The 57,671-nt window shown below is 40.3% G+C and carries 41 protein-coding genes and 1 pseudogene (2 of these 42 running past the window's edge); 20 read left to right on the top strand and 22 right to left on the bottom strand.

Annotated features, from left to right (window positions below; translation table 11 throughout):
• The 6 genes from PL9214_RS21925 to PL9214_RS21900 form a co-directional block, all read left to right on the top strand.
• Positions 1-6,039, top strand: the 3' portion of a protein-coding gene (locus PL9214_RS21925) for a HAMP domain-containing protein (RefSeq protein ID WP_072720903.1). The gene continues 225 nt to the left of window position 1, outside the view; only the last 6,039 of its 6,264 coding nucleotides appear in the window; its start codon lies beyond the left edge, outside the window; the stop codon is at positions 6,037-6,039.
• A gap of 196 nt (positions 6,040-6,235) precedes the next feature.
• Positions 6,236-6,619, top strand: coding sequence for a response regulator transcription factor (locus PL9214_RS21920; protein ID WP_072720901.1), 384 nt, complete (start codon positions 6,236-6,238; stop codon positions 6,617-6,619).
• The gene (locus PL9214_RS21915) at positions 6,552-8,051 is read left to right on the top strand and encodes a sensor histidine kinase (protein WP_245824330.1); all 1,500 of its coding nucleotides are present in this window, start codon (positions 6,552-6,554) and stop codon (positions 8,049-8,051) included. The genes PL9214_RS21920 and PL9214_RS21915 overlap by 68 nt, the downstream gene beginning before the upstream one ends.
• Before the next feature lie 149 nt (positions 8,052-8,200).
• Positions 8,201-10,303: a hybrid sensor histidine kinase/response regulator gene (locus tag PL9214_RS21910; RefSeq protein WP_072720898.1), complete on the top strand. Its 2,103-nt coding sequence runs from the start codon at positions 8,201-8,203 to the stop codon at positions 10,301-10,303.
• 44 nt (positions 10,304-10,347) lie between these two features.
• Positions 10,348-10,491, top strand: a complete 144-nt coding sequence (locus tag PL9214_RS21905) for a hypothetical protein (RefSeq protein WP_072720896.1) — start codon at positions 10,348-10,350, stop codon at positions 10,489-10,491.
• 49 nt (positions 10,492-10,540) lie between these two features.
• On the top strand, positions 10,541-11,179 hold the full coding sequence (locus tag PL9214_RS21900) for a Coq4 family protein (RefSeq protein ID WP_072720894.1): 639 nt from the start codon (positions 10,541-10,543) through the stop codon (positions 11,177-11,179).
• A 44-nt stretch (positions 11,180-11,223) separates the two neighbouring features.
• On the opposite strand, the gene PL9214_RS21895 is transcribed toward PL9214_RS21900, so the two are convergent.
• On the bottom strand, positions 11,224-13,554 hold the full coding sequence (locus PL9214_RS21895) for a heavy metal translocating P-type ATPase (protein ID WP_072721199.1): 2,331 nt from the start codon (positions 13,552-13,554) through the stop codon (positions 11,224-11,226).
• A 460-nt stretch (positions 13,555-14,014) separates the two neighbouring features.
• Between PL9214_RS21895 and PL9214_RS21890 the strand changes: the two genes are divergently transcribed.
• The 4 genes from PL9214_RS21890 (at position 14,015) to PL9214_RS21875 (ending at position 15,453) form a co-directional block, all read left to right on the top strand.
• Entirely contained in the window at positions 14,015-14,224 is a 210-nt protein-coding gene (locus PL9214_RS21890) for a DUF2997 domain-containing protein (RefSeq protein ID WP_072720892.1), read from the top strand.
• 46 nt (positions 14,225-14,270) lie between these two features.
• Positions 14,271-14,657 (top strand): DUF1257 domain-containing protein, encoded by a 387-nt coding sequence (locus PL9214_RS21885; RefSeq protein WP_072720891.1) that lies wholly within the window; start codon positions 14,271-14,273, stop codon positions 14,655-14,657.
• The gene (locus PL9214_RS21880) at positions 14,657-15,115 is read left to right on the top strand and encodes a ferredoxin (RefSeq protein WP_072720889.1); all 459 of its coding nucleotides are present in this window, start codon (positions 14,657-14,659) and stop codon (positions 15,113-15,115) included. The genes PL9214_RS21885 and PL9214_RS21880 overlap by 1 nt, the downstream gene beginning before the upstream one ends.
• A gap of 128 nt (positions 15,116-15,243) precedes the next feature.
• Positions 15,244-15,453, top strand: a complete 210-nt coding sequence (locus PL9214_RS21875) for a type II toxin-antitoxin system HicB family antitoxin (protein ID WP_072720887.1) — start codon at positions 15,244-15,246, stop codon at positions 15,451-15,453.
• A gap of 150 nt (positions 15,454-15,603) precedes the next feature.
• Here PL9214_RS21875 and PL9214_RS21870 read toward each other — a convergent pair whose 3' ends face one another.
• Together PL9214_RS21870 and PL9214_RS21865 are read right to left on the bottom strand one after the other, a co-directional pair.
• On the bottom strand, positions 15,604-16,227 hold the full coding sequence (locus PL9214_RS21870; RefSeq protein WP_072720883.1) for an AHH domain-containing protein: 624 nt from the start codon (positions 16,225-16,227) through the stop codon (positions 15,604-15,606).
• The gene (locus tag PL9214_RS21865; protein WP_072720882.1) at positions 16,227-16,850 is read right to left on the bottom strand and encodes a hypothetical protein; all 624 of its coding nucleotides are present in this window, start codon (positions 16,848-16,850) and stop codon (positions 16,227-16,229) included. Before PL9214_RS21865 ends, PL9214_RS21870 begins: the two co-directional genes overlap by 1 nt.
• Before the next feature lie 264 nt (positions 16,851-17,114).
• Between PL9214_RS21865 and PL9214_RS21860 the strand changes: the two genes are divergently transcribed.
• On the top strand, positions 17,115-18,512 hold the full coding sequence (locus PL9214_RS21860) for a helix-turn-helix domain-containing protein (protein WP_072720880.1): 1,398 nt from the start codon (positions 17,115-17,117) through the stop codon (positions 18,510-18,512).
• 98 nt (positions 18,513-18,610) lie between these two features.
• Here the strand turns inward: PL9214_RS21860 and PL9214_RS21855 are convergent, their stop codons facing one another.
• The 7 genes and pseudogenes from PL9214_RS21855 to PL9214_RS21825 all read right to left on the bottom strand — a co-directional run bounded on the left by PL9214_RS21855 (position 18,611) and on the right by PL9214_RS21825 (position 26,263).
• Entirely contained in the window at positions 18,611-18,895 is a 285-nt protein-coding gene (locus PL9214_RS21855; protein WP_072720879.1) for a YiaA/YiaB family inner membrane protein, read from the bottom strand.
• 112 nt (positions 18,896-19,007) lie between these two features.
• A complete protein-coding gene (locus tag PL9214_RS21850) occupies positions 19,008-19,916 on the bottom strand; it encodes a 2OG-Fe(II) oxygenase (protein ID WP_072720878.1) in 909 nt (302 codons plus the stop codon).
• A 100-nt stretch (positions 19,917-20,016) separates the two neighbouring features.
• Positions 20,017-20,490 carry a ribonucleotide-diphosphate reductase subunit beta gene (locus PL9214_RS21845; RefSeq protein WP_072720877.1) on the bottom strand — a complete coding sequence of 158 codons (474 nt, stop codon included), beginning with the start codon at positions 20,488-20,490 and terminating at the stop codon, positions 20,017-20,019.
• Positions 20,491-20,877: 387 nt separating this feature from the next.
• On the bottom strand, positions 20,878-21,204 hold the full coding sequence (locus tag PL9214_RS21840; protein ID WP_245824329.1) for a ribonucleotide-diphosphate reductase subunit beta: 327 nt from the start codon (positions 21,202-21,204) through the stop codon (positions 20,878-20,880).
• Positions 21,188-22,997 (bottom strand): annotated as a pseudogene (gene ltrA, locus PL9214_RS21835) (group II intron reverse transcriptase/maturase). Before ltrA ends, PL9214_RS21840 begins: the two are co-directional and overlap by 17 nt.
• Positions 22,998-23,552: 555 nt before the next feature.
• The gene (locus tag PL9214_RS21830; protein ID WP_245824328.1) at positions 23,553-23,864 is read right to left on the bottom strand and encodes a ribonucleotide-diphosphate reductase subunit beta; all 312 of its coding nucleotides are present in this window, start codon (positions 23,862-23,864) and stop codon (positions 23,553-23,555) included.
• Between the two features lie 140 nt (positions 23,865-24,004).
• A complete protein-coding gene (locus PL9214_RS21825) occupies positions 24,005-26,263 on the bottom strand; it encodes a ribonucleoside-diphosphate reductase subunit alpha (RefSeq protein WP_072720876.1) in 2,259 nt (752 codons plus the stop codon).
• A 430-nt stretch (positions 26,264-26,693) separates the two neighbouring features.
• Between PL9214_RS21825 and PL9214_RS21820 the strand changes: the two genes are divergently transcribed.
• Positions 26,694-27,095: a DUF4346 domain-containing protein gene (locus PL9214_RS21820; protein ID WP_072720875.1), complete on the top strand. Its 402-nt coding sequence runs from the start codon at positions 26,694-26,696 to the stop codon at positions 27,093-27,095.
• A 97-nt stretch (positions 27,096-27,192) separates the two neighbouring features.
• On the opposite strand, the gene psb30 is transcribed toward PL9214_RS21820, so the two are convergent.
• On the bottom strand, positions 27,193-27,324 hold the full coding sequence (gene psb30 / locus PL9214_RS21815; protein ID WP_072720874.1) for a photosystem II reaction center protein Ycf12/Psb30: 132 nt from the start codon (positions 27,322-27,324) through the stop codon (positions 27,193-27,195).
• Positions 27,325-27,502: 178 nt separating this feature from the next.
• On the opposite strand from psb30, the gene PL9214_RS21810 reads away from it, so the two are divergent.
• The 3 genes from PL9214_RS21810 (at position 27,503) to PL9214_RS21795 (ending at position 32,181) form a co-directional block, all read left to right on the top strand.
• Entirely contained in the window at positions 27,503-28,348 is an 846-nt protein-coding gene (locus PL9214_RS21810; protein ID WP_072720873.1) for a Uma2 family endonuclease, read from the top strand.
• 85 nt (positions 28,349-28,433) lie between these two features.
• Entirely contained in the window at positions 28,434-31,325 is a 2,892-nt protein-coding gene (gene ileS / locus PL9214_RS21805; RefSeq protein WP_072720872.1) for an isoleucine--tRNA ligase, read from the top strand.
• Between the two features lie 343 nt (positions 31,326-31,668).
• A complete protein-coding gene (locus PL9214_RS21795) occupies positions 31,669-32,181 on the top strand; it encodes a DUF29 family protein (protein WP_072720871.1) in 513 nt (170 codons plus the stop codon).
• A gap of 115 nt (positions 32,182-32,296) precedes the next feature.
• Here PL9214_RS21795 and PL9214_RS21790 read toward each other — a convergent pair whose 3' ends face one another.
• A complete protein-coding gene (locus PL9214_RS21790) occupies positions 32,297-33,703 on the bottom strand; it encodes an ammonium transporter (protein ID WP_245824327.1) in 1,407 nt (468 codons plus the stop codon).
• A 190-nt stretch (positions 33,704-33,893) separates the two neighbouring features.
• Positions 33,894-34,892 (bottom strand): PRC-barrel domain-containing protein, encoded by a 999-nt coding sequence (locus tag PL9214_RS21785; protein ID WP_072720859.1) that lies wholly within the window; start codon positions 34,890-34,892, stop codon positions 33,894-33,896.
• Between the two features lie 716 nt (positions 34,893-35,608).
• Between PL9214_RS21785 and PL9214_RS21780 the strand changes: the two genes are divergently transcribed.
• A complete protein-coding gene (locus PL9214_RS21780) occupies positions 35,609-36,136 on the top strand; it encodes a hypothetical protein (protein WP_072720857.1) in 528 nt (175 codons plus the stop codon).
• 266 nt (positions 36,137-36,402) lie between these two features.
• Here the strand turns inward: PL9214_RS21780 and PL9214_RS21775 are convergent, their stop codons facing one another.
• Complete coding sequence (locus tag PL9214_RS21775) at positions 36,403-41,793, bottom strand: trifunctional serine/threonine-protein kinase/ATP-binding protein/sensor histidine kinase (protein ID WP_072720855.1); 5,391 nt, start codon at positions 41,791-41,793, stop codon at positions 36,403-36,405.
• Positions 41,794-42,254: 461 nt separating this feature from the next.
• Positions 42,255-43,010 carry a COG4705 family protein gene (locus PL9214_RS21770; protein WP_072720854.1) on the bottom strand — a complete coding sequence of 252 codons (756 nt, stop codon included), beginning with the start codon at positions 43,008-43,010 and terminating at the stop codon, positions 42,255-42,257.
• 274 nt (positions 43,011-43,284) lie between these two features.
• Here PL9214_RS21770 and PL9214_RS21765 point away from each other — a divergent pair, with 274 nt between their 5' ends.
• Positions 43,285-43,470 carry a hypothetical protein gene (locus PL9214_RS21765; RefSeq protein ID WP_072720853.1) on the top strand — a complete coding sequence of 62 codons (186 nt, stop codon included), beginning with the start codon at positions 43,285-43,287 and terminating at the stop codon, positions 43,468-43,470.
• 210 nt (positions 43,471-43,680) lie between these two features.
• Positions 43,681-44,367 carry a manganese catalase family protein gene (locus PL9214_RS21760; protein ID WP_072720852.1) on the top strand — a complete coding sequence of 229 codons (687 nt, stop codon included), beginning with the start codon at positions 43,681-43,683 and terminating at the stop codon, positions 44,365-44,367.
• Between the two features lie 201 nt (positions 44,368-44,568).
• Here PL9214_RS21760 and secA read toward each other — a convergent pair whose 3' ends face one another.
• The 7 genes from secA to PL9214_RS21720 form a co-directional block, all read right to left on the bottom strand.
• A complete protein-coding gene (gene secA / locus PL9214_RS21755; RefSeq protein WP_072720851.1) occupies positions 44,569-47,352 on the bottom strand; it encodes a preprotein translocase subunit SecA in 2,784 nt (927 codons plus the stop codon).
• A 115-nt stretch (positions 47,353-47,467) separates the two neighbouring features.
• Entirely contained in the window at positions 47,468-49,237 is a 1,770-nt protein-coding gene (locus PL9214_RS21750) for an ABC transporter ATP-binding protein (protein ID WP_072720850.1), read from the bottom strand.
• A 260-nt stretch (positions 49,238-49,497) separates the two neighbouring features.
• Complete coding sequence (locus PL9214_RS21745) at positions 49,498-49,830, bottom strand: P-II family nitrogen regulator (RefSeq protein ID WP_072720849.1); 333 nt, start codon at positions 49,828-49,830, stop codon at positions 49,498-49,500.
• A 98-nt stretch (positions 49,831-49,928) separates the two neighbouring features.
• A complete protein-coding gene (locus PL9214_RS21740; protein WP_072720848.1) occupies positions 49,929-51,077 on the bottom strand; it encodes a sodium-dependent bicarbonate transport family permease in 1,149 nt (382 codons plus the stop codon).
• A gap of 697 nt (positions 51,078-51,774) precedes the next feature.
• Positions 51,775-52,245, bottom strand: coding sequence for a hypothetical protein (locus PL9214_RS21730; protein WP_072720847.1), 471 nt, complete (start codon positions 52,243-52,245; stop codon positions 51,775-51,777).
• Positions 52,220-53,443 carry an urease accessory protein UreH domain-containing protein gene (locus tag PL9214_RS21725; protein WP_306341366.1) on the bottom strand — a complete coding sequence of 408 codons (1,224 nt, stop codon included), beginning with the start codon at positions 53,441-53,443 and terminating at the stop codon, positions 52,220-52,222. The genes PL9214_RS21730 and PL9214_RS21725 overlap by 26 nt, the downstream gene beginning before the upstream one ends.
• 8 nt (positions 53,444-53,451) lie before the next feature.
• The gene (locus PL9214_RS21720) at positions 53,452-54,171 is read right to left on the bottom strand and encodes a class I SAM-dependent methyltransferase (RefSeq protein WP_072720846.1); all 720 of its coding nucleotides are present in this window, start codon (positions 54,169-54,171) and stop codon (positions 53,452-53,454) included.
• A 774-nt stretch (positions 54,172-54,945) separates the two neighbouring features.
• Between PL9214_RS21720 and PL9214_RS21710 the strand changes: the two genes are divergently transcribed.
• Positions 54,946-57,477: a mannose-1-phosphate guanyltransferase gene (locus tag PL9214_RS21710; RefSeq protein ID WP_072720844.1), complete on the top strand. Its 2,532-nt coding sequence runs from the start codon at positions 54,946-54,948 to the stop codon at positions 57,475-57,477.
• 112 nt (positions 57,478-57,589) lie between these two features.
• Positions 57,590-57,671 carry the beginning of a single-stranded DNA-binding protein gene (locus PL9214_RS21705; RefSeq protein WP_072720842.1) on the top strand. The gene runs 527 nt beyond the window's last position, so 82 of the gene's 609 nt are visible here — the first part of the coding sequence; the start codon lies at positions 57,590-57,592; its stop codon lies beyond the right edge, outside the window.

Here is a 57,671-nt window from a genome sequence, read left to right as displayed (position 1 = left end):
ATTAATCAACGGGCTACCCTCGGTTCTGCGGGAGGGTCTTGGGAAGCCAGCGTTAACTCCGTAAATACCCTGATCACCGATCTCGTCCAACCCACCTCAGAAACGGCCCGTGTTATTCGGGCGGTAGCCAATGGGGATCTGTCCCAAAAAATGGCTTTAGATATAGAGGATAGGCCCCTCAAAGGCGAATTTCTACAAACCGCCAAAATTGTTAATACTATGGTGGATCAACTCTCTTCCTTTGCTTCAGAAGTCACACGGGTAGCACGGGAAGTGGGAACCGAAGGAAAATTAGGCGTTCAAGCGGAAGTTCAAGGAGTAGCTGGAACCTGGAAAGATCTCACCGATAACGTTAATTTAATGGCGGGAAACTTGACCGGACAGGTGAGAAATATTGCCGAAGTTGCCACGGCTATTGCTAATGGAGATTTATCGAAAAAAATTACCGTTGATGTTAAAGGGGAAATTCTCGAACTCAAAAATACCGTTAATACAATGGTAGACCAATTAAACTCCTTTGCATCAGAAGTAACACGGGTAGCACGGGAAGTGGGAACCGAAGGAAAATTAGGCGTTCAAGCAGAAGTAAAAGGGGTGGCGGGAACGTGGAAAGATTTGACGGATAATGTTAATTTAATGGCAGGAAACTTAACAGCCCAAGTGCGAAATATTGCAGAAGTAACGACGGCGGTAGCGAATGGAGATTTATCGAAAAAAATTACCGTTGATGTTAAGGGTGAAATTTTAGAACTGAAGAATACGATTAATACAATGGTGGATCAGTTAAATTCCTTTGCTTCAGAGGTAACGCGGGTGGCGCGAGAGGTGGGAACGGAAGGGAAATTAGGTGTACAAGCGGAAGTTCGAGGGGTTGCAGGGACTTGGAAAGATCTCACCGATAGTGTTAACTCAATGGCGGGAAACTTAACGGGACAGGTAAGGAATATTGCGGAAGTTGCCACTGCTATTGCGAATGGAGATTTATCGAAAAAAATTACAGTTGATGTTAAAGGTGAAATTTTAGAACTGAAAAACACCGTTAATATTATGGTGGATCAACTTAACTCCTTCGCTTCCGAAGTAACACGGGTGGCGCGAGAAGTGGGTTCAGAAGGAAAACTCGGAGGACAGGCGGAAGTTCGGGGGGTGGCTGGTACTTGGAAAGATTTGACCGATAGTGTTAATTTTATGGCGAGTTCCTTAACGGGACAAGTGCGAAATATTGCAGAAGTAACGACGGCTGTAGCTAATGGAGATCTGTCTAAGAAAATTACCGTTGATGTTAAGGGTGAAATCTTAGAACTGAAGAATACTATTAATACAATGGTGGATCAATTATCATCCTTTGCGTCAGAAGTAACACGGGTGGCGCGAGAGGTGGGAACGGAAGGAAAATTAGGGGTTCAAGCGGAAGTTCGAGGAGTAGCAGGAACCTGGAAAGATCTCACCGATAATGTTAACTCAATGGCAAGTAACTTAACCGCACAGGTGAGAAATATTGCCGAAGTTGCGACGGCTATTGCTAATGGTGATTTATCGAAAAAGATTACAGTTCAAGTGAAGGGTGAAATTTTAGAACTGAAGAATACTATTAATATTATGGTGGATCAACTTTCCTCCTTTGCTTCTGAAGTAACACGGGTGGCGCGAGAAGTTGGTTCAGAAGGAAAATTAGGGGTACAAGCGGATGTTCGAGGGGTGGCGGGAACGTGGAAAGATTTGACGGATAGTGTTAATTTTATGGCGGGTTCCTTAACAGCCCAGGTGCGGAATATTGCGGCGGTAACGACGGCTGTAGCGAATGGAGATTTATCGAAGAAAATTACCGTTGATGTTAAAGGTGAAATTTTAGAACTGAAGAATACTGTTAATACAATGGTGGATCAATTAAACTCCTTTGCATCTGAAGTAACACGGGTGGCGCGAGAAGTCGGTTCAGAAGGAAAATTAGGGGTACAAGCGGAAGTTCGAGGGGTTGCAGGTACTTGGAAAGATCTGACTGATAGTGTTAACTTTATGGCGGGTTCTTTAACAGCCCAGGTGCGGAATATTGCGGAAGTAACGACGGCTGTGGCGAATGGAGATTTGTCTAAGAAAATTACAGTAGATGTTAAAGGGGAAATTCTCGAACTGAAAAATACTATTAATACAATGGTAGACCAGTTAAACTCCTTTGCGTCTGAGGTAACACGGGTGGCGCGAGAGGTGGGAACGGAAGGAAAATTAGGGGTTCAAGCGTATGTAAAAGGGGTGGCGGGCACTTGGAAAGATTTGACGGATAATGTTAATTTAATGGCGGGAAATTTAACAGCCCAAGTGCGGAATATTGCGGAAGTTGCTACTGCTATTGCAAATGGGGATCTGTCGAAGAAAATTACCGTTGATGTGAAGGGTGAAATTCTGGATCTGAAGAATACAATTAATACAATGGTCGATCAATTATCTTCCTTTGCGTCAGAAGTAACACGGGTAGCACGGGAAGTGGGAACTGAAGGAAAACTCGGAGGTCAAGCGGAAGTGCGAGGGGTAGCGGGAACCTGGAAAGACCTTACGGATAATGTTAACTCAATGGCTGGAAACTTAACAGCCCAGGTGCGGGGTATTGCGCGGGTGGTGACGGCGGTTGCGAATGGGGACTTGAAGCGCAAATTAATGTTAGAAGCCAAGGGGGAAATTGAAACCCTCGCCGATACCATTAACGAAATGATCGATACCCTAGCAACCTTTGCTGACCAGGTAACGACGGTGGCGCGGGAAGTGGGAATAGAAGGAAAACTCGGAGGTCAGGCGAAGGTACCGGGGGCGTCGGGAACTTGGAGAGACTTAACGGACAACGTGAACGAACTGGCGGCGAACTTAACCACTCAGGTGAGGGCGATCGCAGAAGTCGCAACGGCTGTTACAAAAGGAGATTTAACTCGATCTATTTCCGTTGAAGCTCAAGGAGAAGTGGCAATTCTTAAAGATAATATTAACCAAATGATTGCCAATTTACGAGAAACAACCCAAAAGAATACCGAACAAGATTGGTTAAAAACAAACCTGGCTAAATTCACTCGAATGTTACAAGGTCAACGAGATTTAGAAACGGTTTCTAAACTGATTTTATCAGAATTAGCTCCCTTAGTTTCGGCTCAACATGGGGTCTTTTATTTAATGGACTCGGGAGACAATCAATCCTATTTAAAACTTCTCAGTACCTACGCTTATCGGGAACGGAAACATTTAGCAAACCGTTTCCAATTGGGAGAAGGATTAGTGGGACAATGCGCCTTAGAAAAAGAACGAATTTTAATTACTGAAGTCCCTGAAAATTATATTAAAATTAGTTCGGGTTTAGGAGAATCAAATCCTTTAAATGCAGTGGTTTTACCCGTGTTATTTGAAGGACAAGTTACGGCGGTAATTGAGTTAGCTTCCTTCCGGCGGTTTAGTGAAATTCATTTAATGTTCTTTGATCAATTGACAGAAAGTATTGCCATTGTGTTGAATACCATTGCGGCGAGTATGCGAACGGAAGAATTATTAAAACAATCAACCGCTTTGGCTGAAGAATTGCAAAGTCAACAAAAAGAACTCCGTGAAACCAATGAACGATTAGAACAACAAGCTCGTTCCTTAAAAGCTTCGGAAGAACTGCTGAAAAGTCAACAGGAAGAACTGCAACAGAAAAACGAAGAACTCGAAGAAAAAGCACGATTATTGGCTGAACAAAATACAGAAGTTGAACGGAAAAATGGAGAAATTGAACAAGCTCGACGGTCTTTGGAAGAAAAAGCCGAACAACTGGCTTTAACCTCTAAATATAAATCGGAATTTCTAGCCAATATGTCCCATGAGTTGCGAACTCCTCTGAATAGTTTGTTAATCTTGGCGCGATTATTATCGGAAAATTCTGATAGTAACCTCAGCTTAAAACAAGTGGAATATGCCCAAACTATTCATGCGGCTGGAACGGATTTACTGGGATTAATTAACGATATTTTAGATTTAGCTAAAATTGAATCGGGTACAATCTCCGTTGAAATTGATCAAATTCTCTTCTCCGAACTGCAAAATTATATTGATCGAACCTTCCGCCAAATTGCCGTTGATAAAGGGTTGAATTTCCTGGTTGATTTTGATTCTAAACTCCCCAAAGGCATTTACACAGACCCCAAACGTCTGCAACAAATCCTCAAAAACCTGCTTTCCAATGCCTTTAAATTTACTGAAAAAGGACAAGTTACCCTGCGAGTTGAACTTGTGACCTTTGGTTGGAGTCACGAACAAAATACTTTAAATCAAGCGGATATGGTGGTTGCTTTTTCTGTGATTGATACCGGAATTGGAGTTCCTCCTGAAAAGCAACGCATTATTTTTGAAGCCTTCCAACAAGCTGATGGAACCACCAGCCGTAAATATGGGGGTACGGGTTTAGGATTATCAATTAGTCGGGAAATCGCTCAAATTCTAGGCGGAGAAATTATCCTCACCAGCACTTTAGGCGTTGGTAGCAATTTCACCCTTTATTTACCTTATCACTATCAAATCCAAGAGATCGAAGAAACCTCAGAAACCCGCCTCACCGGGCCGATCTCTTCTCCCCATTTTCGAGAACGGTTACGCTCCACACCCGCAGCCTTCGGTTCCTTGCGTTCCATCAGCCTGCCTTCAGAAAACCTGAAAATCGGAGAACCAGAAACCCAAAAGCTGCAAAATAACGGCAACCTAACCGACTCTTCTGCCGAAGAACAGTCTTCCTTAGCTTCTGCTGCGCCCACCCTGGCTCAGAAAGCGACTCAAGCCTATGCTCGACCCCAAACCGAGGCTCAACTGTCGGCGGGAGTGAAAATTCGAGATGATCGAGAACTTCTGCAACCGGGCCAGCGCGTTTTGCTGATTGTTGATCAAGATGTCGCTGAAGCACGCTTACTCTTAGAAGTCGCACGACAACAGGGTTTCAAAGGAATTGTCGCTTGTTCCAGTGATGCAGGTTTAACAATGGCGCGGGAATTCAAACCTTCAGCCATTCTTCTAAGTTTGCAGTTCCCCGGAGTTGAGGGCTGGACAGTCTTAGATCGGTTAAAACATGAAATTACCACCCGTCACATTCCGGTTTATGTGATTTCGGAAGAAGATGCCCAACATCGGAGTTTACAACTTGGAGCTCTAAGCTTTTTGAAAAAACCCATTAACCGGGAAATCTTAGTTGAACATATTGCCAAACTCAAGGCATTTATTGGAACATCTGTGAAAAAATTGTTAATGCTAGAAGGCAATCCTGAACAACGTCAGAGTATTATTGATATCATCGGAAATGGGGATATTTCGATTTCTTCCTTTGAAGCTGGGGAAGCCGCTTTAACAACTCTAAAAGCCGAACCGTTTGACACTGTGGTGGTCGGTTGGCAACTGACAGATATGAACGGAATAGAATGGCTAGAACAGTTAGAATCTGAAGAAAATTTAAGTACCATTCCGATTGTCTTTTATCATCCTCAACCCTTAACGAAAAAGCAAGAAACAAATCTGAAGAATTTGGCTAATAATATTACTCTTAAATTCGCCAAATCTCCCGAAAGTTTACTGGATTTAACAGCTTTACTTCTGCACCGAGTTCCGGCGGAATTACCGGAAGCAAAACGACAAATCCTGGAGGTGTTGCGTCAAACTGATGCGATTTTAGCCGGGAAGAAAGTGTTAGTCGTCGATGATGATGTGCGAAATATTTATGCGATCACCAGTATGTTAGAACGACATCTTATGGATGTGATGTATGCTGAAAATGGCAAAGAAGCGATCGCTAAATTACAAGCCACAACCGGAATTGATATTGTGTTGATGGATGTGATGATGCCCGAAATGGACGGTTACGAAACCATGCGAGCGATTCGGGCTGTCCCTAAATTTGAGAGCTTACCGATTATTGCCTTAACGGCTAAAGCGATGCAAGGCGATCGGGAAAAATGTCTTGACGCTGGAGCTTCCGACTATATTACCAAACCCGTCGATACAGAACAACTCCTCTCCCTCCTCCGCGTCTGGCTCTACCGTTAGATGGAGTCACAATACACCTGAAGTATTAGATATTAGAGGTGTTGTCAGTCATCGGTGTTCAGTCATCAGTGGAAGAGTTAACCGTTAGTCGTTAATCATCTTCAACAGTTAGCCAGGGAGGACACTAACACTAGAAAACTGATAACTGATAACTGATAACTGATAACTGATAACTGATAACTGATAACTGATTCCCATGACTCATGTTCTACTGGTCGATGATGAAGAAGCGTTGCGTGCGAGTTTGACTTATGCCTTAACCAAGGACGGCTACACCGTGACCACAGCCACCGATGGCATGACCGCCCTTAAACTATTCCATAAACAGGTTCCTGATGTCATTCTTTTAGATTTAATGCTACCGGGAATTGATGGCATGGAACTGTGCTGGCGAATTCGAGCTTTTTCTAATATCCCGATTTTGATGTTAACGGCGAAAGACCAAGACATCGATAAAATTTGGGGCTTAGAAGCGGGGGCGGATGACTATGTAACCAAACCCTTTAATACTCGTGAACTTCTGGCTCGAATTAAGGCCGTTTTACGCCGTCGTCACCCAGAAGAAAACACCAGTGATTAAATCCATGAGCGTCGGTTTTCCCCAAATCAAACTCAGATGGAATTCTATCCATCTCAAGTTGTTAACCACTTATCTGGTTTTAACAGCACTCGGAACGTCTTTGTTAGCGGGTTATATCCTCTTTTCCTTCTACGCTTATTTTATGCAAACCCGACAGGCGGAATTAGAGGACTGGACAGGGGCTCTGAGTGAAAGTGTGGCTGACGCTTTGGAAGAGAAAGATCTCCAACGGGTTGAAGTCATTGTTCAACGTTACGGTGCACCCCAAGCCTTCACGCTGCGGGTTTTTTCCCCCGAAGGTCGTTTACTGGCTAGTTCTAGCCTCGAAACGGACATTCAGGTGAAAGACTGGTTTGCTGTACCTGGAATGCGACAAGCGTTTAACCAGCAAACGGCCAAAGGACTCGCTAAAGGAGTTTTGTCCCAAGAAGATCGCTTATTTGTTGCCCGTCCCATTATTCGTAATCAACGAATGTTAGGGGTATTACGAATGTCGATTACTTTGGCTCAATTTCAGGCGAAGTTTCAAACGGTGATCTGGACAATTTTAGGGTCTCTGGTGGTAACATTCCTCTTGTGTGCGGTAATTAGTGAATGGTTTACCCGCAGTATTGCCCAGCCCATTCAGGCGATGTCTCTGTTTGCAATGCGTTTGGGTAGTGGTCATCTTGGCGAAAAATTAACCCTGAATCAAAGCGATGAAGTCGGGCAGTTAGCCTTGGAATTAAATCGCATGAGCGAACGATTAGCGGCTCTGGATCAGGAGAGACGGGCTTTTTTGGCAAATGTCTCCCATGAGTTACGGACTCCGGTGAGCAACGTTTATGTTACCCTAGAAGCCTTAGCCAGTGGAGCGGATCAAGAACCGGAACTGCGCCAACGGTTTATGCAGACGGCTCAAGAGGAAACTAAACGTTTATCCCAACTCATTCATGATTTGTTAGATTTGGGACGCTTAGAAGCCGGAATTACGGAGCTAGAAACCCAACCGTTACACCTGCGGAACTTGATTAATCGGGCTGTTAGAGCGATGGAATCCCGTCTGAGACGTGCCGATGTGGAAATTACCCTCAATATTCCTGATGTAGAACTCCAGGGCGACCCAGAACGCTTGTTACAAGCCTTTCTCAATATTCTGGATAATGCGATTAAGCACTCCCATCCTCAATCTACCGTTTCTCTGAAGGGAACGGAGGAGGGGTCTCAGGTGGCTGTGGAAATCCAAGATCAAGGCAAGGGAATTAGTCCGACGGATCTTCCCCATATTTTTGAACAGTTTTACACCGCCGAGCGATCGCGTCAAGGTCGAGGAACGGGTTTGGGTTTAGCCATCGCCCGTCGTATTGTAGAAGCTCATGGGGGAAATATTACGGTCAAGAGTTACTTGGGTAAAGGTGCTATTTTTACGCTCTATCTTCCCATTCATCAGTAATCAATTATCAGTAAACAGTCATCCTTGTAAAAGTTAGGGAAAAGGGAAATAGACCATTGTGCGAAGCACAGTAATCAATATTTTTACCCATTACCAATTGATAACTGATAACTGATAACTGATAACTGATAACTGATAACTGAACTAATATGCCTAATTCTAAAGTTAATATCCTTATCGTTGATGACCATTGGGAGAATCTACTCGCCTTGGAGGCTATTTTAATCTCTCTGGGTCAGAATATTGTTAAAGCATCTTCTGGGGAAGAAGCCTTAAAATGTCTGCTGCAAAATGATTTTGCCGTAATTTTATTAGATGTGCAGATGCCGGGAATGGATGGGTTTGAAACAGCAAGTTTAATTCGACAACGCGATCGCACCCGCTCGACACCGATTATATTTCTCACGGCTTTTAGTAAAAATGAAAATTTCATGTTTAAGGGATATTCTTTAGGGGCGGTAGATTATTTAATTAAACCCCTAGAACCGGAAATTTTATTATCCAAAGTAACGGTTTTTGTAGAATTATTTCAAGCGACAATTGCCTTAAAAAAAAGTGAAGAACAATTTCGCTCCTTAAGTGCTTGTTCACCAGTGGGAATTTTTGTAATTGATATAGAAGCTCGATGTACCTATACCAATCCTCGCTTTCAAAGCATTTTTGATCAGGTCAATGAAGCAAGTTTTCCTGAAGGCTGGTTAGAATTTGTTCATCCCCAGGATCGAGATCAAACTGGGGAACAGTGGTTAACTTGGATTCAAAAAAAACAGGAATATTCCCAGGAGTTTCGCCTGAATACTCCGTCTAATTTAGTGCGCTGGGTGAAGATGAAAGCTGCCCCCATGATTTCTTCCGATGGTGATTTACTCGGTCATGTGGGAACCATAGAAGATATTACAGACCGCAAACAAGCCGAAGAAGCTCGTGCTCAGTTTATTCGGGAACAAGCGGCTCGACAACAAGCCGAAGAAGCTAATCGTTTAAAAGATGAATTTCTAGCTACCCTTTCCCATGAACTCCGCACTCCATTAAATTCAATTTTAGGTTGGTCTAAACTTTTAAGAAATCAGAAATTTAGTGAAGATAAAACTCGAAAAGCCTTAGAAACCATTGAACGTAATGCTAAATTACAAGCGAAACTCATTGAGGATATTTTAGATATTTCGCGGATTATTATTGGAAAAATGCAGCTTAATAGGGTTCCGGTTAATATTATTTCTGTAGTGGAAGCTGCTATTGATGATTTATATTTGAGCTTTGCAGAAAAAGAAATTGATTTAAACTTTAAACATTCTCAATCTCTTGCTTCTAAACTCCATCATTCTTATTGGGTAGCAGGAGATGCTCGTCGCTTACAACAAATTATCTGGAATCTTTTATCAAATGCCATTAAATTTACACCCCAAGGCGGTGCTGTTGAGGTAGAATTATTGATAGAAACTAGCCCGGAAAAAGCTCAAAATAATTTTAATTTCAAGGATTTGTCTACAAACTCCTGGGTGGTGATTCAGGTAACAGATACAGGAATTGGGATTCCTGGAGAATTTCTGCCTTATGTGTTTGACCGTTTTCGTCAAGCAGATGGCAAAACCACTAAATATTATGGGGGGTTAGGTTTAGGATTAGCCATTGTTCGTAACTTGGTGGAAATGCAAGGGGGAACGGTTGCGGTCGAAAGCGCCGGAGAAAACCAAGGCGCTACCTTCAGCGTTCAGTTTCCCTTACTGGACGTGAATCTCGATTCCTATACCCCACCCGAAAACTTGGAAACGGCGGAGGGGGTAATACCGCAAGCAGAATCGGTTTTGGCGGGGTTACGGGTCTTAGTGGTAGATGATGATTCTGATACCAGAGAACTGTTAATTCAAGTTCTGAGAGAGTATGATATCGAGGTACAGGCGGTGGCATCGGTTCAGACTGCGATCGCAACGATTGAGCACTCTTTACCGGATTTGATCATTAGTGATATTTGTATGCCAGATGAAGATGGTTATTCCTTGATCCAAAAATTGAGATCTCTTGAACTCACCCACGAAGGACGGCTTCCGGTAATTGCAGTTAGTGCTTTTACTCACTCAGAAGCGGTGAATCAGGCAATGACGGAAGGTTTTGATGGGTATCTATCCAAGCCTGTTCTTCCGGGTGAATTAGTCAGTACCATTACTCGGTTGATGCAAGAAACTCAATATCGTTATGTTTCTAAATCTAAAGAGTTTCAAGAATCTCGGTTCACCAATCAGTTCACCGCTTAAAATGAAGAGTAACCTCCTATGCTGATTAAGGGAAAACGGGATTTATGGAACGTTCAAAACTGATTGCTTATATTACAGGTGCGATTTCAATTCTGCTGGCACTGGCTTATTTATTAATTGTTTCTGTATTGGATTTTCGAGGAGAAATGTTACCTGCACCAATCAGCCAAATTCCCTTAATTTTATAGTAGGGAACGGTTGAATTAAAAACAAAGTCCCGAATATTACTTAAATACAATGACTCAAGATAAACACGCAGCAATTTTTGATGGTTTTTTGGCTCTTGTTAAAGCTCCTTATGGAGATTTTTCAGGAATTGGAAAACTTTCTAAAGAACTTAATGATGATTCTACTTTAGAACAGATTGTCAATTTTCTTCGTCAAAATCCTCAAGGTGAACGTGCATTCAAAGAGCGTCCCCTTTTAGGAAATATTGATTTACAGCAACTTCATGAGCTACCTCAAAATACTTTGGGTTACATTTATTCTGATAAAATGCTCAAAAATAATTTAAAACCTGTTCCCGTTGAAAAAATAGAAGATAATGACTTCTCTTATTTGGCAATTCATATTGGTGAAACCCATGATATCTGGCACATTGTAACAGGTAGTGATACTGATAAGCCAGGTGAAGTTCAATTACAAGCTTTTTGTGTAGCGCAGTTACATCATGATCGTTTATTTATATCGCTCTTATCTAAAAATTTACTCAAGACTGCCCTTGAAGAAATAGAGTTTGCTGAATCTATTATGGATGCTTTAACGAAGGGATGGACTATGGGAAAAAAAGCTAAACCCCTGTTTGGAATCCAATGGAATAGTCTCTGGGAAAAGCCATTAGAAGATATTCGCCTTTCTTTAGATATTGCTGTTTAGTCTTTATCTATTACATCTATAAAGAATGTGCTTAAGCACAACAACTAAGGTTTCATCTGACGACGCAATAATAATGAATTGGTGACAACACTCACCGAACTTAAAGCCATCAAAGCACCTGCCATTGAAGGACTTAATAAGATTCCAAATTGCGGAAATAATAATCCAGCAGCCAGAGGAATGGCTACAATATTATAACCAAATGCCCAGAATAGATTTTGACGAATTTTATTAAAGGTGGCGCGACTTAATTGAATAGAATCGACAATATCCATTAAAGAATTTCGCATTAATACAATATCTGCGGTTTCATTAGCAACATCCGTACCCGTTTCTAACCCTATCCCAATATCCGCTTGCGCTAAGGCGGGTGCATCGTTAATTCCATCTCCCACCATTGCTACAACTTGACCTTGTTGTTGTAAAGTTTGAATCACATTCACTTTACCTTCGGGTCGAACTTCGGCAAAAATATCCTCTGATTTTAAGTTTAGCTCAGAAGCGATCGCAGTAGCAACAGATTGGCGATCGCCCGTTAATAAAATCACCCGCAACCCCATATTTTTTAACTGTTCAAGGGTTAATTTAGCATCGGTTTTTAAGGGGTCACTCATTGCCATTACCCCAACAACTTTACCCTCAATGGCAATATAAACCATCGTTTTTCCTAAAAATTCCGGTAAAGGTTGAGGCGGAATAATATTAGATTCAATTAATCCCGCTAAATTCCCCACAAATACCCTTTTATTATCAATTATTGCGGATACTCCTAAACCCGGTTGAGTTTGAAAATCAGATGCGGTTAATAAGGGTAAATTTTGATGGTTCGCTTCTGTTAAAATCGCTTCAGAAATGGGATGATTTGAACCTTGTTCTACCGTTGCCGCGAATTGTAATATTTCTTGAGACGATAACCCAGAAATTGAAAGGCAATCTGTTATTGTGGGAGAACCTTGTGTTAAGGTTCCCGTTTTATCAAATACAATGGTATTCAGTTGGTGGACTCGTTCTAAAATATCCCCGCCTTTAATTAATAATCCTCGTTCTGCACCCATTCCTGAACCGACTAAAATAGCTGTGGGTGTTGCTAATCCCAAGGCACAGGGACAAGCGATGACTAATACCGCAATGGCTAATTTTAAACTTAATAATAAAGGCGCATTTGTGGCAATTTCTACCCCCGCTAAGGTCATCACATCCGGCCAAATTCGAGTTCCTAACCCATACCAAAATAAAAAGGTTAAACTCGCTAAACTCATCACCAAATAAGTAAAATATCCTGCGACTGTATCCGCTAATTTCTGTATCGGAGCTTTACGAGTTTGAGCGGTTTCTACTAACTGCACAATTTGTGCTAAAATTGTATCGGAACCCGTGCGCGTTGCTTCGATTAAAATCACCCCAGATTGATTAATTGTTCCGGCTGAAATATTATCATCAATTTGTTTTAAAATTGGCATGGATTCCCCCGTTAACATCGATTCATCAACGGTGGTTGTCCCAAATCGAATTTCTCCATCAACGGGTATTTTTTCACCGGGTAAAACTTGTAACCATTCCCCGACTTTGACTTGTTCGGCGGGAATTTCCACACTATTTAAAATTCCGGTATCCTGAGATTGAGGGGGTATTAAACGCGCTGTTGTGGGCTGTAATGCAATTAACGATTGAAAGGCGGTGGCGGCACGTTGTCGAGCGTACTGTTCTAAGGTTTTTCCTAGTAAAATAAATCCCAATAACATTACAGGTTCATCAAAGAAACATTCCCAACCCAATTGGGGAAATAATAAAGCAACAAAACTGGTTAAATAGGCGGTTAAAGTTCCCAGTCCGACCAATGTATTCATATTGGGAGCATTGTTCAATAAACTCCGCCCGCCATCAATAATAATAGAACGTGCCGGAAATAATAAGGCAATGGTAGCTAGTCCCCAATGAAACCAAATATTACTCAGTAAAGGAATATGGGGAAAACCAAAATGATGTAAATGTCCAATACTTGATAACAATAACAACAGACCACAAGTAACAATGCGTTGAATTTGTTTTCCCATGTCTTGGCGATGTCGCTCTTGTAACGCCTTTAATTTGTCCGTAGCGCTAGACGTTAAACTGCGAGGTTGGGTGGGAAACCCAGTATTAGTTAAAATTTCAGCTAAGTTTTCCGGCTTAATTTGGTTGACTGCACATTCAACCGTTGCTACTTCTGTTGCTAAATTCACCGCAGCCGAAATGACTCCCGGTTGTTGGATGAGTTGACGCTCCACCGCTTTAACACATCCAGCACACTGCATCCCTCCCACATCTAAAATAATTGTTTCCGTTTGAGGTGGGGATAAGGTTTCATCCGTAACAGGTTTGGGAGCAAGTTGCATAACGGTTTGGGGTCGTAACAACGCAGTGCAGATCACAGAGATTATAGAACAATTGGCGGTTGAGGGTTGACGGTGAACTGTTACAGAGCTACGCATTACAGTTGTAGAAACGCTACGGCATAAATAGGCGCGTGTAGAGACGCGCCATGGCGCGTCTCTACTAAATTCAGCAAACCCTCTCAGTGCTTACTATTGCCTATTGCCTATTGCCTATTGCCTATTGCCTCCCCTATACAACCTTGATCTCAAAGGCGGATAAACTTAACATATAATTTACCTACTGCTTCAGGTATTAATAACTTTTGTTAAGTTGTGACTCGTTTTTGATCCATTCGTCACAATTGATGTACGGACATTTCGAGTCAAACCCACTTCGACAAAGCGCTTGTAGCCTATCCGACGGTTCAACCGCCGACGTCGAGCTATTGTGCCCTGTATTTTCTCGCCATTCCCCTAGCCTATGGAAACTTTAGAATTCATCATCTATCCAGACGGCCGTGTGCAGGAGAAAGTCACTGGCATTGTTGGGGCTTCTTGTGCAGAAGTCACGGCTGCACTAGAAGCCGAATTAGGCATTGTATTAACTCAGGAAACCACTTCTGAGTATTACGCCCAGAACCAACAACAGTCAGATAGTGCGACAACCCATGTGGGTTCGAGCCATTGGTAAATTCTGTTTTTGAGTTCACTAAACATCTCGTTGAAAATCGCCAACTATGTCACACTTTAGCCAAATCAAAACCCAAATTCGTAATCTTACCTCATTACAAACTGCTTTAAGCGATCTGGGCATTGACTGGAAAGCTGGCCCCAAAGAGGTGCGCGGTTATCAAGGTCAAACCCGTCCGGCTCAAGTCGTCATTGAGCAAGACAATGGCTATGACCTAGGCTTTACTTGGAATGGCCAAGAATACGAGTTTGTTGCTGATTTACAATTTTGGCAACAAGCTGTTCCCGTTGATCATTTTTTAAGCAAAATCACTCAACGGTATGCTTACCAAACCGTTGTTAATGAAACCGCCAAACAAGGGTTTCAAGTTTCAGAACAACAAAATCATCAAGATGGTTCCATCCGCTTAGTTTTACAACGCTGGAGTGCCTAATGTCTGATGGGTCTGTATCGCTAACTGATCCCGTTTCCGAACGGTCTGGGTTAGAACCGGAACTGGGCGGATTTTTGCGAAATGCGCCGGAACGGTCTGGGTTTGAGCCAGAACTCGGCGGTGCATTACGGCAAAAAGGGGTTTATGTGGATGAACTCACCTGTATCGGGTGTAAACACTGTTCTCACGTTGCTCACAATACCTTTTTTATCGAAGAAAGTTATGGTCGAGCTCGTGTTTTTCGACAGGATGGCGATTCAGAAGCGTTAATACAGGAAGCAATTGATACTTGTCCGGTCAATTGTATTCATTGGGTTGATTACACTGAACTGAAACGTTTAGAAGCAGAACGTCAAGAACAGGTAATTCCCGTTGTCGGTTTCCCCGTCGAAGCCGCGATGGCACGTCGGAAACGCCACCAGGAACAACGGAAACGAGAGAATTCTCCAACCGAATAACTTTTTTCTGGTGGGCTAAAAACTGCCATTTTTTATATTCATTTTATGGAATTAGGCGAAAGGAGAATTTTCTTCTTTTGCCTATTTTAATCTTTCGTCTTAAATATAATAAATTAGGAGAATAAAAAATGCTACGGTATGAAATAGTGATTTATTGGAGTCATGAAGATCAAGCGTTTATTGCAGAAGTACCAGAGTTACCTGGATGTGCTGCGGATGGAGCAACCTATCAAGAAGCATTAGAAAATGTAGAAATTATTATGCAAGAATGGATGGAAACAGCGCAAGATTTAGGACGTTCTATTCTTGAACCTAAAGGACGATTATTGTTAGCTTAATACGGCTATAACGAATTTATAAAAATTTGTAGGGGCGGGTTCTTCCAGAGCTTTGTAACTTCACCAAAATATTACTAAACTCGCCCCAAGCCTGACTGACAAGCAGATATTAGAATAACTGATATTGCAGATGATTCAACCGTTATTTCGTTAAATATCGTTGATTGTACAAACTCCACTCGCTTTCATTTCCTCTATCTTGTCAGTTAAGTATTGGATCACTTCTTCTATAACCTCCATAATCGCATTAATATTATTTTCTTGTCCACGATTTATTAATTCAAACCATTCGTCATCAATAAGATCCTCTACCAGTTTTGAGTATTTTGGATGAGATCCATTATGAAAATAAAGGGGCAGTGACAAAAGATTCATAGGACTATTTTCATAAAAAACAGGTCGAGCTCTTAAGATCAATATACTTTTTCTACAAACTTCCAAAGGTATAATGTGATGTACTACATCTGAATCACTCGATTTCTTGATTGAAGGAGGTTTTCTAATAATCTCCGCTATAGCTTCTAAATTTTCAGGGGTAAACTTATCTCCCTGAACTCTTGCAGCATTCATTAATATTAATAATAACTGTTCAAATGTTACAGTCATCTCATAGATTTTACGATTCTTAGTATTTCTTTGTTTTGTTAGTCGTAGTTTTTGGTTGTTGAAATCAAATTCTCCAAAATAATCTCCCGGCTCAATATTAAGCCGTTTTGATAGCTCACTATTTTTATCAATTGTAATATTTTCAAAATATCTCTTTTCCTGTCCCATTATCCTACTCTCCGTCCTAGTGACATTACCAATTTTATAAATAATTTATAAAACTCATACAACTCATTATCATTAAGAATTTCCTGGAAACGTTGATTATATTTTGAACGATCTAATTTTCGGAGCTTACGAATAATTTTTTGTTGTTCAGGATTTATTCTTCCTTGTTTTTCTTCTTGTTTGAGCGCGTCATCAAAATTTTTTAAAAATTCATCAATAGTCATATTATCTACTTCTTTTTTCACATCTTCCGGGGTAATTGAAGAAGGGGATCTTCCCGAACTAGAACTTTTGATACCTAAGAAACCCAATAAAAAAGTTAGGGTAAGTGACCAGACAAAGAAAACTGGGTAAACATACCAAAACCATTCGGGATGAGTTACTTGTGAAAAGCTACCTTGATGACAAAAAAGGCCGTCAATTAATAAACAGAAACCACCGAAAATGACCATACCTGGGATAATAGCAATAGCATTGCCTAAAAGATCTCCAATTCCATTAAAGCTTCCCGACGGTGAAATCATTTCATCAATAAACAGACCCATCGCTGGGACTAATCCTAAAATTGCCCAGCCAATTAAAAATTTTGTTTGAAAACGAACTGAATTAGATCCAAATGCCATGAGCACTCTCCTAATGAAAAACTAGATAATCTGAAATTTACAAAGTTTTGGTGTTGAATTATAAAATTTAATAATTACATTGTTCTCAATAAAATATCATTCTATTGGTGGTTGACACAAGCGAAAATAGTGGTATAGTGTGGGAACTTTTGAAATATTTCGGGTTCTCAAATCGTGGGAAAAAGTGGGAAAAAGTTACCATAATTGCAAAAAGTGGGATAAAGTGGTAAAAATTCAGACTCAACAACAACCTCACCTACATTTATGGATATTCAAGAAGTCTTGCAGTGGACTGATGAACAGGTGTTTGCTAAAACAGGAAAACATCTCGACTCTCTGCAAAAAGCGATACTAGAAGGAACTTGGCAACATCAAAAATACGGAGAAATCGCAGAGAATTATAACTGTAGTCATGATCATGTTAAAAAACAAGCTTGGAAATTATGGAAACTTCTATCTGATATCCTAGAGGAAGATATAAAACAGTCAAACTTTCGTTCTCTTTTTGAAACATTAGGTTCTTATAGTAATATCACTAATAATTGTGTAAATATTGTCAATAATAGCGTTAATTTGAATGGTAAAAATTCACAATTTTCAGAAATAACACAACATCAAAACCCTGATTTACAAAAAGATAGATCGCACCCACCTAATAACAATAACCCTAATCTAAATCAACCTAGAAAATCTGATTTGACAGAAGCACCCGAAGTTTTAAGCTTTTATGATCGCACTTCTGAACTCTCTACCCTAAAACAATGGATATTAGAAGAACAGATGCGACTTATTACAATATACGGACTGAGTGAAATTGGGAAAAGTGCGATCGCAGTTCAACTCATTAAAGAAATTCAACAGGAATTTGATATTATTATTTGGCGAAGTTTAAGCCAAAAACCCCTATTATTAGAATTGAAAACAAATTTAATTCAATGTTTATCTCAAACAGAAGATTCTCCTTTGCCTACTGTTTTAGATTATTTTCGTTCTTATCGATGTTTACTAATTTTAGATGATCTGCAATCTATTTTTATTTCAGGACAATTAGCGGGTCAATATTTACCGAATTATGAAGATTATGGCTTATTTTTTAAACAAATTGCGACTTCATGCCATCCCAGTTGTTTAATACTTCTGAGTTGGGAAAAACCGAGAGAAATTTATATCTTAGAGGGAAAAAATTCTTGTATTAGGACTTTACATTTACAAGGGTTAGGAGAGGGAGGAAAAGCAATTTTAGAGGAGAAAGAATTACTGGATGAGGAACAATGGCTAGAGTTGATTAACCTGTATCAAGGTCATCCTATGGCCTTAAAACTAATTGCTAATACAATAGACAATCTTTTTAATGGTTATGTTTCTAATTTTTTAAACAGTAAAACTGTATTTTTAGGAGATTTAGAATTTCTTTTTCAAAGCCATTGGCAACGTTTATCTGTAGTAGAAAAACAAATTATAATTGAAATGGCAAATCAATCAGAGGAAGTAGAGATTGAACCCATGATATTAGTGTTAAAATTGTCCTTGGACGAAATCATCAATGGAATACAATCTCTACAACGTCGAGGGTTACTAGAAAGAGGAAAAGAAGCAAATCACTCTAAATTTTTTCTTGACCCTTTGTTTAAAATCTATATGTCAAAAAAAGGAATCAATTAATAATATATCTAATTGTTTTTGGTTTCTCATTTGATATAATCAATTCAATAGGTATGACTAGGTGCGTGCGAGAAGCTCTTACGCACCCTACTGATTAATTACTTTATTGGGTTATATTCAGCTAATAATTTCTCTAATTTAGCTTGATCAACTTTAGATAATAGTTTTTCGGCTTCGTGATTATCTCGAATTGTTTTCGCTAAGGTAAAAGAGGAACCCACCGAGAAAGTTAATCCCATTCCCATAAATCCTTTGACCCAAATATCAACGGGGAGGTAAGCAATCCCAACCGCAGTTGTAGACACAGCAAGAATAAACGAAACCCAAACTTGAAGAATCCAAGCGGGTGTGTCTTTTTGTGCAACCATTTGTTTATTGCTCATTACTGTTGCTCCCATTTTGTATTAGTTTGGGTCTATCTTAATGGGGGTTGACAGAACTTGTTAATAATAGTAGACAGTTTTTGAAACTGTACACCCGACCACGATAACTAGGTTATTCAGCGCGTAACCAACCATTGAGGGTAAAGCGTCCATCTTCAAAGCGTCGGGACGGACAACTAACGGGCATAACTTCATGTTTACAACGACTATCAAAAAAAACGATACTATTATTATGAGGTTCAATGTCAATAAATTCCCGTTCATTTAAAGCATAACCATTTTGCCATTCCGTTGCATACAATCTTAAATTTCCCCCCGAAAAATTTTTAGGTTCTTTATAAAAATAATAAACGTAAGTTAGGATGCGAGTATTGGTTTCAGGACTTCCAGAATCATTATGAATTTTATAAAAACACCCATCATTATGAGCGGTTAATTGCATTTCTACTTGAGCAACGCTAAAGGGTGTAATATTTAATTGGGTTAAAATTGAAGGAAGTGTAGCAATTATTTTTTTACGGAGAAATTCATAAAAATCAGGGAATAGCGTTGCATATAAAATAGAAGATTTACGATAATTAATGGCTTGAGTCGTCGTTTTAGAATTGACAAATTTACTCGGTTGTTTTAAAGCAATTTTTAAGGCTTCTTCGTGTTCTTTCGGGGATAAGAAACTTTCAATTTGGACATAATTGGCGGGTAAAATTGTTAGCTGATTCTCAGGAATAATAGGTGCTGAAGTTGGGAGAACTTCAACGGTCGTTGCAGCAAGTTGGGGAACAGGAACCTTGTTAGAAAGTGAAGATGAACTCAGCAGAGAAGGAGATTGTAAAAGTTCAAGGGGAGTAACAGAAGAACATCCTGCCAGTTCTAATATTTTTAAGGCAATATTCGCTCGTTCTGAAGGGGAAACTTTCTGATCTTGAAGCAAGGTTTCTAGGGTTGTAATCGATTGATTAATTAAACTCTTGAGTCTTTCTGTGGGAATAAGACTCTCGGTTGTAGGAGGGATAGTATTCATACAGAGTTCGAGCAAATAGTGCTAGAAAGCTATTCTATCTATGGTGACACAAATTTTATCCCAACGGTAGAGACGCGCCATGGCGCGTCTCTACGAGAGGTTAAATTTCGTCCCAACCACTGACACCGGAAGACATCACATAACTGGTGACGCTGGCTTCAAAGAAATTAGCTTTAGTATGCGCTTCTTTTTTGGTATCCGAGAAGCGTTCTAAATGGGTATAGGGACTTTTACTGTACTTTTTATCGGTGTAAAGGGGTTCTAAACCGATAGAACGTAGCCGAATATTGGCTAGATATTTGGTGTATTGTTCGGTACTAGATTCGGTGATTCCTAAGATATTATTTCCCACAATATGATTCGTCCATTTACACTCATGTTCAACGGCAGTATTGAACATTTCATAAATTTGGTCAACGGAGTGGGTAAATACTTGCATGGCTTCAGGAATTAACTTTTGGAATAACCGAACATGAGAAAGTTCATCACGGTTAATCATTTTGAATATATCAGCCGATCCCGGCATTAACATCCGTGACGCTAAATTGTAGAAGTAGATAACGCTACTACCCATCCTTTCAGTAGGGGCTAGAACATACCATTATCTTTAACCTGTCGTTTTTAAGATTTTTAATCTGATAGACAACACCTGTTAAACTTGCCATACAGATCACTATTAAATCAGATGATAAATCCATTATCAAAGTCAATCCGTTTATGGTCAAGTCGGTTAAAGATACTCACCCTCTGTTCGTTGAACCTTCTCCTTTTATGCGGAGCTTGGCTGCTGATTGCCCATTGTAAAGATTAGATCCCTTGCGGCTTCCAATCAATCCTTTAACTTTTTTCTGCTCTCGCACAGCCGCGCTTATCATTTCTAATTTCGCTTTGGTATAAAGGCTTTAGGGAGTTCCAGCAATTTGATGAGTTTTCACTAACATCTCGCGGTGCTAGGGGGCCATTAATTTAACCCATTGTAGAAGTAAAGCCCTTCTAACATATAATCGGCTAACAGAGCAATGAAATAGTTTTCAGCCGTGGAATCATCAATATATTTTTGATAAATTCCGGCAATAAATTCACAGCGATCGCGTAAAACTTCATCTGTTCTCCAAAAATCATAGACAAAATTTCTCCGATCCGATGGAATAATCGTCTCTATCATGTATTGATAGGACTGATTGTGCATTGCTTCTTGAGAAGTTTGTTCTGCCATACACAGGCTAATTTCTGGGGCAGTTACACAACTTTTCAGATGAGGAATAGTTAAACTAAGCAATAACCTCACGGTTACTGCTCGTCTTCAGAACCGGACTTGAGACTTTCACCTCATCCGGCTCCTCAATGATTTGGCTCTTGTCATGAGTACCTTGAGAACTGTCATCTCTGACGGTTTTCTTGTCGTGGCAATGTCGATGTAGAAGTTGAAGGTTTTTGTACTCATCTTTTCCGCCTTTTGATAAAGGAAGGATAAGTCCCGATTTCTAGTACATCTTCTTCTTTAATGTACAATCCGCATTCTGAGCATTTCCCATTTTGTTTCTTCAAGAGCATTGCTACTCTTTTAGGAACTTCCGGGCGTTTGCCCATTCTTTGACTCCAGTATTTCCAGTTACCATCATAGGGCGATAGATTTTCTTTGACTTTGACATGGGATTTTATAGGAGTATCTGCATGGAGTAGTAGTCGAGTTAATTTATCCTCCTTACGACAAGCAAATACCCAGTTTCTATTTCCCTCAGAATGCCAATATCTATTCGCCACCCATTTATCAGTTTTATTCTGATGACGATGTTTACCCCAGCTTAACAATTTGTAGAATATAAGATGATCTATTTTAGCATAGATATCTTTACTCACCACACCCGAAAAATAATTGCACCATCCCCGGATTATCGGGTTTAAGTTATCAATCAAAGCCTTTTGGGGTGCTGATTGATGTTTGTCAATCACTTCGCTGATGTTTTGATAATATTCCTTAATCGATTGCCGACTGGGTTTGATGAGGGTTTTGTATCCTAGTAATCGTCCACCTTTTGTGGTTCTTCCAGAGTGATGTTTTCCGACTTTGTATTGTCGAACATTAAACCCTAGAAAATCAAATCCAGGTTCTTGATTCTCATACGGGTTAAGAGTATGAGTTATTCTGGTTTTACTAGGTTTCAATTCCAATCCCATGCCTTTTAACCATTCAGAAATTATTTCTTGACATCGTTGGACAATGGTTATGTCTTCGTGAAGAATCACAAAGTCATCGGCATATCGGATTAAGCTTATTGCCTTAGCTTTATCTCTGGGTGATAATTTTCCGGGTAAAGTTTTAACAAATTCCTTAATCTGATATTCCATCCCATGAAGGGCAATGTTAGCCAGAAGTGGAGAAATGACCCCTCCCTGTGGCGTACCCTTTGATGTCGGGAACAATTGCTTACCGTCCATAACTCCGCTTTTCAGCCAAGCCCGAATTTGTCTTCGTAATTTGGGATAGGTATTGATTTTATTGAGCAATTGTTCATGGTCGATGCCATCAAAGCATTGAGCGATATCTGCATCAAGCACAAACTTGGGTTTTTGCTTAATAGCATTAAAGATTGCTTGGATTGCATCATGGCATGAGCGTCCTGGTCTGAACCCGTATGAATTGGGTTCAAATCGTGCTTCCCATTCAGGCTCTAATCCTAGTTTGACTAGGGCTTGTAATGCACGGTCATATATTGTTGGTATTCCCAAGGGTCTTTTTTCTCCATTCGGTTTAGGTATCCATACCCGCCGCGTTGGTTTAACTTTTGACCCAAGTTTCAGGTTTTTTACCAGATTTAGACGTTGTTTAGGGGTTAATGATTTAATCCCATCAACACCTGCTGTCTTTTTACCTTGGTTATCCTGAGTCACCTTTCTGACCGCCAGCATTTTTGCTGACCAGGACTTCATCAATGTTTTCTGGAGTCTGCGAACGACTTTAACATCACCACGACTTGAGGCTCGATAGATTCTCTTTTGCAGCTTATAAATTCGGCGTTCCAACTTGCGCCAGTTCACCTGATTCCATTCCACCGTAGTCTTTAAACTCGTATTAGACATATTTACTACTCATTGAAACTCTACCTTCCAAATCATCGTGAGTCTGTCTGCATATCTCAGGTATTACCCTGAGCTTTCGCTTCTGACTCAATCCTTCCGACTCGCTGCATCCGGTTAGCACCTACTCGGAATATTCGACCTTTCCGAGAGCATACGAGGGGTTACTTCGTTCCAAATGACCATTCTATGTACCTTTAGAGTGATGCTCTACGCCGGGTTTATGGGAAGTGCAGGGTGGTCTATTGCAAATTAGCCACCTCCATTAGCCTTTGCCTTTTGGCTCCAGGGTATCAGCCCTATTTCCCTGGTTCACAAGTTACGACGCTTCAGACACATCTTCGTTATCTACTCATGGGTACTTTGCTCAACAGTTATCGGTTACGCTGATTCAGCTAGACTCCCGATAGTCTGCCTTTTCGCCCCGCTTTACGGATTGATGGCTAGTCGCTACCGTAGGGGTGATGCTGTCACTCTTGCACCTAGAGGGTAGGATTTTCACCTACATGGTCATTTAGTTGTCAAGGTTTTTCCAACCTTGCCGACTCCACATCAATCTTAGAGACTGACTTTTGAGCCGAACGAATCGCACTTGCAGGTTTGAATGGAATCTAAAAACGTTAAATAGGATAGAATTCCATCAAAAGCCCAGCGTTCATCGGGAGTTAAATTAACATAATCCACGACATCTTGAGTAATATCTAATTTTTCAGGTACCCAGAAATTCTCGCGCATTTGTTTGTATAATCCCACAGCCCAGGAATAACGCACGTCGTTTAACTGCATTAAATTTGTGGTTTCTCCAAACCAAATTGAACGATGAGCAATATCATCGTTTCCATTGGGGTTAAAAATGGGATTTATGGGCATCTTTAAAGGTTTTTTATGCCCATTTTTATCCATTGCTGATGATGAAAAGAAGTCTAGGGTCATACTTGTAAAATAGAGTAGTGCAAGATTACTTTATCTTACAAGTATGACATAGTGCTATAAGCTTAACAATTTAACTATTAGTTTGCACAAGCCACACAGCTATCATCGGCTTCTTTGAAACTATCACGCTGTACAGTCCTGACATAATAAACGGCTTTACACCCTTGTTGCCAAGCTAAAATTAATGTATCAAAAATGTCTTTAGCTTTGATGGTGCGATCAGGTTCATCGGGGAAATAAATTCCTTCGTTGAGATTAAACATTAATTCCATTGAAATTCCGGTATCAATCCATTGTTGAACAGTAGCAACTGCTTTCACAACAATTTGTTGATTGAGGCTTTTATTTTCCGGGTAAAACCAGAAATGATCTCGCAGAAAAGGTGGCGCAATGGGTACGGTTCCTTTTGCCCATTTGTCATAGAAAAAACGACTATAACAAGGTAAAATACTCGCAGTACATCCTTGCACTAAGGAAGAAGATGTGTTAGGAGCGATCGCAGTAATATGAGAATTCCGAATTCCATATTGTTGAATCTCTAAACTTAATTTTTGCCAGCGTTCTTTATTTCCAGCGTGTTGTAAAAACCACTCTACAGGTTTCGCCCCAATTAATTTTCCTTGACTCCAAGTGCTGCCTTTAAAGGCTGGATAAGCACCTCGTTCTTGTGCCAATTCCATTGAGGTTTGAGTACAATAAAAACCGATATCTTCAAATAGATGACTAATTTCGGTTAAATGATTATAGGTTAATCGATTTTTGGCTAACCAATCCGCTAATCCCATTGCTCCAACCCCAATAGTACGATATTTTTGATTATGGTGTTTACTCGCTTCAAAGGGCGCATTGGTAATTTCGATGGTATTGTCTAACATTCGCACCGCAATTTCACAGATTTCTGGGAGTTCTTCTAGTTCAATATTAGCCAAATTCAAGGAATCTAAGTTGCAAGTGTGTGCTTCCTCTCCGGGTTTAACATTACTCCATGATTCTTGGCACAAATTCCCCCCCGGAATATACCCTTCATGTTGATTCGGATTGGCTCGATTTGAGGTATCTTTAAACCATAAATAGGGCATTCCTGTTTCCACTTGAGAACGCATCATTAACTTGAACAGTTCCCTAGCATTTACCTTTTTATAAAGGGTAATTTCTGTATCTAAATTTTCTTCTATTTGTTGATAGGCTTTTTCAAAGGATTCACCCCAAGTTTCTGCTAATTCAATCCCTAATTTTTCCCTAATTTCATAGGGATCAATCAGTGTCCAATCTTCTCGATTAATTACCCGACGCATGAATTCATCCGGGATGACTAATTGCGGAAAAATATCATAAGCTTTGCGACGTTGATCCCCATTTTCGGTCTGCATTTCCAAAAATTCGGGAACGTCTAAATGCCAGATATCTAAACTAACCGTAATTGCCCCCGCCCGACGACCGCCTTGGTTAACCGCGATCGCAGTATCATTTAATAATTTAATCCAGGGAATAACGCCACCAGAGGTGTTTTGTTTCCCCATGACCCAACTTCCCGTCGCCCGAACTCGACTAACATTGGTTCCCACACCCCCGCCATTTTTAGAAATCCTAGCGGCATCTTTGATGGTGTCAAAAATGCTTTCTAAGTTATCATCCATTGCTGTAATAAAACAGCTACTTAATGAACCATGAGGAATCCTTAAATTAGCTAAAATGGGTGTAGCTAATGAAATTTTGCGTTGAGCGATCGCTTGATAAAATTTTCGCGCCCAAAATAACCGATTTTCGGATGTTTCAACAATTGCTAATAGTAATGCACAGGTTAATAAAGCCTCTTGGGGTAATTCCTCAGACAACAAATAGCGTTTACTTAACAAAACCGCCCCAGCATAATCATAATCTTTATCCCATTCTGGATTAATCCAACTCCCAGCTTCTTGAAGTTCTTCTACGGTATAGGTTAAAATCCTAACGTCATATTGTCCCTGTTCAACTTTGTTGTGAACCGTTCTACAATAGTCGCCGTATTCATAACCACGACGGACTAAGGTATCTTTCCATAAACTCCAAATATGCAGTCTTCCGGCTACATAACGCCAGTCTGGGTCAGAGGGACTGCATAATTCTAGGGCGCAATTAATTAAATTATCCTGAATTTCTCTGGTGGTCACACCATTGCGGAGACGGGTGGTGAGTCCCGCTTCTAAGGTAATGGGGTTCGCCTCCATCCCCTCACAAGCCCAGTTGACAACTTCTCGAATTTTAGACACATCTAAGGGGGCAAAACTGCCATCCCGTTTAATAACTTTAATATCTTTGTTGGGGGTGATGGTAATCGACGGTGATGTTGATTGCATGGTCAATATTTGTACCAACTTCTATAATAAATTCACGCCTTACCACTTTACTCTAATTCCATATTTAGTGACAGGGATTGACAAAAATCTTATTTTACACTATATTTAGTGTAACATTTGATAACTCTACTTAAAATCCAACTTATTAGCATTATTAAGTTGCCCAAAAAAACAACCCCAAAAACAGATGTTGGGGTTGTTTGATTCTCAAAAATAGCAAGCACTCAACCCTTGGAAAATTGAAGATAATGTAGGCGATGTTTTAGAGACCGCTTTAAACTGCATAAAATCTTGTCCGGGCTGGTTCTGTAACAATCTTTGAGAGTTAAAAATAATCTAAATAAACCCGTCTCTAGGGAGTTGATGAAAATTTATTGTTGCAATGAGATAAACTGTAAACAGGTAACTTTATCAATCCATTATTAATATTGTGTTTGCTCAATCAACCACTACTCCCAACGCTCAAGAACTCGCTGCTTTAGATGATCAGCTTTCTAATCGTTTTATTCATCTTGACCCGTCAGGATATTTTATTATTTATATTGATCGAGAAGCTCGGTTAATCTGTGCCGAACATTATACGAACGCTATTAATGAAAAAGGATTAGCCGTTGATCCTGAAACGGGAGAACCTTTCCCTTGTACTGGGAGTTTGAAGCGAACACCCACGACGGTTTTTCAAGGAAGAACGGCTAAAGAATTAGGAATTAAAATTACTGAAGAAACTCAACCCTATCCGATTAGTTGCTTAGATCATGCGTTGTATTTAGGACGGGAATTTGTGAAGGCTGAAATTGCTTTAACCACAGGACAACCCTATATTCAAGACTAAAAAATATAGAGTTAGAAACCGGGTTTCTGACCCAGATTTTGATGATGAAATCCAGATTTTTGTTTAGAAACCCCGTTTCTGGTAAGTCCTGATGTCTCTACAGATCGCCGCCGCGAAAAGCCAGTAACACGATGACTACGGGGCCAGCAACCACAATCAAACCCAACATTGTAAGCTGTGCAATAAGCTCAAAGTTGATATTGCCCAAAAAACTTGTAATTGCGTCCATTGTTCCTCCCAATTTGACCCAGTAAGATATTGAGTGTTTATAAAAATCAACCGTTGATCTTACCAGGCGATCGCACCATCATTTTAAGAATTTTCACAAAACGCAATACAACTCAACCCAGTCAAACCAAATCACAAGCTACCATAGGGAAACAGAACTCAACCCCCCTGTGTTTGCTATGGTTACAACGGCAAATCTTTCTTCTCCTCCAACTCAGGATGAACTACCCTACTCCGATGGAGTTCCGATGGAAAGTCAACGTCACGTCCAGCAGATGACCCTGTTAATTCTGACCCTGCAACCTTGGTTAAACGGGCGAACCGATGGCTATGCAGGGGGAAATATGTTTGTGTATTTTAGTTTAGAACAATTGAAAAATCGGGATTTTCGCGGGCCTGATTTCTTTGCGGTGGTGGGTGTTCCCAAGGGAGAACGCAAAAGTTGGGTGGTTTGGGAAGAAGGAAAAGCCCCCGATGTGGTCATAGAATTGTTATCAGAAAGTACGGCAAATACCGATAAAACCGATAAAAAATTAATTTATCAAAATCAATTACGAGTTTCTGAATATTTTTGGTATGATCCCTTTAACCCTGATGATTGGGCGGGTTTCTTCCTGCAACAAGGAATTTATCAACCGTTAATTTTGAACGAACATCAGCAATTTATTAGTCAATCTTTAGGATTATCATTAGTGCGTTGGTCAGGAATTTATCAAGGGACTGAAGCAGTTTGGTTACGTTGGGCGACTTTAGACGGGGAATTACTTCCTTTAGGAGAAGAAATCGCAGAACAGGAACGTCAAAATGCTAAACAAGAACGTCAAAATGCAGAACAGCAACGTCAACGGGCTGAACAAGCTGAATCTCAACTGTGTCAAGTTGCCTTGAATTTATTGCAAAATGGAATGACGATGGATCAAGTTGTAGAAATTACGGGATTATCTTCAGAACAAATTCAATCCATACAATTAAACCGTAGGGGTGAGGTCTTCTCACCCTTAAGATTAGGAACGCGAAAGAGTTGAGTCCTGAAGGACTTACTACAATTTGTGCGAATTAACGTTAAGATAAAATACGAATAAATTATTGAGAATCGCTCAGGATACTGCTGTGACAGAAGCCAAGTCTTATAAAGATACCGTCAATTTGCCCCAAACAAAATTTGATATGCGGGCAAATGCTGTGAAACGGGAACCGGAAATCCAAGAATTTTGGGCTGAACAGGAAATTTATCAACGCCTGTCAGAAAATAATCCGGGTGAATTATTTATTTTACATGATGGCCCTCCTTATGCGAATGGGGCGCTACATATTGGTCATGCTCTCAATAAAATTCTTAAAGATATTATTAATCGCTATCAAATTTTACAAGGTCGTAAAGTTCGTTATGTTCCGGGGTGGGACTGTCATGGTTTACCCATTGAATTGAAAGTATTACAAAACATGAAAGCGGGGGAAAGAGAACAATTAACCCCGTTAACATTGCGTCATAAAGCCAGAGATTTCGCCTTACAAACCGTTGAACAACAAAAAGCGGGTTTCAAACGGTATGGGGTTTGGGGCGACTGGGAAAACCCCTATTTAACCTTAAAACCTGAATATGAAGCCGCCCAAATTGCGGTATTTGGAAAGATGGTTTTAGAGGGATATATTTATCGCGGACGCAAACCCGTTCACTGGAGTCCCAGTTCTAAAACCGCCTTAGCAGAAGCGGAATTAGAATATCCTGAAGGTCACGTTTCTCGCAGTTTATTTGCTGCCTTTAAACTGTTAACGGTGGCTGAACCCTTGCGGGAATTATTCACACCCTTTTTATCAGAATTAGGGGTTGCGATTTGGACAACAACTCCCTGGACAATTCCGGGTAATTTAGCTGTTGCAGTTAACCCCGCGTTAAATTATGCTGTTGTCGAAGTCGGGGAAACTGAAAAACCTGTTCAGTTTAAATATTTAATTGTGGCAGAAGATTTAGCGGAACAATTATCAACAACGTTGGGTTATCCGCTAACGATTAAAGCCACGTTTAAAGGCAAGGATTTAGAACATTGTACCTACAAACATCCCTTGTTTGAACGGGAAAGTCCGATTGTTTTAGGGGGGGATTATATTACCACAGAATCCGGTACAGGATTAGTTCATACTGCCCCCGGTCATGGTCAAGAAGACTATATTGTGGGTCAAAAATATGGTTTACCAATCTTATCCCCCGTTGATGATCATGGAAACTTTACTTCCGAAGCAGGAAAATTTGAGGGATTGAATGTTTTAGGAGAGGGAAATGGAGCAATTGTTGAGGCTTTAATAGAAGTTAATTCTTTGTTAAAAGAAGAGCCTTATCAACATAAATATCCCTACGATTGGCGTACAAAAAAACCCACGATTTTTAGAGCCACAGAACAATGGTTTGCTTCCGTTGAAGGGTTCCGAGATGCCGCTTTAAAAGCCATTTCCGAGGTGCAATGGATTCCCGCCCAAGGGGAAAATCGGATTACTTCTATGGTAGCAGATCGCAGTGATTGGTGTATTTCTCGACAACGCAGTTGGGGGGTTCCGATTCCGGTTTTCTATGAGGAAGAAACCAACGAACCGCTATTAAATGAAAGCACAATTAATCACGTTCAAACTATTATTGCTGAAAAAGGTTCGGATGCGTGGTGGGAGTTATCCGTTGCAGAATTATTACCAGAAGAATACCGCAATAATGGCAAGACTTACCGCAAGGGAACCGACACAATGGATGTGTGGTTTGATTCGGGTTCTTCTTGGGCTGCGGTGGCGAATCAACGCCCGGAATTACACTATCCGGCGGATATGTATTTAGAAGGGTCTGATCAACATCGGGGCTGGTTTCAATCCAGTTTATTAACCAGTGTAGCAAATTATGGTCACGCTCCCTATAAAACGGTATTAACTCATGGATTTGTTCTCGATGAAAAGGGGATGAAAATGAGTAAATCCTTGGGAAATGTAGTTGATCCGGCGATTGTAATTGAAGGGGGTAAAAACCAACAACAGGAACCACCTTATGGGGCTGATATTCTGCGGTTGTGGGTGTCATCGGTGGATTATTCCTCTGATGTTCCTCTGGGGAAAAATATCCTCAAACAGATGGCGGATGTTTACCGAAAAATTAGAAATACTGCCCGATTTTTATTAGGGAATTTGCATGATTTTGATCCGAGTAAAGATAGCGTTAAATACGAAGAATTACCGGATTTAGATCAATATATGCTCCACCGAATTACGGAAGTATTTACAGAGGTAACGGAAGCCTTTGAAAGTTATCAATTCTTCCGATTTTTCCAGGTGATTCAGAATTTCTGTGTCGTAGATTTGTCGAATTTCTATTTAGATATTGCCAAAGATCGCTTATATATTAGTGCGCCTGCTGCGTTTCGTCGGCGTAGTTGTCAAACGGTGTTAGCGGTGGCGTTAGAAAATTTGGCGGAGGCGATCGCTCCTGTATTATGTCACATGGCGGAAGATATTTGGCAAAATCTCCCCTATTCTACGCCCCATAAATCGGTATTTGAAGCGGGTTGGGTAACGTTAGAAAAACACTGGGAGAAGCCCGAATTAGGGGCGTTATGGCAACAGTTACGACAAATTCGTAGTGAGGTTAATGTTGTCTTAGAAAAGGCGCGTCAAGATAAGATGATTGGTGCGTCTTTAGAAGCGAAAGTGTTGTTATATGTAGCGGATGAGAATTTGCGTCAACATTTGCAACAAATGAACCCCAAAACAACAGAATTAAAAGCAAAGAATGGAGTTGATGAGTTACGATATTTGTTCATCTGTTCTCAAGTTGAATTATTAGAAAACCCCGAACCTTTAAACGGGTTACAGTATTGTCAACAGTTAGAAGGTTTGGGAATTGGTGTTGTGAAAGCGGATGGGGAAAAATGCGATCGCTGTTGGAATTATTCTGTTCATGTTGGGGAATCAAAAGAAGATCCCACCATTTGTGAACGGTGTGTTGAGGCGTTAGCGGGAACGTTTTAAACCCGACTAGAAACCTGGTTTCTTTAAGAAACTGGGTTTCTAATAAATAAATAAATAAATAAAAATTAATTGATTTAAACCTTTGAGATTATGAAATCTATTAAAATTATTGTTGAAAAACATTCTGATGGTTATATTGCTTATCCTTTAGGAATTAAAGGTGTTGTTGTTGGGTAAGGAGAAACCTATCAAGATGCTTTAGTCGATGTTAATTCTGCAATTCGTTGTCATATTGAAATGTTTGGCGAAGAGGTTTTAGAAGAACAATCAGCTATCCTAGATGCTTTTATTGCTGAAGTGAGTGTTTAAATGTCCAAGCTTCTTAATATTGAGAGATTAATTTATGAGTCAAGAATTAATAGATTTAAAACAAAGTATTATAGAGGGTCGATATGACGATGCTTTAGCGATCATAGATGAATGGGAATGGATGAGTAAAGAACAAATTTTACAAAAAATTGAAAGTTTTTTAGTACGGTTATTAGTGCATTTAATTAAAAACCAAGTCGAACAACGTCTAACAAATTCTTGGGCGGTTTCTATTAGAGATTCTATCTTAAAAATTCAACGATTGAATCTTAAGGCTAATAAAACATCTTATTATATTAAAGTTAATGAGTGGGATGGTGATTTAGAAAATGCCTTTAAAGATGCTATCTTTGAAGCGAGTGTGGAAGTACAACAAGGGATTTATAAGCCGAATCAATTACGTCAAATGGTCGATAAAGTTGAGGTGAACAATACAGCGAAAAGATTAATCTCTTTGACTTACAATTATTCCACTGAAGGTTTGCGAGATGTGATTGATGATGAGTTTTGTAAATTACCTGGGGGTGAGGAGTGGAACCGAAAATAACATGAAATCTTTTCCTCTTAGCTCCCTATTATAATACAAAAAAACAGGTTTTTACTCCCTTCTGATGGGGCAAAAACCTGATTGATCAATTAATTATTTTGAATTTTAAATTTCTCTAACCTTCTTTTCGCGAAAAGGTTTCGGTGGCAAAACTCAAACCAGAAGCAAAGTCTTCACCATAAGCTTCTTCACCGTGTTGATCAACATCCAAACCTTGTTCTTCAACCATCGATTTAACTCGCAGTTCCATCAGAGAAGCGAGAATCTTGACAATTACAAACGTTCCAACAGCAGCAAAAATGTAAGTCGCCAGTACCCCAACAATTTGAGGAATTAATTGCCCTGGATTTCCATACACAACTCCATCAAACCCGGCAGGATTCACGCTTTTTGTTGCAAAAACTCCGGTTAAAATAGCTCCAATGGTTCCACCGACGCCATGAACCGAATAGGTATCTAAGGAATCATCAAATTGCAATTTCACCCGCCAACTCACGGCATAGAAACAGCAAACGGCTGTGATTGAACCAATTAAAATTGCACCAACGGGGGTAACAAATCCGGCGGCGGGAGTAATACCCACTAATCCTGCTAAGAAACCACTGGCAATCCCAACGGCTGTGGGTTTACCGCGTAAATACCATTCCACCAGAGCCCAAGTTAACCCTCCGGCTGATGTTGAGACCATGGTGGCGACAAAAGCAACAGTCGCTAAAGAACCTGAACTTAAAGCACTGCCAGCATTAAAGCCAAACCAGCCAAACCACAACATCCCAATCCCTAACAGGACAAAAGGAACATTATGGGGGACATGGGGAATTACCATAAAATGCTTCCGAGAGCCAATCATCCAAGCGAGAATCACCGCCGAGACCCCGGAACTGATATGAACAACAGTTCCGCCTGCAAAATCTAATGCACCAATGGCTTGTAACCAACCCCGACCCCAAACCCAATGGGCTAAGGGAGAATAAACAAACGTAGACCACAGCAAGACAAACCAAAAATAAGCTTTAAAGGTCATCCGTTCAACAATCGCCCCACAAATTAACGCGGGGGTGATGATGGCGAACATCATCTGATACACCATAAACAACTGGTGAGGGATGGTTCCTGCATAGCCAATGGGGTCAGGAGCATCGGCTGCGACGTTATGTAAAAAAGCCCAATCTAATCCACCAATAAACCGTTCAATGCCTTGACCAAAGCCTTCAGAAACGGGAGTCGAGACATCAAAGGCAAGGCTATATCCCCAGAATACCCAGGTTACACCAACGATTCCCATCAAGATGAAGCTCATCATCATCGTGTTGAGAACGTTACGAGAGCGGACTAATCCACCATAAAAGAACGCTAACCCCGGTGTCATAAATAGCACTAAGGCGGCAGAAACCAACATAAAGGCTGTATCCCCAGAATTAATCGGGTTTTCTGCGGCTTCTTGCGCCCAAGCGGTTCCCGTCAGAGGGCCGACCAGCAGAGCGAATGCAACTAATCCAATAATTCCTAATTTTTTGAGCACGTTACTATTCTTTCCCTATAACCAAAAATTATCCAGACAGTGAATCTGTATTTTGCCCATTGGTTCCAGCAATCATTCTGTATCCTAAAATACAAAATACCAGGAATCACGCTCGGTTAACATTTGGCATAGAAGCAGTTAGGAGCCAGGAATTCATCAATTCTTCCTCGGCTCCCGTGGCTCCCCCTAACTACTCCTCATATTCCGGCATTTTCTTCTTCTCTGGAATATTAATTCGGGGTGGCTGATAGGGTTTAGGCGTTTCATCATCATTCCAAGCATCAGAATCTACGTCATTTTCGTATTCGTAATTTAATTCTCTGGCGTAGAGTTTTTGTTCCTGACGGGGAGGTTCAATGGGAACTAATTCCCGTTCTCGGTAGCGATCATCTTCATCCCGTTCCACATCGCCCCAATTATCTTCTTCTTCATACTCATCATAAATCGGTTGGGGCTGACGCAAGGGTTGAACGGGGGCGGGATGTTCTTCCCAAGCATCATTTTCGTCCCAAGTTTCTTCCTGAGCCACAGCAGGGGCGCGACTGGCTCGTTGGGGGGGCGTTTGGGGAAGTCCGGTTCCTAACTGGTTGGCGGGTTTAACCGTTGGGGGATAATACATTCCCTCTTCTTCTTTTTCCCAAGGGGCTTCTCCCAAGCCTAAGCGTTCTAACAAACCCACAGACAACTGTTGTAAGCGATCTTCTGATCCTTCAAACACAATTAATCGATTGGGGCCACTACTGACAATTTCCTCAATGGACAATTCGTAGGTGCTGATCACTTGGTCGGGAATTTGAGGTAGACCAATGGAGGCGATAATTAAGGATTCTAATTTGCCATCCCGGGTATCGAATCTGAATCCTCGGACTCGTCCTAACGGTTCTCCCGTTTCGGTGATCACTTCACTATTGATCAGGGTACTGTAGCCTTCTACATCCACGTCTTCTTCGAGGACGGTATCATCATCCACCAAAATTACGTCACCGATTTCGCGGACACTACTCAGGTACATAAATTTTGGCATTCCAGCGATCGCCAGAATATTATCGCGGATTCCGATCGCTACAATTTCACGCTGATCTACGTCTACCCATAATTGGCTCACGATCCCAAGTCGTTTACCTCTGTCACGGGTGATAACTTGAGTGCCGAGAATTTCGGAGCGTTGGCGGATATGTTCAGATGTCATGCTAGGCAGAATTTCAGTTTTAACTGTTAAAGATACAGATTACTCTACAAATTCTAATGGCGTAGATGCGTATCCATGCCATTAGTTTTTCGGGTTTTCTCTACAAGGTGGATAGTCCACCGATAATCCATTAGTTCTGATGCTATCAGAATATTTTGTTTTTGGTTCCTATCAGGGGGTAGAGCATCGTTAATCTGCTCCCTCAATTATAAATTAGCGTAGGGAGACAAAAATGGTTGCTCGGTTGCCGAAAAACTGTTTCCGGGTCTGCTGAATCAGGATATCGGTTCAGCGTAGAGTTGCCAAGGTTGTCATGAATACTAGGCCCATCTGCATTTTCTCCCAGGGGAGTTGAATGGAGAGGATAAAGGAATAGATAGAAACGCGGGTAAAATTTTCTCTGACCATCTCACACCCCAGACCCGATATTAAAAGATAGTTTCAAAGGAACACTGTTTCTTGCTGAAGATAGATGTTTTTTGGAAAAATTAAAGACAGGACACTCTACATCTTCTGATAAATTCAATGAGGGTTTAAGAATACAATCGATTTCCTAAAGTTTTAACCTGCTTTTTACCGAAATGAGTAGAATCAACTTTTAGGAACTCATCAAATTTCATCCCTGAGTTAGAGGTTCAAAACATTAAATATTCTTAAGCTAAGAGAGTAATAAAAGCAAATTCAATGATTTGAATGCTACTTTAGGAGTTATCAACATGAAAAAATTAATTCAAGCTTTGCGCTCTATTTCCTTAAAAAGTATTGTCGGTGTTTTTTTAGCAGGATCATTACTGTTTATCAGTACCGCTTGTAGTAGTAATCCTCCAACGGCTCGGTTATCAGGAGAAGGTAGTATTAATGAAACAAAAGGATATAAAACTGAACTTTATAACCCGGTTCAACCGGAACAGAAAGGGGGAATGTACCCTTATAGCGACACGGACACCCCTAACCGCAAAGCTGAAGCAAAAGGAAAAGCGTTAGTTGATAATGCTAAATCCAATATTAGTAAAGTCAACAACCCTAAAGAATTCGTTGAAAATTACAAAAATGGCAAGCCTTTTCCTGAACGGGTGAAAGATTTATCTGAAAGTATTGGTGACTCTGTTAGTGAAGTAGCGGACGATTGGAGAGGGGGAACCCAACGGGGACTTCGGAACCTCAAAAATAACGCCAAACAAGGTGTAGATAAAGCTCAGGACACCGCAGAAGATGCTGGACGGGCTATTGAACGTTCCCTATAAATGGACTGGAAAATTAATTCAGTTGGCATATCTATCTAAAGGTAGATGTGTCAGCCAATCTTGTCCGCTTATATTAAAAACACTATCGCACGTTCTCAATTCGCGCTTTCCCCAGTCAACCAAAAGCTGGGGATTTTTCATAAACAATCACGTCTCTTTTTTCAGCTTGATCCGGTTAATGAATTTCATAACTTTTTTCCCATCCCTTTTGTTATTAACTGATGACCACCCCGTCATCGATCAAGAGCGTTCAGTCCCCAAAACTTTCAATGGATGGGAATTAAAATCGTAAATTCTGCGCCTTCCCCAAGGGTAGAAGTACAACTCATTTCTCCTTGATGACGATCAACAATAATTGAGTAACTAATTGATAGTCCTAAGCCCGTCCCACTACCGACGGGTTTTGTGGTAAAAAAGGGATCAAAGATTCGTTGCAAAATATCTGGACTCATCCCTGAACCATTATCTAAAATAGAAATTTTGGCTTTATTATTATCAATTAAACGGGTAGAAATCATAATAGTGGGTCGTGCATCCCCAGGATTCATCAAGCTGCGACGATGTTCTAAAGCATCAATGCTATTACTAATAATATTCATAAACACTTGATTTAATTGGGAGACATAACAGTTGACTTTGGGAAGTTGACCATACTGTTTAATGATTTCAATTTCTCCGCTATGGGTAGAAGCTCGCAGTCGAGGTTGTAAAATCATTAAGGTGCTATCAATACCTTCATGAATATCCACAGGTTTCATCTCGGCTTCATCCAAACGAGAAAAATTTCGCAGACTTAAAACAATATTACGAATGCGTTCAGCACCCACTTTCATGGATACTAAAAGTTTTTGTAAATCTTCTACGAGAAACTCTAAATCAATATCTAAAATCGTTTCTTCGACTAAAGGTTGAGGTTGAGGATATTCCTGTTGATAAACTTGAATTAATCGCAATAAATCTTTCACATATTCACTGGCGGGGGTAAGATTCCCATAAATAAAGCTGACCGGGTTATTAATTTCATGGGCTACCCCTGCCACCATTTGTCCTAAAGAAGACATTTTTTCACTTTGAATCAGTTGAGCTTGGGTGCGTTGTAGTTGAGTTAACGCTTGTTCTAAACGTAAATTTTTCTCATTGATTTCTTGGGTACGTTCTTGAACTTTATTTTCAACGGAGGCATATAACAAAGCATTTTCTAAAGAAACAGCTGCTTGAGAAGACAGTAAGTTTAAAACTTCAATTCGTTCAGAGGTAAAAGCCCCCGCCGTTAAGTTATTTTCTAAATATAAAATTCCTAAAAGTTTTCCCTGGCTAATAATCGGGGTACATAAAATTGATTTAACGTGATGGGAATTAATATAAGAATCATGGGTAAATTGTCCTTCCAGAGTGGCATTCATTAACACCACATCTTGACTCGTGCGTTCAACATAATAAATCACCGTTAAGGGTAAATAGTTGCAGGTTTCAACAGGAGTTTTAGGATGAACAATCACATCTTCGATATCCGTTGAAGCTTCAGCTTCAATCACTAATTTTTCCCCCTGATATAAGATTAAAAAGCCTTTTTGAGCTCCGGCATTTTCAATCACAATCTTCATTAAATTTCCTAACAATCGTTCTAAAACAATTTCACGCGAGATCGCTTGGGATGCTTTAATCACTGTGCTTAAATCCAGCAACGCTAAACGGCTACCGTGAGAGGTATTTAAGGTAATAGATTGGGCTTCAAATAAAGAGCTTTTAAGCGACCCTAACTGTTTGAGTTGAGGATATTGGGTTTCTAACTGTTCTACTTTCCGAATTGCACCCCAACGTTGATAACTATAATACGCTTCTCGTAGGTGAAGATTGGCATATTTAACTTTTGCGTGAGTCATCCAAAATTTAGCTGTGAGTTCATGACTTAAAGCTACATTTTGAATTAATCCAGCTTCTTGGGCGGTAGAAATGGCTTGTTCATATAAATCAATGGCTTCAAAAGAACGTTGCGAAAATCGAGCGAGTTCTGCTTCTATTAACAGATATTTAGCCCAGAAATTAGCAGGACAATTTTCTGACCATTGTTTAAATTTTTCTTGGTTACTCTTGATTTTCTCTAACAATTCTTCCTGTTCTGATGCTGAAACCCGGTCTAAATTGGCAATAAAGGTTAAAGATGAATAAAAATAATATTCTGTCACCGAAATTAAGCCAACAATAAATTGCAGTAACGGTTCAGTCTCTTTGACTAATTGTAAAGCCTGTTCTACTTCGCCATATAAATATAACACTTGTATTTTAAAAATTTGATAAAGACCGAGAGAGTAAAATTTTTGATGATCTTGGCTACTCTTCAAATAATAAACTTCGGTCATTTCTAAACTATCAAAGGATGATAAATTGGGGGTTTCACCAATTAAATTTAGGAGAATGCCTCGCAGTCCCGTTAAACTATCAATCACTAACTGATTTTCTGCTTTTTTACTAAATTTTAAATAGTTTTTAACTTCAACTAAAAATTTTGGCAGATTGACTCCTTGTACCATTAAATTTAAAGATTGATTATTTAATATATAACTTGCATATTGTAAATCTCCTGATTCTAAAGCCGATTGATAACCGTCATGGCCCAAGGCATTAGAATTTTTAAGGGGTTCTAACCAATAATTGAGGCAACTAATTGAGGACGCAGCCACCTTATAGATAGGATAATTCCACTTTTTATTTAACTTTAATCCCAGTTGACCTAACTCATAGGAAGTTTGATATTGATTAAACAGCGTCGCGAGTAAAATTCCATAGGTCGCATAGAAAAATCCGGCTTCTGGACTATAACCAAATTCCAAAGCCACTTTTACACCGTTGAGAATGATAACTGTCCATAAACTGGGATTACTGACATAGGCGGATGGTGCTAAATTATTGAGTAATTTTAAAATAATTTTGGGCTCTGGTTCAACAATGGGGCTTTGATGAACTAAATTTGATAAGCTATTAAGATTAAGTTGATTTTGGAGATACTCTAATTCCTGGGAAATGACTGTTTGTAGGTTTTCTGTGGGAATATCTAACCCCAATAAAGCTAAGGCTTTAATCCCGGCATTGAGGGCGGATTCATATTTTAATTGTAAGGTATATTGAATTAAAAGAAGATTATAAACTTCGGCTTTTTCTAAAACAGATTGGGATTTTTCTAAAATTAATTGAATCAACGTTTCACTGTCTGCAAAATTTCCATTTAAGTATTCAACTTCTGCCTGTTCTCGATAAAGGATAAAGGCTAAAGGATAATGTTCTACCCAAATATCACCGGGCAAAGTTTCAATTCCTGCTCTTAAATATTCCCGTGCGGCGCTATAAGCCGTGGCATCCTTGGCTTTTTTTCCCGCTTCTAAATTTAAACTTGCCAGTTGTAATTTTTCTTGTTCATCGGTAATTAAAGATCGACCGACATTGAGATGATCGACTAAATCAAAAACCCGTTCTAACCAATATTGAGGGGGAGTATTTGCCAGTAGTAACCGACCAATAGTGAGATGAACGGATTGTTTTTGAGAGTTGGCAATTAAGGAATAAGCAGCTTGTTGTACTCGGTCATGGAGAAATTTATAATTTAAGACTAAATAAGGATTAATTTGTTCGGGTTTTAAATTATCAGCATCGGATAAGGGTTTAATTAATCCTTCTTTTAAAGCCGGTAATAAATCTTGAAAGGTTCCCAAGGATTCTTTGCCATAAATTAACGATAGGGTATTCAAATCAAATTGATTCCCGACACAGGCGACTAATTGCAGAACTTGTTGACTTTCTAGGGGAAGTTTTTGCAATTTTCCAATCATTAATTCAACGACATTATCGGTAATATCGAGAGCTTTTATTTCGTCTAAATCCCACTGCCAAGCAATTCGTTCTGAGTTGAATGTGAGGAGTTTCTCTTGATAGAGGGTTTTGAAAAATTCATTAACAAAAAATGGATTTCCGGCGGTCTTTCCTAACACTAATTCTGCCAAGAGTTGAACAGTGGTACGATCACTATGTAAGGTATCGGCTAGGAGTTCAGTGACTTGTTCTAAATTTAAAGCGGTTAAATGAATTTCATGAACTAAGTGATGAGAATGCTGTTGATTTTCTAAGGTGAAAGACTCAGATTTTAACACTTCTAACATCATCATTAACGGATGGGTTGGACTGACCTCATTATCTCGATAAGCGCCAATTAAAAATAAATACGGAGTTGAATCATCCGTTAACATTAATTTAATTAATTTTAGGGTGGCGGAGTCAGCCCACTGTAAATCATCGAGAAAAATGACTAACGGATGTTCGGGTTGGCAAAACAGACGAATAAAGTTTTGAAAGACTAAATTAAACCGATTTTGAGATTCCGCAGGGCCTAATTCTAAGACTGGGGGTTGGGTTCCGATAATCAGTTCAATTTCGGGAATCACATCAATAATAATTTGTCCATTTGGCCCTAAAATTTCTAACAGTTTTTCCCGCCATTGATCTAAATGCTGTTGAGTTTCACTTAAGAGCAATCTTGCTAATTCTGAAAAGGCACTGACCAAAGCAGAATAGGGAATACTGCGTTGAAATTGGTCAAATTTACCACTAATAAAATAGCCGTGTTGATCAATAATTGATTTAGAAATTTCTTGAACTAAAACCGATTTTCCAATACCGGAATATCCGGCAATTAACATCATTTCAGTTTTTCCTTGACTCACCCGATCGAAGGCTTGCATTAAAGTGTCAATCTCGGTTTCTCTGCCATAGAGTTTTTTAGGAATTTTAAATTGATCGGAAATATCTTGCATTCCTAATGGAAATTGACTGACAGTTCCTGTCGCTTGAACTTGTTTTAAACTCTTTTCTAAATCAGCAATTAATCCCCAGGCACTTTGATAACGTTCTTCGGCAGTTTTGGATAATAATTTTAAGACAATTTCAGAAATAATCGGGGGAATTTCGGGGTTAATTTCATGAGGTGGAATCGGTTGTTTAGCCAGGTGAGAATGAACGACTTCCATCGCATCACCCGTAGGAAAGGGAACCTGTTGAGTTAATAGTTCATAGAAGGTTGCTCCCAGCGAATAAAAATCCGTGCGATAATCAACAGAGCGATTCATCCGCCCGGTTTGTTCGGGTGAAATATAGGCGAGGGTTCCTTCCAAATTTTGGGGGGGATGTAAACGTAAAGAGTCCTGAGTTAATCCGCTAGAGATACTAAAATCAATTAATTTAACTTGTCCTGTAGCCGGATTAAAAACAATATTAGAGGGATTAATATCTTTATGAATTAAGTTGGCTGCATGAATTTCTCGCAATCCTTGGGCAATTTTTATTGCAATATTTAGAAACCCTAATAAGGTAAATTTTTGGGTTGCTAATAAGATTTTTAACGATTCTCCGCCAAAATCTTCTAAAGCCATAACTAAAGTATTTTGATAGGTTTGAAGTTCATAAACTTTAATAACGCTTTCTAAATTGAAGCAGTGCAGGATTTTATATTCTCGCTCATATTTTTGCAGATCGGACTGTGAAGGAAATTCTCCTTGAAGCACTTTCAAAATAACAGGTAAATTATCTTTTTCTCGAATGGCTCGATAAACAATGGAGTTAATACTTTCATAAATTTGTGCTAAAATTTGATATCCGGGCAAGGCAATCATATTAGTTTCCTTATGCACTGATTTTAGGATGAGTCCGTTAAGCTTTAGTAATTCATAAAAAGATCAATATAACCTAGAGATGAGAGTTGCTACACCTTAAAGGACTACGTTCTGTGAGTTATTTGAGGGACAGAACTTATATCGACCTGATAGTTTCACGGGTGATCTTCGGGAGAAGTAGAATTATAGCGGAGTAGTTCTATTCTAGCGTGATTTGAGGACAGGAACAAATTTATACCCTACGGAGAATAAAAAAGAATAATTAATTAAATTTAAGATTTATAACAAGCTCTCTTAATTTTAGAATTCTAGGACTTACACATTGACAAAATAATGGTATTGTGCAACTTTTATAGGGTGGCTTCAAGCTCTACAAAAGTTGCTTTGTTGTCCCTATTCAAAACACCCTGATTTTTTATACTCCCAGAGGGAGTTCGCTTCAACTTTCAATCCGCGAAATATTATTCATTGTCAGCAATTTTCGTGGCTGTTATTCCTCTTTGCTGTAAAGTAGTGAATAAGATACAAGCTACCAATATCGATAAAAGAACAATAGATGAGCCAATGGTTCCATAACCCAAACCGCCTTTCTCGTGAGTTTTTGTTAGAACGTCTCCCAATGTTGCCCCAAAGGGTCGGGTGAGAACAAATGCCATCCAAAATAACGCAACTTTAGAAATTTCAGTAAAATAATTCGCTGCTAATATTAAACCGAGTAAACTCGCAATTAACAAAGCTCCTCCTGCAAATCCCAAGCCGGAACTATCCGCTAGAAAATCACCCAATGCTGTACCTAACGTATTGGAAAATAAAATGGCAGTCCAATAAAGGATTTCAAGTGGAAGGGTGTTAATATTAGTAACCGATAAAGTCCCAAAACGGTATTTCCAGAACATAAAAATAGCCACGAGAATGGTGACTAAAATTAAAGAACCCTTGGCGTAGCCTAGCCCCAAAGTACGATCCATATAATCAGAAATCGTTGTCCCCGCCGTACTTGTTGAAAGAATCACAGTCCAATATAGGATAGGGTGATAACTTTTTGAGACTAATTGAATAATCAGGGTGGCTAAAAATATCCCTATCAAAATTAGAGAACTAGCTCCGTAACCGACATTCAGGGTCATTGATAAAAGATCTCCTGCGGTTTCTCCCAGAGTGGTTGCACAGATCTTCATAATCCAGAATAAGAGAGTAATTTGTGGAATTTTGCTCATTATTATTCCTACTTGCTGTCAGGCTTTTATATTATATCGGAACTTAAAATTTTAAAGCCGGTTGAATAGCAATATTCAAAACAGAATTTTAGGGTGCATTTTTTGATTTAAATTATTAAGAATTCTCTTAATAAACAAGATTAAGTAAAATTACTTAATTCCCTGAAGTTTGAGCAGAAGAAGGGATACAGCAGAGATACAAAATTCCACACCCAGATAGAGGAAAATTTGATTAAGGTCAGAGATACTAATAGGAAATTTAGGAGAAATATCAATGAAAAATAAAGCATTTCCTCTATTAATGTTCAGTTTGTTATTAATGCTAGTGATCACTCCGTTTGCAGGCTTAACCCCATTAATGTTGCTGTTATTAGTCACGGGAATTTTTTATGTTTGGGGTTCAATATTTTTAGTGCTAAAGGAAGGAAAACCTAATTCTGAACCCGCAGATCTGCCTTAAAAATTACCCCTGTCAAGACCGTATTACCGAGCGACGATGAATTAAAGATCCCCTCTTTCATTGGGTATAAATTAAGAAAATTTTAACTCGGTATTGAGACAGAGGTTAGGTCAAGAGGAAGTTGATACACTACTCCATAGATAGAACACATTTTAGCAATTTTTAATGTGATTTCTGAGTTTTATTAGCTGATTCAATTAGGAGAACTTCATGTTTTTTCATAAGAAAGAACCGATTGAAAAAGGAATCAATATTGATGAACCGAATCCTCGTTTTGCCCAATTACTTCTCGAACAATTTGGGGGAGCGACGGGGGAGTTAACGGCAGCTTTGCAATATTGGGTACAATCGTTTCATGTGGAAAATCCCGGTATTCGAGATATGCTTCAAGATATTGCCATTGAAGAATTTGGGCATTTAGAAATGGTAGGGAAACTGATAGAAGCCCATACAAAAAATGTCGATCAAACGGAAGCGTTTAAAAGTACCTTATTTACTGTTCGAGGAATGGGCCCCCATTTATTAGATTCTCAAGGTCAAGCTTGGACAGCCGCCTATGTGAATGAAGGAGGCGATGTTGTTCGAGATTTACGCGCTAATATTGGGGCGGAAGCCGGGGCTCGACAAACCTATGAAGAGTTAATTAAATTAGCGCCTGACCCCGGTACAAAAGATACCTTAGTGTATTTACTGACCCGTGAAGTTTCCCATACCAAAATGTTTATGAAAGCCTTAGATTCGTTAGGGAAATTAACAGATCCGTTATTTGGAAATATTCAACCGGATGAAACGGTTAATATTTACTATAATCTCTCCAGCAATGGTCAAGATAGTCGAGGCCCCTGGAATTCGGAACCTGATTTTCAATATATTGCTGATCCGCAAGTTAGTCGTTAACTTTTGGCGATTCCTGGACGGTTTTTGGCTGGAATTATTAATAGAAAAAGCACCTGGGAGTCTGGCCGAGTTTCGACCCCAAGTGCTTTTTCTTTTCAGACCTCACTCCTCACACTCCTCAAATATACACGATAATTTTGGGATGTCAAGAAAAAAGTGAGGAATCTCTATCTTAAGAAATTCTAAAACCGACCTAAACCCCTAGGCTGTCATGGGTTGAGGCTGGAATTGGAACATGGAATAGATAACATTTCGGCGAATATCGGTCATCATATCCAAGAACAATTCATAGCCTTCGCTCTTGTATTCGATTAAGGGGTCTTTTTGTCCATAACTCCGCAAGCCGACGGACTCGCGTAACGCATCCATTTGTTGTAAATGTTCCCGCCACAACGTATCAATTTGTTGCAGAATAAAAAAGCGTTCTGCTTCCCGCATTAAGCCAGCGCGAATTTGATTGACTTGTGCTTCCTTAATATCATAGGCATTGCGTAACTGCTCATGGAGGAAAGTTTTAATTTCATCCACCGATAAATCTACAAATTGATCGGCGGTTAAATCGGCTAAAAGATAAACAAATTCCTTCGCTTTACTCACCAGATTTTCTAAATCCCATTCTTCCGACGGTAAATCAGGATTAATATAAGCTTCTACGATGTCATCCATCGTTTGTTCGCCATATTTAATCACTTGTTCTTTCAAATCTTGCCCTTCTAAAACCCGGCGACGTTCCGCATAAATTGCCCGTCGTTGGTTGTTCATTACCTCGTCATATTCAAACACCTGTTTACGAATATCGTAATAGTAAGTTTCGACTTTCCGTTGGGCATTTTCTAGCGATCGCGTTAATAATCGAGACTCAATGGGCATATCTTCATCAACATTAAAAGCATCCATTAATCCCGCAACCCGATCACCGCCAAAAATCCGTAATAAATTATCCTGTAAACTCAGGAAAAACCGCGTTGAACCGGGGTCGCCTTGTCGTCCAGCCCGTCCCCGCAGTTGGTTGTCAATGCGTCGAGATTCGTGGCGTTCTGTTCCAATCACATGAAGTCCACCTAGTTCCACCACTTCGTTATGTTCTCGCTTGGTGAAGTTTTCATACTCTTTAACAATCAAGTTATACACCTCGCGGAGTTTCTGAATCACCGGATCAGAGGTAGGAGCTTTTTCCGAGGCGACGGCTAATAAATCCTCCGCTTGTAACTCCGGTAAACTGCGTTCTCCATGCACTCCCACAGCAAAATCAACGGCTTCTTTTAGCTTTTGTTCGGTAGATTTTGATAATTCTGTGGGGAATAATTGCGTCGCCACTTTCCAGGTTTTCGGTTTTTTACTCATATCAAATCCCTGGGCGGCGGGGCGACGACTACCGGGTACACCCGCGATCGCTAATTCCCGTTCATCATCGGGTTTAACAATTTTTGGCATCAAATACTCGCGCATTTTTAGCCGCCCCATAAATTCCGCATTTCCCCCTAAAATAATATCCGTTCCTCGTCCAGCCATGTTAGTGGAAATAGTTACAGCCCCTTTGCGTCCGGCTTGGGCAATAATTTCTGATTCCCGTTCTACGTTTTCCGGTTTAGCATTTAATAAATTATGGGGAATTTTGCGTTGTTGTAATAAATTAGACAGAATTTCTGACTTTTCAACGCTGGTGGTTCCCACTAAAACCGGGCGACCTTCTTTATGCAAATCGGCGCATTCTTCGGCAATAGAAGTCCATTTTCCTTCCTCGGTTTTATACACCACATCAGGTAAATCTTGCCGTCCCGTAACCCGGTTAGTCGGAATAATAGTAACTTGCAAATTATAGATACGTTCAAATTCCGCTTCTTCGGTTTTTGCCGTTCCCGTCATCCCCGATAATTTCGGATATAACAGGAAGAAATTTTGATAAGTAATGGTGGCTAAAGTTTGGGTTTCCGGTTGAATATCCACCCGTTCTTTCGCTTCAATAGCTTGGTGCAACCCGTCACTCCAACGCCGTCCCGGCATCACCCGTCCGGTAAATTCATCAACAATAATGACTTCCCCACCGCCCACAATATAGTTAACGTCTTTAATAAATAATTCTTTGGCTTTTAGAGCATTAAAAACAAAGTGTGCCCAAGGATCATTGGGATCATATAAATCTTGAACCCCAAATAGTTCTTCTGCTCTAGCAAACCCTTCATCGGTCATCAGAACATTACGGCCTTTTTCATCCACTTCATAATGTTCTTCTTTTAGCATCATTTGGGCAACTTCCGCCGCCCGCATATATTTTTGACTCGGACGTTCCACTTGACCGGAAATAATTAACGGTGTCCGAGCTTCATCGACTAAAACCGAGTCTACTTCGTCAATAATGCAATAGTTAAAGGGGCGCTGCACCACTTCATCCATTGAAGTTGCCATGTTGTCGCGCAGGTAATCAAACCCCATTTCACTGTTTGTTCCGTAAGTAACATCACAGTTGTAGTTTTTTTTGCGCGCATCGGGACTCATATCTTGTTGGATAAGCCCTACACTCAAGCCAAGGAAACGATGAATTTGTCCCATCCATTCCGCGTCCCGACGGGCGAGATAATCGTTAACGGTGATGACGTGAACTCCTTTTCCCGTTAAAGCGTTGAGATAGGCGGGAAGGGTGGAAACCAGGGTTTTACCTTCCCCGGTTTTCATCTCGGCAATTTGCCCCGTGTGTAGAATAATGCCACCTAGGAGTTGGACATCAAAGTGTCGCATCCCCAAAACTCGCTTTCCAGCTTCTCGAACCACCGCAAAGGCTTCGGGGAGAATTTCATCGAGGATTTGATTTTCGTCGTCTCGGTTTCGAGCTTTGGCTAATTTTTCCTTAAATTCTCCTGTCTTCGCCCGCAACTGATCATCCGAGAGGCTTTGAATTTCTTCCTCTAAAATGTTGATATCCGTGACAAGAGGCTGATATTTTTTAAGTTTACGCGCATTCGGATCACCCAACAGAGCTTTTAACATGGCAAGAGCAGGATATGGTTACGAAAATTTATAGGGTTTGAATAAATCACTGATTATTCTAGCATTTCCTGGTTGCCTATTGTTAAGTTAACAGGCAAGATGCCTGTTCCACGGGCTAATTTAAACCGGACTGCACCCGCCATAACCCCGCATAAATACCGGGTGCTTCTAAAAGGTTTTCATGGGTTCCTGATTCCACTAATTTACCGTGTTCCATCACATAAATACAATCGGCATTTCTAACCGTTGAAAGGCGATGGGCGATGGCAATTGTGGTGCGATTTTTGGTAATTTTTTCTAAGGAACGTTGAATGGCGGCTTCGGTTTCATTATCCACCGCAGAAGTCGCTTCATCTAAGATTAAAATCGGGGGATTTTTTAACACGGCTCTGGCGATCGCAATCCGTTGTCGTTGTCCACCGGATAATTTTTGACCCCGTTCTCCGACTATTGTATCATATCCTGATGGTAAATCGTTAATAAATTCATCGGCTTCTGCCACTTTTGCGGCTGCAATAATATCAGTTAAAGACGCATCAAAGGTTCCATAGGCAATATTTTCAGCAACGGTTCCATGAAATAAGAAAACATCCTGACTAACTAACCCGATGGCTTGCCGTAAATCTCCTAACCTTAAGCGATCTAATTCAATTCCATCTAGGGTAATCACTCCTGCATTAATTTCATACAATCGTAATAACAATTTAACTAAGGTACTTTTTCCCGATCCCGTAGAACCGACAATTGCAATCGTTTTCCCTGCTGGAATTTTGAGGGATAAATCTTGAATCACGGGATAGCGATTTTTATAGGAAAAATAGATATTTTTAAATTCAATTTCTCCCCGAACAGCAGAAATAGGAAGAGGAATATCCCCTGGATGAATTTCAATCGGAGTATCTAGTAAATTCATCACCCGGTTAACAGAAGCCATCGCCCGTTGATATTGATCAAAGGTATCTCCTAACCGAGTTAACGGCCATAATAACCGTTGGGTAATAAACACTAAAACGCTATAGGTTCCGACAGCTAATTGTCCTGAAGTAACTTGTAATCCCCCTAATAATAAAGTTGCAATAAATCCAAATAAAATTAAACTTCTAATCACGGGAACATAAGCCGAAGATAAGGTAATTGCCCGTTTATTACTTTGACGATAGGCTTCACTATGATAATTTATCCGTTGACTTTCATAGTTTTCAGCCGTGAAACTTTTAATCGTTGTAATACCGCCTAAATTATTGGCTAATTGTCCATTCAGTAAACTCACTTTTTCCCGAACATCGGCATAACGAGGGGCGAGTAATTTTTGAAACCAAACGGAACCCCAAACAATAAATGGCATCGGTAACATTGCCCACCAAGCCACACTCGGTGCTAAAATAAAAAAGGCTGCCCCAATTACAATTACTGTTGTAATGACTTGGATAATTTCATTCGCACCAATATCTAAAAATCGTTCTAACTGATTAATATCATCATTTAAAATAGACATTAAACTGCCACTACTGCGTTCTTCAAAGTAGGCAAGTTCTAATTCTTGTAAATGTCCGTAGGCTTCTAATCTTAAATCATGTTGTAAGGTTTGGGCTAAATTGCGCCAGAGGATTTTATACGCATATTCAAAAAGCGATTCTAAACTCCAGATGATTAAACTTAATATCGATAAAAACAACAGTTGATTAAACGCTCCTTGAATTCCCCAGTTGACTAAAAAAGAAGTTTTAGGATTAATCACCACATCAACAGCCCAGCCAATTAAAACCGGAGGAGCTAAATCAAAGATTTTATTTAAAATTGAATAAAGCGTTGCTAACCCAATGGTTTTTTGATAGGGTCGAGCATACTGTAGAAGACGCTGTAATGGATGAGTCGTTTTAAACATTATTTTTGCTTTCTAAGTTTTTGAGCTTCGCTATGATGGTTTTGAGTAAGATTATTTCTATTTTCTAACCTGGAGAATATTAGGTCGAAGTCTAATTGTAGTTTATCGAAAAAATTGGGTTTAAACCCAAGTCCCGCAAGCCAGAAATGCGGCTATAGCACGACGCATTACGGTTAGGACATTTTTAAATCCGGCTTCTTGCGGAAGAAGCTAAAAAGCCGGGGTCATGCCCCGGCTTTTTGTGTCTACGTCATCTTGATTCAACAGCCGTCTGGCCCACAGAAACTGTGCCCGTACAGTACCTCTGCGTCACAAATATAGATAATGCCCGCATAATCCATAAAGAACTTTATTGCGACCTGATCCGCAATATTCTCAGCCATATCCCGATCTGGGGTGAGGACTTCAAACTTTATATTCGCCGTGGTGTCGGAAACGTTAGGTTGTCCCGATGAGCGCACATTGCGACTGCCTCTACCACCCGTCTCCACCACCGTATAACCATTTGCCCCGCATTCATCGATGATATTGGCAATCTTTTTCAACAGAATCTTTTCCGTGACGATGACAAGCTTTTTGGCTGGCTTTGCCATATTGGTTACCTCCTTACCTAAGATATATTGATCTTATATGTTCAGTTGCTTGGTCTGCCAGGTCAAGGGAGTACCAACAGACCGTAGCTCGTCTGAGATTAGCCACCGATCGCTTGGGCAAGCCCGATAAAGAACGGAATACACAAGCCGATCGCAACGGGTGTACCGATGGCGGTGGAAGCACCAATGTAAGCAGAGGGATTGGCTGATGGAATCCCGGCGCGCAGCGTAGGTGGGCCTGAGATGTCTGAACTAGAGGAAGCGATAACAGCTAAGATGACAACACCACCCATGCTGAATCCGGTGGCGTAGTGGGCAATCATGCCGAGACCGAAGGCGATTAATCCATGTACAAACGGTGCAGCCACACTATACACAACGTACCATTGGGCTACCTTACGCAGTTCGCCAATTCTCGACCAAGCTTCCATACCCATGACCAGCATCAAAATCGAAAGCAAGCCACGAAAGGCGGGATCGTAGAAGCTTTTATAGACACTTTCTGGCTGGGTGAACAGTCCAAGAGCGAGGCCTAACAACATTGCTGATAAAGCTGGCCCCCGAAGGCTTTCCTCGATGATCGGCCAGATCTTAACCCCATTATCCCGAGAGGCCTTCTGCTGGCTGAGATATTCTTGCCGACTGCTAGGATATTCTGGCTGATCGGGATAATTACCTGCCGCAACGGGCTGCTTACTGAGATACTCTTGCTTGCTAAGATACTCCTGCTTACTGAGAGACTCTTCTTCTACCTTACGTTTTTTCTTGTTGAGATAAATGTTAGCCACCACAATTGCAGTTACGAGCGCGGGGATATCCATGAAGGGATAGAGTGCGCCAGCCCATGCTTCGTATGAGATTTTTTCTTCTTCCAGTAGTGTCAGGGCGGCAGCCATGGTAGAGCCACTCACCGCACCAAACAATCCCCCGGTCGCAATTGCATCAACGGTTTTGACCTTTGGCAGATTGGCTAAGGTATAGCGTGCGATGAATACAACCAGAATCCCGACTGCTACAGAAAATAGTGCAGGTAAAATCATCTCTGTTAGGTTGGAATTGCGGATCGCAATACCACCGCTCAGACCGATTTTGGTGAGTAGCATGAAGACGATGATCGTACAAATTGACTCTGGAATTACCAATTCGCTACCAAGGGCAGCAATGATCATCCCACCAATCAAAAAGCCGAGTGTGGGGGACTGCAATTGCTTAATGAAGTCCATTACAAACAAGGAAAAAAAATCCACGAATACCTCCTCCTGCCTTCTCTAAAGAAGACTGATTATTGTGATAAGTGAGTTTTAAAAAGTAAGGATGCAGCGATTCACCCCTACAGCATAGGTTTTAGACGAACACCTGTCAGCAGGAAGTTCAGAGATGAGCACTCTCCGAATAGGACGGGAAGGTGTCGCTGTCCCGCAGTAAGTTCTATAGACCAAGATCTATTAAGATTCAAAATCTTATGTACTTCACTCTATCCTTAAAGTTGCATCAACTTGTGATCGCTTTACATGGAGATGTCTAATAACTTCAAATTCAAATCATAAGTTTTCCTTACTGACAGCCCAACAAAAAAGTTTAGGCGTGAGACGAATCCAGTACGCAGAATAGGTGTTGATCACTGTTATAGCACGATTTGAAGCGAGAACAGCGAACCGAGAACATTTCGACAAGCTCAACTACCGTTCATGCCAAAATCTTAGTGCTTTACCGTAACCATTACGCTTTAACGAACTTCTGTTACTTGGGTTAAAAATCGATAACCTTGACCAGGAACCGTTTCAATCGGGCAATCACAGTTATATAGCACTATAGCTGGCTAATTTACGCCTTACCAGTCGCATCCGGGCTGCAACCACTTTGCTAATTGGTTCTTCATCAAGATCCCAAAGTTGCACTAAGGAACAGGGAATTATAAATGTGTAAATAATGATGTTTGGATACTTATCGAACCGTAACCGAATAATCAGCTTTAAACGGTTTAAAACTATTGTTAGTTTTAGCAGTTCCTTTTAATTCCAATTGATAAATTCCCACTGTGGGAAAGATCACCTCGGTTCCGGGAATACCTTGATATTTTTCGGCGGAAATTGCTTTGAGTTGAGGCTGAATTAACGGTTTATCAGTGGCTTTTCTGGGTTCTCGATAAATTGACAATTGACAATTACATTGGGATAAAGGAATCATTTGTCCTCCCCGACGAGTTAAAACAAACCATATCGTTGCTTTTTGTCCGACACGGGGATTATGATTGGGTTCGAGGTGAAATGTTACCGCTACATCCCCAGAAACTTCTACTTCATGAGCGATTGCTGGGTTAATATAGGGAGATTTTTGTAGCGGTGGGAAGGCGAATAATGTTCCCAGAATTAATAATAATTTTAAGGACTTATTTTTGTTTAAGGGGTGCAACATATAACTTTTTTAACCCAAAGAATGACCAAACGGTTTGATAGCGAATTAATAATACCACTAAACTTAACAATAGAAGCAATGCAACTCTAATTTTAATCATTAGGGTTAATTCAAATCCGCCTAAATAGTTTGACCCAATTAAGAGAGTATGAATCACCGCTAAAATAAAGGCTGGAACCGCTAATAAATGAATTCTACGCCAAAGAATACCTAATTGATTTTGAATTTTATCAAAACTGGTAATCGCCAGAGGAACCATTAATAAAAAAGCCAATCCTCCGGCTATAATTCCGCCTTGATGTTGAGGAATCATAAAGTCAAACCCGGTTAAATTCCATTGAAAGGTATGATCTAACATTTGTACCGTATGAACAACGGCTAAGATAAAAGCACTCACTCCAAACACTCGTCTATATTTTAAAGGTTGTGACCATAACCGACTAATAGGACGAGCAATTAAGGCAACTATTAAACAAATTAAGGAACCATAACCAGAATAATCAACATGATTTCCGGTTCTTAATAAGGTTAAAATTCCGATTAATAAAGTAATCCATCCCCCCAGTCTAAACAGTTGACTACGACGGTCTGCGGTGAATTTTCCGGTTAATAATCCCACCCCTAACATCGTTGGGAAGGTTCCTAAACCAAAGGCTAACATCGTTAATATTCCCCAGCCAATATTGCCTGTTTCTGCGGCTTTAATTTGGGCGGTATAGAGAAAGCCACAGGGAATAAAGCCCCAAATTAATCCTAATAATAAGGGAGTAAAAAAATGCTTTTGTAAGGAAACATTCACCATGAGTTTACTCAGGTGATGATGCAAATTTTGGGGAGATAAAGGATGAATAATCGGGAAGCGATGAAAGATTGTGGGGTTAATTTGAGCTAATCCTAAAATAATTAATAATATTCCGGTTAAAATGGCAATTCCTTGGCGAAAAAAACTGCCTATTCCTGCCATTTGCCCACTGGCAATTAAGACCGAACCTACTCCACCAATGAGAGCCCCAACCAAGGCATAACTGAGAATTCGACCTAAATTTAATAACAGATAAAATTGAAAGGGAATTTTACGAGTCGGTAAAGATTCATCGGAAAAGGAAAAGGCAACGGTTAAGGGGCCGCACATTCCCAAACAGTGTCCAAAACTTCCTAGAAATCCCAATGCACCAATTAACAACAGGTCAATGATCATGATTCCGTTTAAAAGCGGATTTTATAAAGTTGAAATAACGTTCCGGGCTTCCGTTTTAAAATTTTAGCACCTGTTGCTTTAATAAGGGTTTCCCAATTGTCTAAGGGTTCTAAAAATACTTCTGTGCCTAAATAGGTTTCTAAGATTGCCCAATCTTCGGCTAATTCGGCATCGGGAATTAACACATCAAACACAAAATCTCCACCCGGTTTAACCACTCGTTTAACTTCTTTTAAAACCAATTCCCAATAACTCAGAGGATAGTAACAACTCCATCCCGTTGCGATCGCTAAATCAAACTGATGAGCTTCATATTGTAGTTGATGACCCGGTGCTAAGGTTACTCCTTTAAACAGTTTAGAATTTAACTGGGGGCCTCGAACATTTAAAGCATCTTTGGCAACGGTACTAATTTCTTGCCCATAAAATAAAGCGTCCCAATCTCGCCAAGGATAGATGAGAAAACTAACCCCACAACCAATATCTAAACAGCGTTGATTTTTGTGAGGTTTGGCAATTTCCCAAAAAGGGGAAGTGATTTTTTCTGCTAAAGTTCCCGCCATACGATCGCGAAAAATTTCTAGGGTTTCTACTTCCGGGGGCAAATCAAATGCACCCCCTTGATATTCTCGGTTAAAACGATGGGCAACGGTCGCCAGTGCCGTTTCCAAGGGGTCAGACCCTACGGATAAATTAAAAAAATTGGATGGATTAGAAGATTTAGCCATTCATTATAGATTTATCTCTATTTTGAGCCTTTTAATGCTTTGGTAAAGTTTTTCCGATAGGAGGAATTGAACACTAACACAGGCCAGAATAATGAAAGGATCAGACGATTCTGGAAACTGCGGTTGAAGTTGGTCTTTTCAAACCCACTCCAAAACTTCCAGATTCCGCCTCCATAAATGACAAGTAGCAATAGGCTAATGATCGAACTCATACCCAAAAGATTTTGCTGTGAAGGATTAAACAGAAGTTAATGGTGATCTATTGTAGCAGTTGATTCGAGAGAAGTGTCATTTATAACCGATGAGTAACTGCTCTCCTCAACCCTCCTGCATCAGTTTCCTCCATTTCCAGCTTGAAAAAAACCTTGCCCCATCTAGTGATTAACGCCTAGGCGGGAGACTTCAGCCGGGGAGAACCCCAAGAGATTAATAAAAATTAACGATTACAATAGATAATCTTTCTATTATTTTGAGCCAGGAAATAAGAAATTTGCTATCCTATGAAGAGTGGGTTGTTAATTCTAATAGTTTTAAGGCCTTTCGATTCAAACTTTAAATCGGTAAGCTGTAGAGTTAATTTCGTTGAAAGCCTCTCCAAAATGATGTCGTATTTTTGATTAAAAATTTGAGTTAATTAGCTCTCAACGATTGTAATGTATTTTCAGTAACCCCCGATTTAAGGAACCCAACACTGATCGGATTCACCTTAACTTAACGGTGAGAAAATCAGGAAAATTTAGATCATTAATCAGCCTAAATCAATCAGGAGGATATATGCGAGCAGTGCTAATGGCGGGTGGATCAGGAACACGACTGCGACCCTTAACGTGCGATCTTCCTAAGCCGATGGTACCGATACTGAATCGTCCCATTGCTGAACATATTATTAATTTACTCAAACAACACAATATTATAGAAATAGTTGCCACATTACATTATCTTCCTGATGTGATGCGCGAATATTTTCATGATGGCAGTGATTTAGGTGTCCAAATTACTTATGCTGTCGAAGAAGATCAACCCCTGGGAACCGCAGGCTGTGTTAAAAATATTGCTGAACTTTTAGATCAAACCTTTTTAGTGATTAGCGGAGATAGTGTTACGGATTTTGATTTAACCGCCGCTATTGAATTTCATCATCGCAAACAATCAAAAGCCACCTTGATTTTAACCCGAATGCCGAATCCTATTGAATTTGGGGTGGTGATTACTGATGAAAATCAGCGCATTCGTCGCTTTTTAGAAAAACCCGCCACCAGTGAAGTTTTTTCCGATACGGTGAATACAGGAACCTATATCTTAGAACCGGAAGTTTTAGAATATCTTCCCTACGATCAAGAATGTGATTTTTCTCAAGATTTATTCCCCTTACTCTTAGAAAAAGATGAACCCATGTATGGGTTTATTGCCAATAACTATTGGTGTGATATTGGTCATTTAGATATCTATCGAGAAGCCCATTATGATGTCTTAATGGGGAAAGTAAAACTTAAAATTCCCTACCCGGAACGCTTTCCGGGGTTGTGGGTGGGAGAAAATACTTATATTGATGAAACAGCCCAAATTGAAACCCCCGTTTTGATTGGTCGCAATTGTCGGATTGGCGCTAGAGCACAAATTGAAGCCGGAACCGTCATTGGGGATAATGTTACCATCGGTGCCGATGCTAATATTAAACGGCCGATTATTTGGAATGGTGCGATTATTGGGGATGATGCCCATTTACGAGCCTGTGTGATTGCTAGAGGAGCGCGTGTAGACCGTCGTGCCCACGTTCTCGAAGGGGCGGTGGTGGGTTCCTTATCCAGTGTGGGAGAAGAAGCCCAAATTAGCCCAGGGGTGCGAGTCTGGCCCAGTAAAAAAATCGAATCCGGCGCGACCCTAAATATTAATTTAATTTGGGGTAATACCGCCCAACGCAATTTATTTGGTCAACGGGGAGTACAAGGATTAGCCAATATTGATATTACGCCGGAATTTGCGGTTAAATTAGGGGCGGCTTTTGGATCAACCTTAAAACCCGGTTCAACGGTGGCGGTTTCGCGAGATCAACGACCGATTTCTCGCATGGTGACTCGTTCCTTAGTGGCGGGTTTAATGTCCGTTGGCATCGATATTATTAACTTAGATGCGACTGCCATTCCGATTACCCGCACGGCCATTCCGTCGTTAAAAGTTGCCGGGGGAATTCACGTCCGACTTTCTCCCGAACGGGCGGATTATCTATTAATTGAATTTTTAGATCATAAAGGAATTAATATTACCAAAGCCAAAGAAAAGAAAATTGAAGGAGCTTATTTTAAAGAAGATTTACGACGGGCGCAAATTCCTGAAATTGGTAACGTCAGTTATACGATTGATTTACTCGATATTTATAGTATCAGCTTTGGAAAACATATCAATCCCGAAGTGTTACGCTACAGTAATGCTAAAGTTGTTATTGATTATGTTTATGCCGTTTCTGGGGCAATTCTACCGCAACTTTTAGCCAAATTTGGCTGTGATGCGGTGGTCTTAAATGCCAGCTTAAATCATACCGCTTTATCGGTTCCTGAACGAGAAAATTTACTCGATCAATTAGGGCGAGTCGTTGAAGCCTTACGCGCTAATTTCGGGGCGCAAGTCTATGCCAACGGCGAACAATTTATGTTAGTCGATGAAACCGGAAGTCCCATTCGGGGAGAAATCTTAACCTCGTTGATGGTGAATATGGTTTTAACCTCCCATCCCCGCAGTACCGTTGTAGTTCCAGTTCATACTTCCGCCGCCATTGAACAAATAGCCCGCCGTTATGATGCCAAAGTCATTCGCACCAAAGCCAACCCGACGGCTTTAATGGAAGCCTGTCACCGCAACCCGAATGTAGTTTTAGGCGGAAGTGGAGATATGGGGTTTATTTTCCCCCAACTGCATCCAGGGTTTGATGCCATGTTTTCTATTGCTAAAATTATAGAAATGTTAACGACCCAAGAGCGATCGCTCACCCAAGTTCGGGCAGATTTACCCCATGTTGTCCATCGTCGGTATACCGTGCGTTGTCCCTGGACAATTAAAGGCGGATTGATGCGACATTTAGTTGAAACTCATTCCCCAGAAAACCTAGAATTAATTGATGGGGTCAAATTAATTAATTACCAAGATGATAACTGGGTGTTGATTTTACCCGATGCTGGAGAACCTCTGGTTCACATTTTTGCCAATAGTGTTGATCGCGATTGGGTTGATACAACCTTGCGAGAATATCGCAATTTAGTCCATGAGTTTGTGAATCAATCCCAAGGGATGGAACACCCAGATGATGTTTAACATCCAAAATTAACAGAAAAAGAGTTTAAAGATTAGACTAAAAATGTCATGATCAAAAAAACTCAACTCCCAGGGAGTTTTTAACCTTGTACTGGAATTTGTTGCTTAACCTATGAACAGTATTATTTTGATGGCGGAGATTGTTGAAGATCCGCAACTACGTTATACCTCTGATAGTCAACTCGCCCTAACAG

Origin of the sequence: Planktothrix tepida PCC 9214 (assembly GCF_900009145.1) — a bacterium.
In the GTDB taxonomy this organism is placed as follows: Bacteria; Cyanobacteriota; Cyanobacteriia; order Cyanobacteriales; family Microcoleaceae; genus Planktothrix; species Planktothrix tepida.
Note: the sequence above shows the minus strand (reverse complement) of the source record. Positions and strands in the feature narration are given on the sequence as shown.

Excerpts from the sequence above, each read along its gene's own strand:
- PL9214_RS21920 (WP_072720901.1), top strand. The coding sequence starts at position 6,236 with ATGACTCATGTTCTACTGGTCGATGATGAAGAAGCGTTGCGTGCGAGT.
- PL9214_RS21910 (WP_072720898.1), top strand. The coding sequence starts at position 8,201 with ATGCCTAATTCTAAAGTTAATATCCTTATCGTTGATGACCATTGGGAG.
- PL9214_RS21905 (WP_072720896.1), top strand. The coding sequence starts at position 10,348 with ATGGAACGTTCAAAACTGATTGCTTATATTACAGGTGCGATTTCAATT.
- PL9214_RS21900 (WP_072720894.1), top strand. The coding sequence starts at position 10,541 with ATGACTCAAGATAAACACGCAGCAATTTTTGATGGTTTTTTGGCTCTT.
- PL9214_RS21895 (WP_072721199.1), bottom strand. The coding sequence starts at position 13,554 with ATGCAACTTGCTCCCAAACCTGTTACGGATGAAACCTTATCCCCACCT.
- PL9214_RS21890 (WP_072720892.1), top strand. The coding sequence starts at position 14,015 with ATGGAAACTTTAGAATTCATCATCTATCCAGACGGCCGTGTGCAGGAG.
- PL9214_RS21885 (WP_072720891.1), top strand. The coding sequence starts at position 14,271 with ATGTCACACTTTAGCCAAATCAAAACCCAAATTCGTAATCTTACCTCA.
- PL9214_RS21880 (WP_072720889.1), top strand. The coding sequence starts at position 14,657 with ATGTCTGATGGGTCTGTATCGCTAACTGATCCCGTTTCCGAACGGTCT.
- PL9214_RS21875 (WP_072720887.1), top strand. The coding sequence starts at position 15,244 with ATGCTACGGTATGAAATAGTGATTTATTGGAGTCATGAAGATCAAGCG.
- PL9214_RS21870 (WP_072720883.1), bottom strand. The coding sequence starts at position 16,227 with ATGGGACAGGAAAAGAGATATTTTGAAAATATTACAATTGATAAAAAT.
- PL9214_RS21865 (WP_072720882.1), bottom strand. The coding sequence starts at position 16,850 with ATGGCATTTGGATCTAATTCAGTTCGTTTTCAAACAAAATTTTTAATT.
- PL9214_RS21860 (WP_072720880.1), top strand. The coding sequence starts at position 17,115 with ATGGATATTCAAGAAGTCTTGCAGTGGACTGATGAACAGGTGTTTGCT.
- PL9214_RS21855 (WP_072720879.1), bottom strand. The coding sequence starts at position 18,895 with ATGAGCAATAAACAAATGGTTGCACAAAAAGACACACCCGCTTGGATT.
- PL9214_RS21850 (WP_072720878.1), bottom strand. The coding sequence starts at position 19,916 with ATGAATACTATCCCTCCTACAACCGAGAGTCTTATTCCCACAGAAAGA.
- PL9214_RS21845 (WP_072720877.1), bottom strand. The coding sequence starts at position 20,490 with ATGGGTAGTAGCGTTATCTACTTCTACAATTTAGCGTCACGGATGTTA.
- PL9214_RS21830 (WP_245824328.1), bottom strand. The coding sequence starts at position 23,864 with ATGCCCATAAATCCCATTTTTAACCCCAATGGAAACGATGATATTGCT.
- PL9214_RS21825 (WP_072720876.1), bottom strand. The coding sequence starts at position 26,263 with ATGCAATCAACATCACCGTCGATTACCATCACCCCCAACAAAGATATT.
- psb30 (WP_072720874.1), bottom strand. The coding sequence starts at position 27,324 with ATGGACGCAATTACAAGTTTTTTGGGCAATATCAACTTTGAGCTTATT.
- PL9214_RS21810 (WP_072720873.1), top strand. The coding sequence starts at position 27,503 with ATGGTTACAACGGCAAATCTTTCTTCTCCTCCAACTCAGGATGAACTA.
- PL9214_RS21795 (WP_072720871.1), top strand. The coding sequence starts at position 31,669 with ATGAGTCAAGAATTAATAGATTTAAAACAAAGTATTATAGAGGGTCGA.
- PL9214_RS21785 (WP_072720859.1), bottom strand. The coding sequence starts at position 34,892 with ATGACATCTGAACATATCCGCCAACGCTCCGAAATTCTCGGCACTCAA.
- PL9214_RS21780 (WP_072720857.1), top strand. The coding sequence starts at position 35,609 with ATGAAAAAATTAATTCAAGCTTTGCGCTCTATTTCCTTAAAAAGTATT.
- PL9214_RS21775 (WP_072720855.1), bottom strand. The coding sequence starts at position 41,793 with ATGATTGCCTTGCCCGGATATCAAATTTTAGCACAAATTTATGAAAGT.
- PL9214_RS21770 (WP_072720854.1), bottom strand. The coding sequence starts at position 43,010 with ATGAGCAAAATTCCACAAATTACTCTCTTATTCTGGATTATGAAGATC.
- PL9214_RS21765 (WP_072720853.1), top strand. The coding sequence starts at position 43,285 with ATGAAAAATAAAGCATTTCCTCTATTAATGTTCAGTTTGTTATTAATG.
- PL9214_RS21760 (WP_072720852.1), top strand. The coding sequence starts at position 43,681 with ATGTTTTTTCATAAGAAAGAACCGATTGAAAAAGGAATCAATATTGAT.
- secA (WP_072720851.1), bottom strand. The coding sequence starts at position 47,352 with ATGTTAAAAGCTCTGTTGGGTGATCCGAATGCGCGTAAACTTAAAAAA.
- PL9214_RS21750 (WP_072720850.1), bottom strand. The coding sequence starts at position 49,237 with ATGTTTAAAACGACTCATCCATTACAGCGTCTTCTACAGTATGCTCGA.
- PL9214_RS21745 (WP_072720849.1), bottom strand. The coding sequence starts at position 49,830 with ATGGCAAAGCCAGCCAAAAAGCTTGTCATCGTCACGGAAAAGATTCTG.
- PL9214_RS21730 (WP_072720847.1), bottom strand. The coding sequence starts at position 52,245 with ATGTTGCACCCCTTAAACAAAAATAAGTCCTTAAAATTATTATTAATT.
- PL9214_RS21725 (WP_306341366.1), bottom strand. The coding sequence starts at position 53,443 with ATGATCATTGACCTGTTGTTAATTGGTGCATTGGGATTTCTAGGAAGT.
- PL9214_RS21720 (WP_072720846.1), bottom strand. The coding sequence starts at position 54,171 with ATGGCTAAATCTTCTAATCCATCCAATTTTTTTAATTTATCCGTAGGG.
- PL9214_RS21710 (WP_072720844.1), top strand. The coding sequence starts at position 54,946 with ATGCGAGCAGTGCTAATGGCGGGTGGATCAGGAACACGACTGCGACCC.